Annotated in this window: 51 protein-coding genes and 3 pseudogenes (2 of these 54 cut by a window edge); 3 read left to right on the top strand and 51 right to left on the bottom strand. The window is 57.6% G+C overall.

Features of this window, described 5'->3' with window-relative positions; translation table 11 throughout:
- The 25 genes and pseudogenes from pcrA to TPH_RS04335 form a co-directional block, all read right to left on the bottom strand.
- Nucleotides 1–140, bottom strand: the 5' portion of a protein-coding gene (gene pcrA, locus TPH_RS04460; protein ID WP_015050000.1) for a DNA helicase PcrA. Its footprint begins 2,077 nt before the window's first position; the window shows 140 of its 2,217 coding nt (coding positions 1–140); the start codon lies at nt 138–140; the stop codon falls past the left edge of the window.
- Nucleotides 141–149: 9 nt separating this feature from the next.
- Nucleotides 150–809 (bottom strand): bifunctional phosphoribosyl-AMP cyclohydrolase/phosphoribosyl-ATP diphosphatase HisIE, encoded by a 660-nt coding sequence (hisIE, locus tag TPH_RS04455; RefSeq protein ID WP_015049999.1) that lies wholly within the window; start codon nt 807–809, stop codon nt 150–152.
- Entirely contained in the window at nt 806–1,564 is a 759-nt protein-coding gene (gene hisF, locus TPH_RS04450) for an imidazole glycerol phosphate synthase subunit HisF (protein WP_015049998.1), read from the bottom strand. The genes hisIE and hisF overlap by 4 nt, the downstream gene beginning before the upstream one ends.
- A gap of 146 nt (nt 1,565–1,710) precedes the next feature.
- Nucleotides 1,711–2,472 carry a 1-(5-phosphoribosyl)-5-[(5-phosphoribosylamino)methylideneamino]imidazole-4-carboxamide isomerase gene (gene hisA / locus TPH_RS04445; protein WP_015049997.1) on the bottom strand — a complete coding sequence of 254 codons (762 nt, stop codon included), beginning with the start codon at nt 2,470–2,472 and terminating at the stop codon, nt 1,711–1,713.
- On the bottom strand, nt 2,466–3,086 hold the full coding sequence (hisH, locus tag TPH_RS04440; protein WP_201764493.1) for an imidazole glycerol phosphate synthase subunit HisH: 621 nt from the start codon (nt 3,084–3,086) through the stop codon (nt 2,466–2,468). Before hisH ends, hisA begins: the two co-directional genes overlap by 7 nt.
- A gap of 25 nt (nt 3,087–3,111) precedes the next feature.
- The gene (gene hisB / locus TPH_RS04435; RefSeq protein WP_162137333.1) at nt 3,112–3,723 is read right to left on the bottom strand and encodes an imidazoleglycerol-phosphate dehydratase HisB; all 612 of its coding nucleotides are present in this window, start codon (nt 3,721–3,723) and stop codon (nt 3,112–3,114) included.
- A gap of 45 nt (nt 3,724–3,768) precedes the next feature.
- Entirely contained in the window at nt 3,769–5,061 is a 1,293-nt protein-coding gene (gene hisD, locus TPH_RS04430) for a histidinol dehydrogenase (protein WP_015049994.1), read from the bottom strand.
- Nucleotides 5,055–5,735, bottom strand: coding sequence for an ATP phosphoribosyltransferase (hisG, locus tag TPH_RS04425; protein WP_015049993.1), 681 nt, complete (start codon nt 5,733–5,735; stop codon nt 5,055–5,057). The genes hisD and hisG overlap by 7 nt, the downstream gene beginning before the upstream one ends.
- 2 nt (nt 5,736–5,737) lie before the next feature.
- Nucleotides 5,738–6,931: an ATP phosphoribosyltransferase regulatory subunit gene (gene hisZ / locus TPH_RS04420; protein WP_015049992.1), complete on the bottom strand. Its 1,194-nt coding sequence runs from the start codon at nt 6,929–6,931 to the stop codon at nt 5,738–5,740.
- Between the two features lie 322 nt (nt 6,932–7,253).
- Nucleotides 7,254–8,522 (bottom strand): annotated as a pseudogene (locus TPH_RS04410) (Ger(x)C family spore germination protein).
- Nucleotides 8,494–9,630 (bottom strand): GerAB/ArcD/ProY family transporter, encoded by a 1,137-nt coding sequence (locus TPH_RS04405; protein ID WP_015049989.1) that lies wholly within the window; start codon nt 9,628–9,630, stop codon nt 8,494–8,496. The pseudogene TPH_RS04410 and the gene TPH_RS04405 overlap by 29 nt, the downstream one beginning before the upstream one ends.
- Nucleotides 9,631–9,750: 120 nt before the next feature.
- Nucleotides 9,751–11,382 carry a spore germination protein gene (locus tag TPH_RS04400; RefSeq protein WP_148275843.1) on the bottom strand — a complete coding sequence of 544 codons (1,632 nt, stop codon included), beginning with the start codon at nt 11,380–11,382 and terminating at the stop codon, nt 9,751–9,753.
- 151 nt (nt 11,383–11,533) lie between these two features.
- The gene (locus tag TPH_RS04395) at nt 11,534–11,872 is read right to left on the bottom strand and encodes a P-II family nitrogen regulator (protein ID WP_015049987.1); all 339 of its coding nucleotides are present in this window, start codon (nt 11,870–11,872) and stop codon (nt 11,534–11,536) included.
- A gap of 49 nt (nt 11,873–11,921) precedes the next feature.
- Nucleotides 11,922–13,319, bottom strand: coding sequence for an ammonium transporter (locus TPH_RS04390; protein ID WP_015049986.1), 1,398 nt, complete (start codon nt 13,317–13,319; stop codon nt 11,922–11,924).
- A 627-nt stretch (nt 13,320–13,946) separates the two neighbouring features.
- Complete coding sequence (locus tag TPH_RS04385) at nt 13,947–14,687, bottom strand: type 1 glutamine amidotransferase (protein ID WP_015049985.1); 741 nt, start codon at nt 14,685–14,687, stop codon at nt 13,947–13,949.
- Entirely contained in the window at nt 14,675–14,956 is a 282-nt protein-coding gene (locus TPH_RS04380) for an ATP-binding cassette domain-containing protein (RefSeq protein ID WP_201764492.1), read from the bottom strand. Before TPH_RS04380 ends, TPH_RS04385 begins: the two co-directional genes overlap by 13 nt.
- A complete protein-coding gene (locus TPH_RS04375) occupies nt 14,943–15,800 on the bottom strand; it encodes a beta/alpha barrel domain-containing protein (RefSeq protein ID WP_015049983.1) in 858 nt (285 codons plus the stop codon). The genes TPH_RS04380 and TPH_RS04375 overlap by 14 nt, the downstream gene beginning before the upstream one ends.
- 59 nt (nt 15,801–15,859) lie before the next feature.
- Nucleotides 15,860–16,675: a radical SAM protein gene (locus TPH_RS04370; protein WP_015049982.1), complete on the bottom strand. Its 816-nt coding sequence runs from the start codon at nt 16,673–16,675 to the stop codon at nt 15,860–15,862.
- Between the two features lie 56 nt (nt 16,676–16,731).
- Nucleotides 16,732–18,054, bottom strand: a complete 1,323-nt coding sequence (locus TPH_RS04365) for a nitrogenase component 1 (RefSeq protein ID WP_015049981.1) — start codon at nt 18,052–18,054, stop codon at nt 16,732–16,734.
- A gap of 24 nt (nt 18,055–18,078) precedes the next feature.
- Nucleotides 18,079–19,560 (bottom strand): nitrogenase component 1, encoded by a 1,482-nt coding sequence (locus TPH_RS04360; protein ID WP_015049980.1) that lies wholly within the window; start codon nt 19,558–19,560, stop codon nt 18,079–18,081.
- Complete coding sequence (locus tag TPH_RS04355; protein WP_015049979.1) at nt 19,557–21,005, bottom strand: nitrogenase component I subunit alpha; 1,449 nt, start codon at nt 21,003–21,005, stop codon at nt 19,557–19,559. The genes TPH_RS04360 and TPH_RS04355 overlap by 4 nt, the downstream gene beginning before the upstream one ends.
- A 13-nt stretch (nt 21,006–21,018) precedes the next feature.
- The gene (locus tag TPH_RS04350; protein WP_015049978.1) at nt 21,019–21,384 is read right to left on the bottom strand and encodes a P-II family nitrogen regulator; all 366 of its coding nucleotides are present in this window, start codon (nt 21,382–21,384) and stop codon (nt 21,019–21,021) included.
- Between the two features lie 20 nt (nt 21,385–21,404).
- Nucleotides 21,405–21,716, bottom strand: a complete 312-nt coding sequence (locus tag TPH_RS04345) for a P-II family nitrogen regulator (RefSeq protein WP_330216588.1) — start codon at nt 21,714–21,716, stop codon at nt 21,405–21,407.
- Between the two features lie 18 nt (nt 21,717–21,734).
- Nucleotides 21,735–22,562, bottom strand: coding sequence for a nitrogenase iron protein (nifH, locus tag TPH_RS04340; protein ID WP_015049976.1), 828 nt, complete (start codon nt 22,560–22,562; stop codon nt 21,735–21,737).
- A 341-nt stretch (nt 22,563–22,903) separates the two neighbouring features.
- Nucleotides 22,904–23,158, bottom strand: coding sequence for a hypothetical protein (locus tag TPH_RS04335; protein WP_148275842.1), 255 nt, complete (start codon nt 23,156–23,158; stop codon nt 22,904–22,906).
- 276 nt (nt 23,159–23,434) lie between these two features.
- Here TPH_RS04335 and asnB point away from each other — a divergent pair, with 276 nt between their 5' ends.
- From asnB to TPH_RS04320, 3 genes are all read left to right on the top strand, one after another.
- Entirely contained in the window at nt 23,435–25,279 is a 1,845-nt protein-coding gene (gene asnB / locus TPH_RS04330) for an asparagine synthase (glutamine-hydrolyzing) (RefSeq protein ID WP_015049974.1), read from the top strand.
- Nucleotides 25,280–25,576: 297 nt separating this feature from the next.
- Nucleotides 25,577–26,995, top strand: a complete 1,419-nt coding sequence (glnA, locus tag TPH_RS04325) for a type I glutamate--ammonia ligase (RefSeq protein ID WP_248642560.1) — start codon at nt 25,577–25,579, stop codon at nt 26,993–26,995.
- Nucleotides 26,996–27,008: 13 nt separating this feature from the next.
- Nucleotides 27,009–28,766, top strand: coding sequence for an NAD+ synthase (locus tag TPH_RS04320; protein ID WP_015049972.1), 1,758 nt, complete (start codon nt 27,009–27,011; stop codon nt 28,764–28,766).
- Nucleotides 28,767–28,804: 38 nt separating this feature from the next.
- On the opposite strand, the gene TPH_RS04315 is transcribed toward TPH_RS04320, so the two are convergent.
- The 26 genes and pseudogenes from TPH_RS04315 to TPH_RS04195 form a co-directional block, all read right to left on the bottom strand.
- On the bottom strand, nt 28,805–30,253 hold the full coding sequence (locus TPH_RS04315) for a cobyrinate a,c-diamide synthase (protein ID WP_028991076.1): 1,449 nt from the start codon (nt 30,251–30,253) through the stop codon (nt 28,805–28,807).
- Nucleotides 30,254–30,525: 272 nt separating this feature from the next.
- Nucleotides 30,526–31,263, bottom strand: coding sequence for a GltB/FmdC/FwdC-like GXGXG domain-containing protein (locus TPH_RS04310; protein WP_015049970.1), 738 nt, complete (start codon nt 31,261–31,263; stop codon nt 30,526–30,528).
- Nucleotides 31,251–32,531 carry an NAD(P)/FAD-dependent oxidoreductase gene (locus TPH_RS04305; protein ID WP_015049969.1) on the bottom strand — a complete coding sequence of 427 codons (1,281 nt, stop codon included), beginning with the start codon at nt 32,529–32,531 and terminating at the stop codon, nt 31,251–31,253. Before TPH_RS04305 ends, TPH_RS04310 begins: the two co-directional genes overlap by 13 nt.
- Nucleotides 32,532–32,990: a 4Fe-4S dicluster domain-containing protein gene (locus TPH_RS04300; RefSeq protein WP_015049968.1), complete on the bottom strand. Its 459-nt coding sequence runs from the start codon at nt 32,988–32,990 to the stop codon at nt 32,532–32,534.
- Between the two features lie 11 nt (nt 32,991–33,001).
- Nucleotides 33,002–34,504 (bottom strand): glutamate synthase-related protein, encoded by a 1,503-nt coding sequence (locus tag TPH_RS04295; protein WP_015049967.1) that lies wholly within the window; start codon nt 34,502–34,504, stop codon nt 33,002–33,004.
- A 32-nt stretch (nt 34,505–34,536) separates the two neighbouring features.
- The gene (locus TPH_RS04290) at nt 34,537–35,646 is read right to left on the bottom strand and encodes a class II glutamine amidotransferase (protein ID WP_015049966.1); all 1,110 of its coding nucleotides are present in this window, start codon (nt 35,644–35,646) and stop codon (nt 34,537–34,539) included.
- Nucleotides 35,647–35,829: 183 nt separating this feature from the next.
- Nucleotides 35,830–36,399 carry an ANTAR domain-containing response regulator gene (locus TPH_RS04285; RefSeq protein WP_015049965.1) on the bottom strand — a complete coding sequence of 190 codons (570 nt, stop codon included), beginning with the start codon at nt 36,397–36,399 and terminating at the stop codon, nt 35,830–35,832.
- A gap of 232 nt (nt 36,400–36,631) precedes the next feature.
- Nucleotides 36,632–36,862 (bottom strand): hypothetical protein, encoded by a 231-nt coding sequence (locus tag TPH_RS04280; RefSeq protein WP_015049964.1) that lies wholly within the window; start codon nt 36,860–36,862, stop codon nt 36,632–36,634.
- Nucleotides 36,863–37,143: 281 nt separating this feature from the next.
- Nucleotides 37,144–37,803, bottom strand: coding sequence for an HD domain-containing protein (locus tag TPH_RS04275; protein ID WP_015049963.1), 660 nt, complete (start codon nt 37,801–37,803; stop codon nt 37,144–37,146).
- A 4-nt stretch (nt 37,804–37,807) separates the two neighbouring features.
- A complete protein-coding gene (purD, locus tag TPH_RS04270) occupies nt 37,808–39,076 on the bottom strand; it encodes a phosphoribosylamine--glycine ligase (RefSeq protein ID WP_015049962.1) in 1,269 nt (422 codons plus the stop codon).
- Between the two features lie 426 nt (nt 39,077–39,502).
- The gene (gene purH / locus TPH_RS04265; protein ID WP_015049961.1) at nt 39,503–41,104 is read right to left on the bottom strand and encodes a bifunctional phosphoribosylaminoimidazolecarboxamide formyltransferase/IMP cyclohydrolase; all 1,602 of its coding nucleotides are present in this window, start codon (nt 41,102–41,104) and stop codon (nt 39,503–39,505) included.
- Nucleotides 41,076–41,795, bottom strand: a complete 720-nt coding sequence (gene purN / locus TPH_RS04260) for a phosphoribosylglycinamide formyltransferase (RefSeq protein WP_015049960.1) — start codon at nt 41,793–41,795, stop codon at nt 41,076–41,078. Before purN ends, purH begins: the two co-directional genes overlap by 29 nt.
- 6 nt (nt 41,796–41,801) lie before the next feature.
- Nucleotides 41,802–42,854, bottom strand: coding sequence for a phosphoribosylformylglycinamidine cyclo-ligase (purM, locus tag TPH_RS04255; RefSeq protein WP_015049959.1), 1,053 nt, complete (start codon nt 42,852–42,854; stop codon nt 41,802–41,804).
- Between the two features lie 96 nt (nt 42,855–42,950).
- The gene (purF, locus tag TPH_RS04250) at nt 42,951–44,360 is read right to left on the bottom strand and encodes an amidophosphoribosyltransferase (RefSeq protein WP_015049958.1); all 1,410 of its coding nucleotides are present in this window, start codon (nt 44,358–44,360) and stop codon (nt 42,951–42,953) included.
- A complete protein-coding gene (gene purL / locus TPH_RS04245; RefSeq protein ID WP_015049957.1) occupies nt 44,330–46,531 on the bottom strand; it encodes a phosphoribosylformylglycinamidine synthase subunit PurL in 2,202 nt (733 codons plus the stop codon). Before purL ends, purF begins: the two co-directional genes overlap by 31 nt.
- Nucleotides 46,531–47,247, bottom strand: a complete 717-nt coding sequence (purQ, locus tag TPH_RS04240; RefSeq protein WP_015049956.1) for a phosphoribosylformylglycinamidine synthase subunit PurQ — start codon at nt 47,245–47,247, stop codon at nt 46,531–46,533. The genes purL and purQ overlap by 1 nt, the downstream gene beginning before the upstream one ends.
- Nucleotides 47,244–47,498, bottom strand: coding sequence for a phosphoribosylformylglycinamidine synthase subunit PurS (gene purS / locus TPH_RS04235; protein WP_015049955.1), 255 nt, complete (start codon nt 47,496–47,498; stop codon nt 47,244–47,246). The genes purQ and purS overlap by 4 nt, the downstream gene beginning before the upstream one ends.
- Nucleotides 47,491–48,207, bottom strand: a pseudogene (purC, locus tag TPH_RS15635) (phosphoribosylaminoimidazolesuccinocarboxamide synthase); the annotation flags it as partial. The gene purS and the pseudogene purC, both read right to left, overlap by 8 nt.
- Nucleotides 48,208–48,300: 93 nt before the next feature.
- Nucleotides 48,301–49,608, bottom strand: a pseudogene (gene purB, locus TPH_RS04230) (adenylosuccinate lyase); the annotation flags it as partial.
- Complete coding sequence (gene purE, locus TPH_RS04225) at nt 49,608–50,102, bottom strand: 5-(carboxyamino)imidazole ribonucleotide mutase (protein WP_015049953.1); 495 nt, start codon at nt 50,100–50,102, stop codon at nt 49,608–49,610. The gene purE and the pseudogene purB, both read right to left, overlap by 1 nt.
- Before the next feature lie 149 nt (nt 50,103–50,251).
- Nucleotides 50,252–51,787 (bottom strand): glutamine-hydrolyzing GMP synthase, encoded by a 1,536-nt coding sequence (gene guaA / locus TPH_RS04220; RefSeq protein WP_037999482.1) that lies wholly within the window; start codon nt 51,785–51,787, stop codon nt 50,252–50,254.
- Between the two features lie 5 nt (nt 51,788–51,792).
- The gene (gene hpt, locus TPH_RS04215) at nt 51,793–52,356 is read right to left on the bottom strand and encodes a hypoxanthine phosphoribosyltransferase (protein WP_015049951.1); all 564 of its coding nucleotides are present in this window, start codon (nt 52,354–52,356) and stop codon (nt 51,793–51,795) included.
- Between the two features lie 189 nt (nt 52,357–52,545).
- A complete protein-coding gene (locus tag TPH_RS04210; RefSeq protein ID WP_015049950.1) occupies nt 52,546–53,814 on the bottom strand; it encodes an adenosylhomocysteinase in 1,269 nt (422 codons plus the stop codon).
- 310 nt (nt 53,815–54,124) lie between these two features.
- A complete protein-coding gene (locus tag TPH_RS04205; RefSeq protein ID WP_015049949.1) occupies nt 54,125–54,805 on the bottom strand; it encodes a LolA-like protein in 681 nt (226 codons plus the stop codon).
- A 543-nt stretch (nt 54,806–55,348) separates the two neighbouring features.
- Entirely contained in the window at nt 55,349–56,956 is a 1,608-nt protein-coding gene (gene groL, locus TPH_RS04200; RefSeq protein WP_015049948.1) for a chaperonin GroEL, read from the bottom strand.
- Between the two features lie 695 nt (nt 56,957–57,651).
- Nucleotides 57,652–57,671 carry the 3' end of a MogA/MoaB family molybdenum cofactor biosynthesis protein gene (locus tag TPH_RS04195; RefSeq protein ID WP_015049947.1) on the bottom strand. The gene runs 478 nt beyond the window's last position, so only the last 20 of its 498 coding nucleotides appear in the window; its start codon lies off the right edge, out of view — the gene reads right to left on this strand; it ends in the stop codon at nt 57,652–57,654.

Raw genomic sequence — 57,671 nt, 5'->3', positions numbered from 1 at the left:
CCCCTCTGCACCAGGTGGGCGATGCGGTAGGTCAAAACCCGCGTCTTGCCGCTTCCCGCCCCGGCGAAAATGATCATCGGACCCCCTTCGTGCAGCACCGCCTCCAGCTGCGCCGGATTCAATTCCTTGTGAAGATCCATCGCCTTCACCTACCGTCGGCGCTCCGCCAGTTTGGCGCAGATATCCTCAGGGGTCACCCCGCACTCCACCAGCAATACCAGCAGGTGGTAAACAAGATCCGCGGTTTCTTCGATGAGCTCCTCCCGGTCGCGATTCTTCCCGGCGATCACCACTTCCACCGCTTCTTCCCCCACCTTCTGGACGATCCTGTCGATTCCCTTACGAAAGAGGCTGGCCGTATAGGACCCCTCCGGTAGGGTCTTGCGGCGTTCCCCGAGCAGGGCATAAAGACCGGTGATGATTTCAGGGGAACCGGATGCAGATGGTGTTGTTCCGGCAACATGAGAAAAACAGGAACGCGTCCCCTGATGGCAGGCCGCTCCCACCTGCTCTACCTTGAAGAGAAGGGTATCGCCGTCACAGTCGCAGTAAACCTCCCTGATATACTGGTAGTTCCCACTGGTTTCCCCTTTCGGCCAGAGGCACTGCCTGCTCCTGCTGTAAAACCAGGTTCTCCCGCTCTCCAGAGAGCGCCTTAAAGACTCCCGGTTCATCCAGGCCACCATCAAAACCTCACCCCCGGCCGCATCCTGCACCACCGCCGGGACCAGCCCCTGAGAGTCGAATTTCACGGAATCCAGAAAACTCTCGATCTCTTGCTCGTCCGTCAGCACCGGTTGCGCTTTCACAGCCTTACAGGCACCCCTCTCTCTGCCAGGTACTCCTTGGCCTCCCTGATAGTATGCTCCCGGTAATGGAAGATAGAAGCCGCCAGCACCGCATCGGCCTTCCCTACGGTGAGCCCCTCATAAAGGTGCTCCAGGCTGCCGACACCCCCTGAGGCAATAACAGGTATGCGCACCGCTTCGCTCACCGCCCTGGTGAGCTCCAGGTCGTAGCCGTCTTTCGTCCCATCGCGATCGAAGCTGGTCAGCAGGATTTCCCCTGCACCCAGCCTCTCCATTTCTTGCGCCCAGGCAACGGCATCGATACCCGTGCCCCGCGTTCCGCCGTGGGTAAGCACCTCCCACCGTCCCGGCTCTTTCCGGCGGGCATCGATGGCCACCACCACGCACTGGCTTCCGAATCTGCGGGCGGCAGCGGCGATCAGCCCCGGATTCTCAACCGCCGCGGTATTGACTGCCGTCTTGTCGGCCCCGGCCAGCAGCATCTCCCTGATGTCATCCAGGGATCTGATCCCTCCTCCCACGGTGAAGGGGATGAACACCTGCTCCGCCGTTCGCCTGGCCACATCGACCATTGTCCTGCGGCCCTCCAGAGATGCCGTGATATCCAGGAAAACCAGCTCGTCCGCCCCTGCGGCGTCGTACTCCGCCGCCATCTCCACCGGATCCCCAGCATCCCGCAGGTCGGCGAACTTCACACCCTTGACAACCCGCCCCGCTTTTACATCGAGGCAGGGGATGATACGTTTCGCAAGCATCCTTTTCCTCTCCCCAAACTTCGTGCCCTAATCTCTTCAATTACTCTTGAACACCCCTTGAGGGGTGCGGTTCCTCACTGTTATACCCGGACGGGGATGCCCGGCTGCCAGGATTTTCGGACAGACCAGGGAGCGGTTCCTCAGCATTATTCCCCGGCTACCCTTGAACCTTCCGTCTGGTCACCGGCAGCAACCCGGATGGCCTCTTTCAGGGAGAACCTCCCTTCATAGAGCGCCTTCCCCAGAATAATCCCCTCCACGCCGAGCGGCTCCAAAGAACGCAGAGCGGCAATATCGGACAGGGTACCAACTCCGCCGGAGGCGATCACTTTGAGACCGGTTTTTTCCGCCAGCTCCCCGGTTGCTGCGATATTGGGGCCGGTAAGCATCCCGTCTTTACCGGTATCGGTAAAGACGACCCGCAAGCAGCCGCACTCCTGCACCTGACGGGCAACGTCCAGATAATGCCATCTCGATAACTCCTGCCAACCCTTAACCGCCACCAGGCCATCCCTGGCGTCGATTCCCACCACGATCCGCTCACCGCCGAAGAGGGTGCAGGCCTTGCGCACCAGCTCCGGGCAGGTGACCGCTGCCGTCCCCAGGATCACCCTTTCCACCCCGGCTTCCAGAGCGGCGCGGATCTGATCGAGGGTTCTGATCCCTCCCCCCAGCTGGATCGGGACCCGGACATTCCTGGCGATCTCCTCGACCACAGAGAGCTGACGCGGTTCCCCTGCGAAGGCCCCGTCCAGGTCGACCAGGTGCAGCCAGGGAGCCCCTTCAGCCACCCAGCGTCCGGCAACGGCGACCGGATCTGCGGCGTAAACGGTTTCCTCCTCCGCCCTGCCCTGAGTGAGGCGCACACACTTTCCCCTCCTCAGATCAATGGCCGGGAAGATCAGCATGACTCCACCAGCTTTCCGAAGTTGTAAAGGAGGCGCTCCCCTAAGTCACTGCTCTTCTCCGGGTGGAACTGCACACCGAAAACATTGCGGTCCGCCACCGCAGAAACAAATCTGCCCCCGTATTCAGTTTCCCCGGCGATGTACTCCTCAGCGGCCGGCTCAACGTAATAGGAATGCACAAAGTAAAAATAGGAGCCGTCAGGTATCCCCTCAAAAAGGGGGTTCGCACCCCTCAATTCCACCCGGTTCCAACCCATGTGCGGAACCTTGAGATCACCGGCAAAGCGCCGCACCCGCCCGGAAAAGATACCCAGGCCCTCACAAGAGCCGCCCTCCTCGCTGACCTCAAAAAAGAGCTGCATCCCCAGGCAGATACCCAGCACCGGCTGGCCCTTATCTGCCGCCTCCCGGATCGCCCGGTGGAGGCCGCGGCTGCGCAGATTCACCACGGCGTCCTCAAAAGCTCCGACCCCCGGGAGGATAATCCCTCCCGCCCCTGCCAGCCCATCCGGGGAGGAAACTATCGCCGTTCGGAAACCATTTTTCTCCAGACACTTCTGCACGCTTCTGAGGTTGCCCATTCCGTAGTCGATGATGGCAATCACCCAACCCATCTCCTCTTCACGGATAATACCTGCCCTAAAGCAGCCCTTTGGTCGACGGCACCCCTCTCTCCCGCTCCTCCGCTTTCACAGCCTCCCTCAAGGCGCGGGCAAACCCCTTAAAAAGGGCCTCAATGCTGTGATGGGTGTTGGCCCCGCTCAAAAGTCTCAGGTGAGCAGTAATCCCGGCGTTGTTGACCAGCGCCCGGAAGAATTCGGGTACCAGTTCCACCGGTAGATCACCGGCGGACAGGCCGGGTATGACGGCATCATAGGCCAGATAGGGCCTCCCGCTGAGGTCTACGGCAACCAGGGCCAGGGCTTCATCCATGGGGAGCAATGCCCAGCCGTACCTGTTAATCCCCTTCTTGTCCCCCAAAGCCTTCCGCAGAGCCTGACCCAGGCAGATCCCGGTATCCTCCACCGTATGGTGAGCGTCTACATGGAGATCGCCTTTAGCCTCAACCACCAGGTCTAAAAGGGCGTGCCGCGCCAGCAGGTGCAGCATATGGTCGAGAAAACCGACACCCGTACCCCCTTGAAAGCTCCCGCCTCCATCCAGATCCAGCTTAACCCGGATCTCGGTTTCGCCGGTTGCCCTTCGCACCTCCGCTTCCCGCGCCACTCTTCTCCCCCTCCTGACGGACATTACCTCGGTTCCGAAAACAGTTATTGGTCCGCGCTGCAGTTCTTCCTAATCAGATCCCAGCCGCTTCAGCCTCAAAGCAACTGCCCGGGCATGGGCATCCAGCCCCTCATCCTCGGCCAGCCTGACGATGTGCGGCCCCCACTTCTGAAGCGCTTGCTCAGAGGCATAGATAACGCTGGTGCGCTTGAGAAAATCCTCCACACTCAAAGGGGAGAAAAACCTGGCCGTTCCCCCTGTAGGCAGGACGTGATTGGGGCCGGCAAAGTAATCCCCCACCGGCTCGGAGGCGTATGAGCCGAGGAAAACGGCACCGGCATTTTCGATTGCGCCCAGCCAGGCGAAGGGTTCCCGGATGTAGAGTTCCAGGTGCTCCGGCGCCAGCTCATTGGCCAGTTCCACGGCCTCCGACAGACTCCCGGTAACAACCGCGGCTCCGTAGTTTTCCAGGGCCTCAGCAGCTATCTCCCGTCTGGGAAGCTCCGCCAGCTGCCTCTCCACTTCATCCCTTACCCTGCAGGCAAGCTCCTCATCGGGAGTGACCAGAATGGCTGCCGCCCGGGGATCGTGCTCCGCCTGGGAGAGCAGATCCGCAGCCACCAGCTCCGGATCGGCATCACCGTCGGCCACAACGACGATCTCGCTGGGGCCTGCCAGCATGTCGATATCCACCAGCCCGAAAACCAGCCGTTTGGCAATCGTTACGTAGATATTGCCGGGGCCCACGATCTTGTCCACTTTGGGAATCGACTCGGTACCGTAAGCGAGTGCAGCAACCGCCTGAACCCCCCCGGCTTTAAAGATCTTCGTCACTCCGGATTCGGCGGCCGCCACGAGAACCAGCGGAAGGACGCTACCGTCGGGGCGCGGGGGAGTTACCATAATGATTTCTTCAACCCCCGCCACCTTCGCCGGAACGGCGTTCATCAAAACGGAAGAGGGATAAGCCGCAGTCCCCCCGGGAACGTAAATACCCACCCGCTTCAGGGGCCTGTAAAGTTGGCCGACAACCTCCCCATCCCTTCCCGGCTGAAACCAGGACTGCAAGAGCTGCCGGGCGTGGAAGTCACGGATATGCTCATGGGCCTGGCGCAGCGACTCCAACAGTTCAGGAGATACCTTCGCATAGGCTTCCCGGATCTCCTCCTCCGTCACCTGCAGTCCAGAAGCGGTTAGATTCGCCCGATCGAACCTTCTGGTGGCGGCCAGAACTCCGGCGTCACCCTGTTCCCTCACCTGGTCGATAATCGCCCGCACCCCGGCTTCCAGATCTTCACCGCGGTGCTCCCGTTCCAGCAACCGGGCCACCAGCTCATCCCTACTCGATACCACTTTCAGCATTCCTGGACACCTCTTTCCAAGGTCTTTCTTACGGCCTCTACAAGTGCAAGCAGTTGGTCGTTTTTCACCTGATAGAAAACCCTGTTGGCAACCAGCCGGGCGGTGGCAACCGCAATATCCTCAACTGCCACCAAGTTGTTTTCCCGGAGTGTTCTCCCGGTAGAAACCAGATCGATGATCACCTCGGCCAGACCTACCAGGGGAGCCAGCTCGATATTTCCCGAAAGCCTGATGATTTCACCCGGAAGGCCCCGACTGCGCAGGTAGAGTTCGGCCACCCGCGGAAACTTGGTGGCCACCCGCAGCTGCCCGCAGCGGGCGAGATAACCTGCAAGACCGTCTTTAAACAACTCCAGCCTGGACGCAGGAACGGCGACCACAAACCTGCACTCTCCAAAGCCCAGGTCCAGCAGTTCGCAGATGTCCTTTCCCTGCTCCAGGATCACATCCTTTCCCGCCACCCCTAAGTCCGCAGCTCCGTACTCAACAAAAGTAGGAACATCGGCAGCCCGGCAGATGAGGTAGCGCAACCCTCTTTCTTCATCCCTGTATACGAGGCGCCGCCCGTTACCGTCTATTTCCGTTCGCAGCAGTCCGGCATCCCGCAGGAGGCCGGTTGCGAAGGGCAAAAGACGCCCTTTGGGAAGGGCAAAGGTTATCCAATCTACGGCCATTTTCATCTCTCCACAGTTTCCGAATTCTCGATCACCAGTATCTGCGGAATCCCCTTCCGGGAGGCATAGGCGATGGCCTCCCGCCGGGGGCGCTCCGAAACGTCCACCTCGACAATAAAGCCCTCCTCCCGCAACTCCTTCGCCTTCTGGAAGACGCTCCGCAGGTCGTCCCCTGTAATAAAATAATCGGGGACCTGCTCCTCCACCGCCGCCGACTGCCTCTCCAGCGCCGCCAGGAGGCGATCGATAACCAGAGCAAAACCCGTTGCCGGCAGAGAAGGGCCGAATTTGGACAAAAGGCAGTCGTACCGGCCTCCACCGCATAAGGGATAGCCGACCCCCGCGGCATAGCACTCAAAAACAATCCCTGTATAATACTCCAGGCCCCTGAGAAGCGTCAGATCAATTCCCGCCCTCCCCTGAAAGCCGAAGTCCGCAAGGCTCTCCCATACCCTGCTCAGGCTCTCCAGAGAGGCTCGAGCGGATTCATCCTTAATCAGGTCTCGCACCCGTTCCAGCACCTCAATACCCCCATTCCGGTAGGGCAAAGAGGCTAAAACCTTTTTCCTGTCCTGAGGAAGAAGGGATTTCAGTACCAGGCGTTCCCAGGCTACGAGGTCTTTGCTGCCCAGGGCGATTTTCGCCTGTTCCTGTTCCGCCTCCGAAAAACCCGCTCCTCTCAAAACACCTGCCAGGACCTCAACATGACCGACAGCAACCCGAAAATCCTTTATCCCTGCCAGCTCCAGAGCGGCAGCGGCCAGGCTGATCACTTCAGCATCGGCAGCTGGCCCTCCTGCTCCCAGAAGCTCCACTCCCGCCTGAAAAAACTCCCGCTGCCTCCCTGCGTGGTTCTCCCTCCGGAAAACGTTGGCCGCATAACAATAGCGCTGCGGCAGTTCCCGGCCCTGGAGGCGCGTGCTCATCATCCGGGCGATGGGAGTGGTCATATCCGGCCGCAGAACCATAATTCTCCCCTGCTCGTCGATAAACCGGTAAAGCTGGTCGGGAAGCAGCTTGCCCAGCGCCGGTGCCAGCACATCGTAATATTCAAAGGTGGGTGTCACAACCTCCTGATAGCCCCAGGACCTGAAAAGCCCGATCAACCTGTTCTCCAGTTCCCGCTTGCGTCGTGCTTCACCGGGGAGGAGGTCACGCACCCCGCCCGGCATGAGAACCATCCCCGAACTGTCCATTGCGGTCCCCCTGCTTTCAAGAACGGCTTATTAAAATCTGCCGATCACTTCAATCATTCATTAATCATACCATAAATGCTCTGTTGAGAATATACCCGGAGATCGCGAGGCCAGCCTGCTGCTCCAGCTGAATCATCAACCGGCCCAGCCGGATAAATTCGCCACCTTTACCGGAGCCATCCTTCCTGCTCGGTCCGTTTCCTTAGGGTAGCTGAGCTGTTATATTTTAACACGAGCCATTATGATAAGACAATCAAGAATTATTTAGGAAGAAATATTAAGCAGCCCAGAAATTTAGACTGCTTTAAAAAAGCTATTGCGTTTAAGGCGTTCGAATGGGAAGGGGTTCGGCTATGGTGCCCAGCCTTCTGAGCCTGCTCGTTACTTCCACATCAACCGCAATGCGGGGAAGCCAGACCTCCCTCCAGTCATCTTTAACCCTTTCCCAGACATCGGGGTGCTCCCGGTAGAGCCTGTCCCCCAGGCCCAAAAAATCGCTGCGTAATTCTCGAGACATCCTGACAGCGGCCTGGATATCCCTTGTTACCGCTTTTTCCTTTTCCCGCTCCAACACCCGCAACACCTCCGGCTTGCCGACCGCAAGCCCTCTTTTTTCCACACATCAGATGTAACCATCGTCTTTAATCTTCACCCGGAAGCGGATATCATCCTTTGTTATTACCGGCTCAATCCGCACCTCGGCCCGCTCCGTCACCAGTGAAGCCCAGGTGCCCTGGGGGGGCGTAGGAACCGTATAAATCCCCCCGGTGATATTTCCCCTCATCCAGCGCGCTCCCCGGGCTTCCTGCGGCCCTAGAAAAGCCACCAGCTTGTCACCGTTGAATATCCCCGCCCCCCGGAAGACGAGCTCCTTCTCCCCTGTAGTTGCCTGCTCCTTGGTGTCTCCACCCTGCTCCTTAGAGCTGTTATCGGTTCTTGCTTCCTGCATGGGGCCAACCTCAACAGAAGAAGCGATGGCATCCGTACCGTCCCTGGTCATATCGCTCAAGAAATCCCCTAACCTGACCGGATAGCGCACAGGGGCCAGTTCATCGCTGCGTTCCATATTCATTTTTATAGCCATACCGGGCACCTTTTCCTGAAGAGGCGCCCCTTTCAATAAAACATCCTCGGCGCTCCCTCTGGCAATCAGAACCCAGATTGAGCGACGCATCTCCCAGTGGCGGGCGAAGAAGTCCATTACCTGGGCAACCCCCTTTTTTGCCAGCTCTTCTCCCAGGACTATGGCGTTCAGCTGCTTGAAGCGCACCACGCGGGGGCTTTCCGAGGCCAGTTTCGCCAGGGCATCGGGGACGGTCCGTGCTCTGACGCTGAGCACGATAACCGGCGGTTCATTGCCGCCTCCTCCCCCCGCCCCTCCTGCTCCACCTGCCAGCGCCCGCGGGTTGACGATCTGGAAGGAAACCAGCAGCTCCTGGGGGCTAATAAAGTCAACCCCGACAACAGAAATAAAGCTCATCTGTTCGATTTCTACTGCGCTCCAGCATCCGGAACACCCAAAAGCAAGAAAAAATAACAGCAAAAGAAAGACTGCCCCCACCTTAGTCTTGGGGAAAAGCGCCCTCCTCATTTTTTCCGCCCCCCTTTTCAGATTTTCCCCGTCGCCAAAAGGAAACAATGTAGAGCAAGAGCGTTATCCCCCCCAGTACGTTTATAGAGAGAAGAGGAAAATAGTACTGAAGGAAAATCCGGACCTGGTTGCTGTTGCTCCACCCCAACACAGATATCCCCGTCAGGAGAAAAGCAAACGGCAAGACCAAAGGGCGATAGTCCTTTAAGCCGAAAACCTCTGCAAAGGTCAGCACAGAGATGTAATAAAAAACCATCACTTTAAGGGAGATGGTCGCCACCCAAACCCCTACTACCAGAGATTCCAGGCGATCGATAAAAATGCCCAAATGCACGCTTTTGGCCAGCTCAAAACTCGGAAAGAGAAAGCGGGAGGTCTCTTCGTATCCGAAGAGAGCGATTAACCCCACAACATCGACCAGCATCGTAATGGTGAGGATCAGGCTCACCGCAAGGACAATCTTCCTGTCCTGCCCGGAGGTCTGCAAATTGGGAAAAATCATCAACAGAAACGCTCCCTCGGCGAAGAAGCCGAAGAGAATCATGGCGCCGCGCAGCACATCGAAGAAGGAGCGCTCAAAAAGCGGCTTCAGTTGATAAAAATCCATATCCGGAATCCCCAGACCAATGAACACAACTGCGATCAGCACAGACAGGGGAAAAATGATCTCGTTCACCCGACTGAAAACCTCCAGCCCCAGATAGACCCCGTAGGCAGCCAGCCCCACCATCAGGATCGTAAAAACAACCAAGGGGGTTTCCGGCATCGCTTCGGTAACCAACATATCACCGAAGGAACGGACGATATAGGAGTTGAGGTAGAGAAAAAAGAGTCCGAAGACGATCCCCAGCAGCCTGCCTGCCCAAGGCCCAACAAGGTCAATGCTGTATTCGACAAGGTTCTTATGGGAGAAGCGCCGTCCCAGGGAAAAAACGACCAATCCGAAAACAATACCGAAGAAGCCGGCGACAAGGACGGCCAGCCAGGCATCCTGTCCCGCCGTCCCTGTCAAAAAAGCAGGAGTTATCAAAACCATGCTGGCCAGTATGGTGTTTGCAGTTAAGAAGATTACCTGACTCCAGGAAATTCTGCCTTTTTCGATACCCATTTTTCCCCCGCAATCCCCTGCGATCAATAAAAATTTGTTGGGCCGCTATTCGGGCAACCACCGAAAACAATGCTAAACTCTAAAGGCGATTCAACCCCCCTACCCGTCACTTTGATTGGCTTAGCCCCCGGCGTCCCCTTCATCCCCATCACCCGGCCTCCGGTCGGGCTCCGGCCGCTGGGCAGGTGCCTGCCTCCTTTCATTAGGGGACCGGGAGAGAAGCGGCCTCTGGTCCATTTTCCACCAGGGGGAGCGCCAGAAGACATCTTGCCATTCTCGGGGCACTGCCGGTGCCAGCGGATAGAGGTAAGGCACCCCGAAGGACCGAAGTGATGCCAGGTGCAGCAAAAGAAATACCAGGCCCCAGAAAATCCCCACCAGCCCGAACGACCCGGCCAGCAGGAGGAAGGGGTAGCGCAGGAACCTGATGGTGAGGGATGCGGAATAATTGGGAACGAGAAAAGAGGCAACGGCAGTCAAGGCGACAACGATCACCATAAAGGGGCTGACAATCCCGGCAGCCACCGCTGCCTGACCGAGGACGAGGGCGCCGACAACACCCAGGGCCTGCCCAATGGAACGCGGCATGCGCGTCCCCGCCTCCCTGAGCAGATCAAAGGTGACCTCCATCATCAGCGCTTCAATAACGGCAGGGAAGGGAACGCCCTCCCGCCCGGCCGCCATGCTGAGGGCGAGACCGGTAGGGATCATCTCCTGATGGAAGGTGGTCAAGGCTACGTATAATGATGGTAAGGTGACCGTAAAGATCAGGGCCAGCCAGCGGATGGGGCGGATGTAGTCATTCCCCTCGTAATAATCCTCAGGGGACTGCAGAAACTCGCTGAACACCGCCGGAACGATGAGGGCAAAGGGTGTGGTATCCACGATAATGGCCGCCCGACCCTCCAGGAGCGCCGCGGCAACTTTGTCCGGTCTTTCGGTGCGGTCCAGGAGGGAAAAGAGCGTTTTATAGTTGTCCTTGATGAAGTCCTCCAGGTAGCCGGACTCCAAAACGCCATCGGTATCGATGGATTCCAGCCTGTTCTTGACTTCGGTGACGAGAGCCGGGTTCACCAGGCCGTCAATGTAGGCCACACAGACGTCGGTTTTGGTGAACCTGCCGATGCTCATCATATCGAAGCGCAAACGGGGCGTCTTGATCCGCCGCCGCAGCAGAGCTGTATTGTAACGGATGGTCTCAGTAAACCCCTCCCGCGGCCCCCTGGCGAAGGCCTCCGCCTTCGGCTCTTCAACAGACCGGGATGGCCACCCTTTTACTTCAACGGCAAGCGCTTTCTCCGAACCATCGATAAACAGAGCGGCAAACCCCGACAGCACCAGATCCAGCAGCTTACCGATCTCTTTTTCCTCTTTGACGCTGTAAAAGGTCACCAGCCAGTGGACGATCAGGTCATAAGGATTCGCCGGCAGCACTTCCGAACCATCCTGTTCCAAAGTGCGCAGGACAAAGGGCTTGAGAACCGAATCGCTGATAGAGTTTCTGTCGACAAGGCCGTCGACAAAGACCAGGACAACCCGGATCTCCTTGCTGGCCCCAAAGTGGAACTGGCGAATTACAAAGTCGCTGCTATCGCCGAAAAGCTTTTTCATCAATTCAACATTCCTGTCCAGATCGGGGTTGACCGGCAGTTTTAAAATCTCCTCATCAGCCTGAAGCCTTTCCAGCTGCGCCTCCAGGCGGCGCTTTTTAATTTCTTTCGGTTTCAGCGGTTTGCGCAAAGTACGGAACAAGCGGCTCTGCACCTCCTGCCTTCTTTAATTAGCATGATCAGAGCCTCAAGATTTTATGTCCCATCAATCCATAAAAAAAGCCCCCTGTGGCTTACCAACAAAGGGGCTTCAGGATCGTTTCGCCGTCTTCGGGGATAAGCTCCAATAAGGTTTAAATGGCGCCTTCCCCCCTCTCTCCGGTGCGGATCCGGATCACATCCACTACCGGCATCACAAAGATCTTCCCGTCCCCGGGTTCGCCGGTCCGGGCGGCTTTGATTACGGCGTTTTTAACCTTTTCCAGATCCTCTTCCCTGATCAAGATCTCTACCTTTTTCTTAGGAAGAAAGGGTATGATGTACGACCGCCCGCGGAATTGCTCTTGAATCCCGTTTTGCTGCCCCCGTCCCTCGATTGACATAATCGACAAACCCGGGTAACCGGTACCTTTGAGCGCTTCAATTACCTCTTCAACTCTTTCCTCTCGAACGATAATCTCCAATTTGAACAAAAAAACCCCTCCTTTCTGCAACTCATACCCTCAATCCTTTAAATCATCATTATACATTTAGCACCGTTGTGCGCTGGCGCTGAAACTCCGGATAGGCCGGAGTCCCATGTTCGGGGACATCCAGACCGATCAACTCTTCCTCCGGGGATACCCTGATACCGAAGAGCAGATCCATACCCTTGAACATCAAGTAGCCCAACCCAAAAGCCCACACCGCAACACAGAGAACACCGATGAGCTGGGCGAGCAGCTGACCGAAGCCTCCCCCATAGAAAAGTCCTGTAACAAAGGGCGTTTCGGTGGAATAGATGCCGTAAGTGCCGTCAGCAAACAACCCAACGCTGATCAAACCCCAGATCCCGCAAAAGCCGTGAACGCTCACCGCACCCACGGGGTCATCAACCCCCCGGGATTCCAGGAAGTATACGCCGGCCACGACGATGAGTCCGGCAAACGCTCCGATTACCACGGCCGCCCATGCCTCCACCCAGGCACAGGGCGCAGTGACGGCCACCAGTCCGCCCAGGGTGCCGTTTAAGGCCATACCCAGGTCCCACTTCCGGGTTTTAAGGTACACCACAATCAATGCCGTCAGAGCGCCCGCCGCCGCAGCCAGGTTCGTGTTCACGGCCACCACGGCAATTCTGAGATGGTGGGCGCTAAAGGTGCTGCCGGGGTTAAACCCGAACCAGCCGAACCAGAGAATAAAGGTGCCCAGTGCGGCAAGAGCCATATTATGGCCGATAATGGGGCGCGGCTTGCCGTCCCGCCCGTACTTGCCGAAACGCGGCCCGAGTACGATGGCACCCGCCAGGCCGACCATCCCGCCGACGGCGTGAACCACCCCGGAACCTGCAAAGTCCAAATGCCCCAGACCAAACGGCAGCTGCGAGAGCCAGCCGCCGCCCCATACCCAGTGGGCGTAAATGGGGTAAATGATCAGGCTGACGAAAAAGGTATAGAGCAGATAAGCCGGGAACTTGAGCCGTTCGGCAACCGCCCCGGAAACGATCGTGGCCGCAGTGCCACAGAAGACCAGTTGCCAGAAGAAATCAAGGTAAACCCCCACATCATAGGCATCCCCGTGAAGAAACCAGTTTCCCGTTCCGATAAACCCCGCCACATCCTTGCCTTTGAGGAATCCGTAACCAACGGCAAACAAAACGAGGGAGGCCACAACGAGGTCGATCAGGTTCTTGCTGAGCAGGTTTGTGGCGTTCTTGGCCCTGCAGAACCCGGCCTCCACCATCGCAAAACCCGCCTGCATAAAGAAGACCAAAAATCCTGAGATTAGCACCCAGATGTAGTCAACAGGAGCATCCTCATTCCCCTTCAAGGTTTCCGCTCCCGTGGGGTCGGCCGCCAGAGCAATCGAGACAAAGCTGAAAAAGAGCAATACCATAAGAAAGATATTGAAGATTACCAGAAAGGTTCGCGCCTTTTTCATTCTTTTTACCTCCTTCAAGACAAATTGCTCCCATCTTTTAACTAACAGATTAACCGATCCTTACCTCCTCTTTCTGGTATTTTTCATAATGTCTACTAATTCGAAATCCCCCCTTTCATGACCAAGTTTTTGATAAAGCAAACCTCCGTTAGAAACACCATCGTTACCCTAACAGAGGTAGCGCTACCTCCCTCTTTCTACCGCGATGCGGTCTACAGCTTTACCTTCCATCAACAAAATCCCCCTTCCGGCATGCCCGAAACTCCATGCCGACCAATGCTATATTACAAAAAGGACAAGGTAGTAAATTGCAATCATAACCAAACCCCAAAGGCATGCCGAAGCTAAGAAATGAAAAACCCCTGTTCTAGGAACCTCTGCGTTCCTCAACAGGGGCATCACTGCCTGGCCGTTACCGCGGCCCTGCGGATTACGGCGCAAATCCTATGGCTTTCGCAACCGCCGGAAATGCAAAGCCCCCGAATTTCTCGGGGACTCCTTTATCCCAACTACCGGCTGCCTCACCGGTAATACATTTTATAAAAATAATACTCGATTACTTCAGCAAATCAACCCTTTATTGCAAAGTATACAGGTATACTTTCAGGTATAATTCGTCTAAGAGAATCAGCTGGCGAGACCGGTCCCCCGCAGAATCCTCTCGAGATTGTTGAGGAAGAGCTCCTGGATGGGGCGTATCTCTTCCCACCGGGATCTGGTCTCATCCAGAAGCCTATCCGCCGCTCCGGGTCCGCCACAATCGATAAGCTCATCGGCGTAGAGCCTTGCCCATTCCTCGATCATCTCCGGGGTCACTTCCAGGTGGAATTGGAGTCCCCAGGCATAACCGCCGTAAGCATGCGCTCCATAGACAAACGCCTGGTTGAGGCACGTATCACCTTCAGCAAGCAGTAAAGCGCCTTTAGGCAAGGCAAAGGTATCGCTATGCCACTGAAAAACCAACAACTCGGGTGGCATACCGGTAAAAAGCGGCGCCACCAATCCAGCTGGAGTTAGACGAATCTGGTAACAGCCGATCTCTTTGACCGGATTCGGCCCCACACTTGCTCCCAGGGCGCGCGCGATGAGCTGCCCGCCCAGGCAGATCCCCAGCGCGGGCAGCCGCATTGTTACCGCTTCTCTTATCAACCCCTGCACCTGTAAAAGATAAGGATAAATCTCTTCCTCGTAGGCTCCCATTGGCCCGCCAAGAATTACGAGGGCATCATAATTCCCCAGGCTTTCCGGCAGGGTTGCCCCTGGCTGGTCCATGCACCTGATGTCCAGCCTCCAGCCTTTTCCAACAAGTACATCCTCAAGCAGCCCTGGGCCTTCACAGGCCACATGCTGCACCACTAACGCTTCCACAGAACACCACCCTTTCCATCTACCCAACTCACGTTACCCGGGTACTGCAAAGGTCGCAGAATTTTATCCGCCAGCTGCTCTTCACAGCGGCAATGTGTTACCAGGATAAAAGGGATTTGCCACGCTTGATGCAGCTCCCGCAATTCCTGCCGCATTTTTTCTCGCAAGCCCCTGTCCAGGGCAGCCAGCGGTTCGTCCAGCAGCAGAATCGAAGGCCTAGTCATCAGAGCCCTGGCCAGTGCTACCCTCTGCTTTTCACCACCCGACAACTGAATGGGGTAGCGGTTCCAGTATCCTGCGCCGGGGCAAGGAAACTGGCCGCCTGGCCGCCCGCGCCACGTGCCGGCTCAACACCGGGAGCACCCGGCTATTGAGCCCCGGATCGTAACCATAAATCCCCTGCAGAGCCGCACTTAATTCCTCAAGAGAGGCATTGCCGGCGCGCTCACCCAGTCCTCCGACGGTGGTGTCCACGTAGCGGATACCCGCCTTGATGGCCGCCAGGGTGTTGGCAGTTGCCATACCAAAGTCGTTATGCCCGTGAAATTCAATCTCCAGGGACAAGTTCGACCGGAGCCAGTCAAGCCTCTCAACAGTGGTGAACGGATTTAACACACCCATTGTATCGCAATACCGCAGGCGCTCGGCACCCATTTCCTGCGCCAGTAATGCAAGGTCAAGCAGGAACGAAGCATCCGCCCGGCTGGCGTCTTCCGCCCCTACCGTCACCCGGCAGCCGTAGTCGGAAGCGTAGCGTATGGCTCTTTTCAGACAGTCCAGCACCCACATCCTGCTTTGGCCGAGCTTGTAACGAATCTGGAGCTCGGAAGCGGGACAGGAAATGTGAATATCCTTCACCCCGCAGGCAAGGGATGCCCGGATGTCCGCCAGCAGGAGGCGGTTCCATGCGCTTACCCTTGCTTTCAAATTCGACCTGGCAATGGCCCGGATCGCCTTCTGCTCCAAATCCCCCATTACCGGGATTCCTGCTTCTATCTGATACACTCCCAGCCAGTCAAGCAGTCTTGCAATGTTCACCTTTTCTCTCACTGTAAAAGCAACGCCCGGCGCCTGCTCCCCGTCCCGTAAGGTTGTGTCTATAATCCTGAGCATTTATATCCCTCCCATCACACATCAGGAAACTCTAAACGCCCACACTCCCGCTCCTGCACTCAGCACAGCATACCCACCGCGTCGGACCTACACTGGCGACAGTGATCTATCTGCCCGATAATGCGAGCCAGATTCCGTCGGGCAAGCCGGATCTGTTCTCTATCGGGATGTGGCAATTCTGCAAATTCGCCCTGGGGGATAAGCGGCATCACGTTCATGATCTGTGCTCCCGCCGCCCTTGTCGCCCTGGCTATATCGGTCAGGTGGCGGTCGTTTACCCCAGGAATATAGACCGTGTTTATCTTCACCATCATCCCCATTGCTACGGCTTTTCTGATCCCTGCCTGCTGCGCCCGAAGCAGCAGTTCGACTCCGAACCGGCCGCGATAAACCTCACCCCAATAGCATACGTGATCGTAGATATACGTCCCTACGGCAACGCAGACGGCGTTAACGGTTACGGTGACCGCTTTGACCCCTACAGCCTTGAGCCGGGGCAGGCTCTCCTCCAATAAAAGGCCGTTGGTGCTGAGACACTTGATTAAATGAGGAAATCGCTCATGTATCAGGCCCAGTGTTTCAAATGTCTCAGCATTGGCCAGGGGGTCGCCGGGGCCGGCAATCCCCACCACCCGGATGCGCCGGTCGCGCTCAACCACTTCCGTGACCAGTTGTAACGCCTCGCCTGGGCCGATAATCCGGCTGGTCACACCGGGACGGTTCTCGTTAGCGCAGTCGTAGACCCTGGTGCAGTAGCGGCACCTGATGTTGCATTCCGGCGCCACCGGTAGGTGGATGCGACCGAACCACCTGGCTGCCGCTTTATTCAAACACGGATGTTCGTGAAAAATATCTTGCCCAATATCGCTGTACATACTCACTCATCCCTCCGCTGTTTGCAAAGTACGGTAACATTCTCTTAAAGCTGAGGCTATATCTCCGGCAGTCTCCCCGCCAGCCGCCACACGGGAGCACCGACCAGACCCGCCACCTCCCGCGCCAGGTTCACAAACCCCCGGAACCCGGCGAAGCAACTCGTCTCCTGGGGAAAAACCAGAAAAGGAACACCCAGTTTCGTGGCGAGGTACTTTTCCTTCGTGCCCCCCACGAACAGGTGGGGCATGTGTTTCCTGATGAACTCCTCCAGCTCCTTTTCCGGGGGATCGTCGATCAGAACCGTACCCGCCCGTACCCTGGCCCCGGCATCGCGGTAGTCTTCCAGGCAGCCGAACTGGGACCCGATCATGACCACCTCCATCCCCAGCTCGGCGAAGGCCCTGGCCATTGTTCCCATCCGGGAAGCTCCGAAAAACAGGGCCACCCGTTTGCCGGCCAGCTTCTTCAAAAAAGGCGCCGCACCCTCAACCTCCCGGCGACCCCGCTCCACGATCTCCTCCACGCCGGCCGATCCGAAAAACTTTCCGATGGAGCGCAGAGCAGATGCAGTCTCCTCAAAACCGAAAAAGGAAACCTTCAACTGCGGCGTGCCGAACCTTTCCTGCATGGCATCGGCCAGTCTCTGCCCGGTGCGACGGCAGTGAACGATGTTGAGCCTGGCGCGGTGGGCATCGGCCATAGCCGTCGTCGCCGCCTTGCCGGAGAAGGCGCAGAGGATTCTCAGACCCAACTGCTGCAGCAGCCTCTCGATTTCCCGCAGGTCCCCCATCACATCAAACTCGCCCAGGAGATTCACACCGTTGGCAATCGGTTCCTGGGCTTTCCCGGTACCGATGAAATGCTCCAGCAGCACTCCGGCGGCGATATCGTGCCCTGCCGCCTGGCTGTAACCGCAGAAACCGGGGGAGTTCACTGGCACAACAGGGCGGCCGACAGCCCGGGCGGCACGCTTGCAGATGCCGTCCAGATCGTCTCCGATCAGGCCGGCGGAGCACGTGGCATAGACCAGCACCGCCCTGGCGCCGGGATCAGTGGCGACGGCCTCCAGCACCGCCCGGTAGAGTTTCTCCCCTGCCCCGAATACGATGTCGCGCTCCTCCAGCTGGGTGGAAAACACCCGGTAGCTCTTCCGGCGCACGATGCTCCCGAAATAAGCGCAACCTGCCGGGCCGTGCACCAGGTGAATGACATCGGGGATGGCCGCCAGCATCCAGCGTGCTCCGTAGAAGGCGCAGGCACGCTCCGACACCAGCCCCGGCACGGTGGGTCTGCCGCATTCCGGAAGAACCGCCGTACCATCACCTTTGGTCACCACGTGCCTCCACCGGTCAGATAAAAGCTTCTCCGCATCCAGCACTTACTTCACCTCGCTCTTATCTCGCTAAAGCTGCTGCGTACGGTCGTCCGGATAGCGGTAGTCCAGGAGTTCGTTAACTATTTCGTAGAGCAGCAGTTCCGCCCCATGGTACCCCACCACCGGCTTCTTCTGGTAGCCAAACCGGTCGTAGATCGGGAAGCCAACCCGCACCAGGGGAACTTCCAGTTCCCTAGAAATATCGACCCCCTTTGAATGGCCGAGGATCAAGTCGAGCCGCGGGAGGGTTTTTAAATACTCCTCAAACTCAAACAGGTCGCCGCCGTTGAACACCCTGGGCTCCGCCAGGAACAGTTCCCGGTATTCTCTAAATATTGACTCTATCTCCCCTTCAAAGGTTCTGCTCGGGGTTCCCGACGACACTGCCACGGGCGTCATCCCCAGTTCACAGGCAAACCTGGTCATCCCAATGACCACATCGGGGTCGCCGAAGATGGCGACACGCTTCATCATGGTGTGGTGCAGGGTATCGGCCATGGCATCCACCAGCCGCCCGCGCTCGTCTCGCAGGGACGCCGGTATCTCACGACCTGTAATCCTGCTCAAGTTTTGAAGAAAGGCATCGGTGGCGGCTACCCCGATCGGCACAGGCCCGATGAAAGCGGGTATACCGAATTTTCGCTCCAGGTAGCGCGCTCCGCTTCCCCCGGCATGGGGCTGCAGGGCAAAGGTCGCCCGGGCATTGGCCATCTGCCTGATCCCGGACACAGGGGTGCCCCCAGGCGGGTAATAGGGGATCTCCTGAGGGGGGTTCAGGGGTGCATCCAAGGTATCGGAGATGTCGAACAGGATGGTCCCCCCTACACCCATCTCCCGCAGCAGGTGTTTGATCTCGCGAATGTCACCGGGGTAGAGCATGCCAGGAATGATGTTCACCCGCTCCGAGGGCACGTCCCTGGTGGTCGCCAGCGATTCCAAAAACGCTCTGGACGCCCGGTCGTACCCCTCCACGTGGGAACCGGCGAAGCTCGGGGTGTTGATCAGGACGACTGAGATCTCCTCCACCTTTTCCTTCCCGATCTCCCTGCTAAGCCGCGCCCTGGCCTCTTTCAAAAAGCTAACCATGTCATCCCCCATGATCTCGCTGGAGCAGGTGGTTACAACTCCGATGACCTCCGGCCAGTAGCGTACCACCAGGTTGCGGATACCCTCGACGACATTCTTCCGCCCCCCGAATACAGCGGCGTCCTCGTGGAAGGAGGCGGTGGCAATGGTGGCAGGCTCTTTGAAGATCCGGCAGAAGGTGTAGCGGGCGTAGGTGGTGCAGCCCTGTGCCCCCTGAACAAAGGGGATTGCCCGGTGTATCCCGAGCACCGCCCACATCGCCCCGATCGGCATGCAGATGCGGTTGGGGTTTATAACCACCGACCGGTTTGATGCCGGCACCAGTTCCGGATCGCGCGGGATGTATTCGGGAGCGGCGGGAATCTTCTCGACACACAGCCTGTCGTACGGAATGCCGTCTGTCGGTATTTCTCGCAATCTCATTCTGCTTCAACCTCCTTTTCCGCCTCCGGCAGGCCGCCCTGGAAGCGCCACACCGGTGCGTAAATACCCTGGTAGATGTCCCGGGCAAAGTTCACCATACCGGCAAACCCCGCGTAGGGCCCCTTTTCGTAGGAGTGGGAGTTTACCGTAGGAACCCCCAGCTTGCGGGCAAGATACTTCTCCTTGAGCCCGGTCAAGAAAAGGTCGGGCTTGAGGGTCACCAGCATCTCCTCGATCTCGAACTCGTTCGGGGCATCAATGACCAAGATCCCCCCCTTGGCCCGGGCGTTGATCTTTTCGTAGTCGTCCTCGTGGGCAAAGGTACAGGCACCGGACACAACCTCCATGCCCAGCTCCTCCAGCAGCTTAATCCAGTGCCAGACCCGCGGGCCGCCTACATAGACGGCGATCCGCTTGCCGGCCAGCTTTGCCCTGTAAAAGGCCAGGGCCTTTTCCACGCGGGCCTTCTCCTCGGCGATGACCTGCTCCGCTTTTTTCTCAAGGCCAAAGAAGGCCGCCACCTCACGCAGGGCCTGACTGGTCTGCTCAATGCCGAAAAGAGAAACCCGTATGAACGGGGTATTGTACCCGTCTTTAATCATCTGGGCGATGTACTCCGCAGAGCGCTGGCAGTGAACAACGTTGAGCTTGACGTCCAGCATCTTGATCAGGTTCTCGATGCGTTCGTTTCCCGAGAAAACGGCAGCGACGCGCACACCGATCTTTTCAAAGAGGGGACGGATGACCTGCAGATCCCAGTCCATGTTATAATCCCCGATCAGGCAGATGTCGTAGGGGGTTTTTTCCTCCTCCCGCATCTTCAGCTCCGGGCGGCGCTCCCGCAGGGCGTTAATCTGGCGGTAAAACTGGATATTAAAGTCGTGGTGGCCCTTAGACTGGCTCACACCCGAGCAACCAGGCGATTCTGACGTAAAGACCGGCTTCCCCACTTCCTTTTCCACCTGTCTGGCCACCCCCTGGACGTCGTCCCCGATGAGGCCAGTGGTACAGGTGGTAAAGATGATCATGCCCCGAGCTTCCGGAAAGAGCCGGAATGCTTCCAGGCAGGATGCCTTGAGCTTTTTCACTCCGCCGAAGACCACATCCTTCTCTTGCATGTCCGTAACCACACAGTAACGGCGGTTGAAGGCGACATTGGTAAGCCGCCCTGGCACCGCCCAGGCATAGAGATCAGACAGGTGGCGACGCGTCCCCCACGTAAACCAGGCACACCCCACCGGTGCATGGACCATCGCGATGATATCGGCGATTGGACCACCGATCACCCCGCGGGCGCCGGCAAAGGCACAGCCACGCTCGGTCATATCCCCCGGAATCGTCCTGATATTACAGGCGGGAATTACCGGGTTTTCCGGATCGTGTATATAAATGTGTTTTCCCCGTTCGGGGATTTTCTCATTACACTTCATGTTGACAAGAGGCATGATCTTCCCTCCTTCACGAAATCGCTTCTGACGATCTTTCCTGCGTCCGGATCCGGACGGCATCATCCACCGGACAGACGAAGATGCGGCCATCACCGATTTCACCAGTCCGGTTCACTTTGATAATGGCGGCGACAACCAGAGGAACGTCCTCATCCTCCACAACCAGGGAGATCAACCTCTTTGGGACAAATTTCATCCCCCCGCCCTGCTTCATCAGCTTCGGGTGGACCTCGAAGGAGACCTCACCGGCAAGCCCCTTCTGTTTTCCCCGCCCCAGCACCCTCCAGGCAGTCAGGGCCGGGAAACCCAGGACAGCCAGCACTTCCTTTGTTCTGGTCATCTGCTTCGGCCGGATAATTGCCATTACTTCTTTCATCAAGCCTCACCTCCAAACCCTTAGAGCCCTTTACTTCCCGTCCTGATGGTGTAGGCTTCGTCCACGGGACTGACAAAGATCTTTCCATCACCGATATTTCCCGTGAACGCCGCCTGCGTGATGATCTGCATAACCTTCTCCACATTTTCGTCCTCCGTAACCATCAGAATCATAACCTTGGGGAGTTCGTCGTAGTAAACGCTGCCGACGTGAATCCCCTTTTGTTTGCCCCGGCCAACGACCTCCATCTTAGTCAGGGCCACAAACCCTGCCTCAGCAAGGGCGTCGACCACATCCTCGGCCTTTTCCGGCCGGATGATTGCACGGATCATTTTCACGGCAATTCCCTCCTAATCCAAAAGCCCGTACTTCACCACAAGGGCTTCCATCTCGTCCATCGTCATCGGCTTCGGGATAACAAACATCTCGTTCTCGATGATCTTCCGGGCGAGTTCCTTGTACTCCCGGGCCTGGTTACACTCAGGGTCGAACTCCGTCACCGTTTGCCGGTTAAACTCAGCCTTCTGTACGATATTGTCCCGGGGAACAAAGTGAATCAACTGGGTTCCGATTCTCTTGCAGAATTCCTCCATCAATTCCCTCTCGCCGTCAACATTGCGGCTGTTGCAGATGATGCCGCCGAGGCGTACCCCGCTCTGTTCGGCATACTTTACCATACCGCGACAGATGTTGTTTGCCGCATAAAGGGCCATCATTTCACCCGAAGCAACGATGTAGATCTCTTCCGCCTTTCCTTCCCGGACCGGCATGGCGAAGCCACCGCAGACCACATCCCCCAGCACATCAAAGAAGATGAAATCCAGATCGGGCGTGTAGGCACCGAGCTCCTCCATCAGGTTGATGGCGGTGATCACACCTCTGCCGGCGCAACCCACACCGGGCTCCGGCCCCCCGGACTCCACGCACCTGATGCCGCAGAAGCCGGTCTTAACCACCTTTTCGAGGGTAACTGCGTCCTCACCGAATTCCCGCAGGGTATCCATTACGGTCTCCTGCGGCTTCCCTCCCAGGATCATGCGGGTACAGTCGGCTTTGGGATCACACCCGTGAATCAGAACCTTCTTCCCGTAGAAGTAGGCCAGTGCGGCTGCCGTATTCTGCTGGGTGGTTGACTTGCCGATGCCGCCTTTGCCGTAAATCGCAATCTTTCTCGTCATCCAACCTCATCTCCCTTTCCGGCAAGAAATTTGTAATCTTCGCCCTACTGGAAGGGCTCTTAAAAACACAAAAGCCCCCGTCTACAGGAACCGCCTCGTTCCTCAAGCAGGGGCATCTCCACCTCGCCGGTCCCGCAACCATGCGGTCTACAGGCGTTACGCTCGATTTAGATCCGGCAAAACCGCCGTTTAAATGCAAAAGCCCCCGTCGCTGTTCTCCGGGGACTCCCTCATCCCAAATCCTCCGGCTGCCTTACCGGAATATTAATTTGTTGTAAATACTACACCAGACTTTTCAACGTTACAACCCCTTTCCGCAAAGTATACACGTATACTTTTCGTTACTCGATGCTCGGGTCGGCCGCCTGCCGGTTTGCCATGAGAGCCGCCTTCGATGTGCCGTCGCAGGTCAGGATCCTCCCGTACATGCAAGGTCTGCGGTCCCTGAAAATCCCCCACTGCGCCCGCCGGTCCTCAATTCCATCCAGATCAAACCCTGCTACCAAGATCATCTCCTGATCGCGGCCGGCTTCCGCAACCTTCTCCCCCGTATGGCCGGCAATAAAGGAGCCCATCCCCGGGATGGGAACCGCCACCGTCAGACACGGCCGGCGGGTGATGGCAGAAATATAAACCTCTTATATATCCGTCCGGCCATCGCCTCCTGCCACCACGGCCTCACCTTTGCATTGGCAAGCCCGGGACTTTTTGAATATATCAAGTATGGTTATCTACTCAAACAAAGTCATATTTTAAAAAACAGGCATATTATATCTTGAAAACCTATAAGAATCTCCGGCAACGGCGCCGGATACTTTTTAAGTTCGGCGCCTTTTATTTTGGAAACACAAGTGAAAGGAGCGGAAAGGCCGATGTGTGGAATCGCAGGCTGGATTGACTGGAAGAGGGACCTGAGAAAACAGCTGCCAGAACTGAGGGTAATGCAAGAAACCCTCGTCAACCGGGGGCCCGATGCCGAAGGGATGTGGATCTCCCCGTGGGCTGCCCTGGTTCATCGCCGGCTGATCGTGGTCGACCCCAGGGGCGGCGGGCAGCCTATGGTGAGGAAACGCGGAAAACAGCGGTACATCCTGGTCTATAACGGGGAGCTGTATAACACCAACGAGCTGCGCCGCGAACTGGAGCAGCGCGGCCATATTTTTTTCGGTCACTCCGACACAGAGGTGCTGCTCCTCTCTTACATCGAGTGGGGGGAAAGGTGTCTCGAGCGGCTCAACGGCATCTTTGCCTTTGGCATCTGGGATGAAACCGAACAGAGCCTGTTCCTGGCGCGCGACCGACTGGGAGTTAAACCGCTTTTCTATGCCGAAAGAAACGGCTCTTTCATCTTTGGCTCGGAAATCAAGACACTCCTGGCCAATCCCACGATCCACCCGGAGGTGGATAGCGAGGGGCTGGCAGAAATCTTTGTCATGGGTCCCGCCAGAACACCGGGACACGGCATCTTTCGGGGGATCAAGGAGCTCAAGCCGGGATACTGGCTGATCTATGACCGCAGGGGGGTCAGGACCTCCCCTTATTGGCGGCTGGAAAGCCGTCCTCATCCCGATGACTTGGAAACAACCGCCGCCAAAGTGCGCAACCTCCTTCAGGATGCCGCTGAGAGGCAGCTCATGGCCGACGTGCCGGTCTGCATTCTGCTTTCAGGAGGCCTTGATTCCAGTGCTATTGCAGCCTTCGCCAGCGAGGCCTCGTCGCGTAGCGGTACAGGCACTCTGAACACCTATTCGGTGGACTATGTCGACAACAACCGGTTTTTCCGGCCCAACCAGTTCGAGGCCGGTGCCGACTCCCCTTGGGTCCGGAGAGTCTCCACATTCCTGAAGAGCAATCATCACAATATCGTCATTGACACTCCCGATCTGGTTGATGCTTTGGAAAGCGCCCTGCGGGCGCGCGACCTGCCTGGAATGGCCGACGTCGATGCCTCCCTGCTCCTGTTTTGCCGGGAGATCAAAAAAGAGGCCACAGTCGCCCTCTCCGGTGAAGCTGCGGACGAGATCTTCGGCGGCTACCCCTGGTTTTACAATCAGGAGAGCATCGCTAACGACGGCTTCCCCTGGATCCGCATGCTCCCTGAGCGGATGCGCCTGCTCTCGCCGGATCTAGTCGAGAGGATACAGCCGCAAGAGTATCTGTCAGCAAGGTACCGAGAAGCCTTGGCGGAAGTACCGCACCTGGAGGGGGAAGAAGCTTACGAAAAGAGGATGCGGAAACTTCTCTATTTGAACATCACCAGATTCATGCCGATCCTGCTCGACCGCAAGGACCGGATGAGCATGGCTACCGGGCTGGAGGTAAGAGTCCCCTACTGCGACCACCGCCTGGTCGAATACGTCTGGAATATTCCCTGGAGAATGAAGACCTGCGGCAAGATGCCAAAGGGGATCCTGCGTAGGGCGCTCAGAGGGATACTGCCCGATGATGTTCTCAACCGGCGCAAGAGTCCCTACCCGAAGACCCATCATCCCGCTTTTTTGGAAGCAGTGCGCTCACTCGCCCTCCAGGTGATCTCCGACCCCAATTCCCCCCTGCTTCCTCTAATCAACCGTGAAGCGGTCCGACAGGTCATTCTGTCCTCTGCCCGGGACTTCAATCCGGCATGGTTCAGCCAGCTCATGGGAGGAGCCCAGTACCTGGCCTACCTGGTACAGGTAGATATGTGGTTGCGAGACTATCATGTGGTCATTGTATGAGTCACGCAATGTATCATGTATATTTGCCTCACAGACCCCACTTTGGCGTTGACAGTTCTCAAGATCCGGCTATAATAAAGATTGAAAAAAGAACATCCTTCGTTCAGGCGATGTTGTCTGTACCGGGGTAATGAAGCCCTCCTATCGCAGAGGAGGGCTTTCGTCATTTTTGGAGCAAGGGGGCTCCTGCCGCAGTGCTGCCGGCAGGAGTTCTTTATTGGTCTGCGGGGAGGTGACAACCGGAAGTCTGGTTAAGCTGAATTGAACCTTGAGATCAACAAACAACGAGGAGGTAAGATGATGAAACCGGAGGAAGTAGTAGCCTTAGTGAAGGAAAAAGGAATTCAGTTCATCGATATGAAATTCAACGACTTACCCGGCCTCTGGCAGCATTTCACGATTCCCGCCGGGGAACTGACGGATGAGGTCTTCAGAGAAGGGCTGGGTTTTGACGGCTCCAGTATTCGGGGCTTTCAAGAGATCCAGGAAAGCGACATGATCCTGATTCCGGACCCCGACACTGCAATCGTCGATCCAATCTGCAGTGTTCCCACCCTGTCTCTGATCTGTGACATCTACGACCCGATCACAAAAGAACCCTATACCAGGGATCCCCGCTTTGTAGCGAAAAAGGCCGAGTCCTACCTCAAGGAGTCGGGCATCGCCGATACCAGCTACTGGGGCCCGGAAATGGAATTTTTCATTTTCGACGACGTGCGCTTTGACCAGACTGTGCATTGCGGATACTATTTCGTCGACTCCATCGAAGGGGAATGGAACACAGGGCGCGAAGAAAAGCCGAACCTCGGCTACAAACCTCGCTATAAGGAAGGTTATTTTCCGGTTCCTCCCCACGATTCCTTGCATGACCTGCGCAGCGAAATCGTCCTTGCCATGCTCGAAATCGGGAACGGCATTGAAGTACACCACCATGAGGTGGCCAGCGGGGGACAAGGGGAAATCGATATGAAGTTCGATACTCTGACCAAAATGGCCGATAAATGCATGAAATACAAGTATATTGTCAAGAATATCGCCAGACGCCACAACAAAGTAGCCACATTTATGCCCAAACCGCTTTTCCAGGACAACGGTTCGGGAATGCACACCCATCAGTCCCTTTGGAAAGATGGGACCAACCTTTTCTTTGACCCCGACGGCTATGCTCAAATCAGTCAAACCGCCAAGTATTACATCGGCGGACTGCTCGAGCACGCCCCGGCACTGATGGCCTTCTGCGCCCCCACAACCAACTCCTACAAAAGACTGGTTCCCGGATTCGAAGCCCCAGTCAATCTGACTTACTCTTCACGGAACAGAAGCGCCGCCATCCGGATTCCGATGTACTCAAACAACCCTAAAAGCAAACGCATCGAATTTCGCCCTCCCGACTGTACCTGCAACCCCTATCTGGCCTTCGCCGCCATGCTGATGGCGGGTCTCGACGGGATTGAAAGGGAGATCGACCCCGGTGAACCGATAGAAAAAAACATCTATAAACTGGAGGGACCGGAGGCGCATAAAGTCAAAACAGTGCCAGGGTCGCTGGAAGAAGCGCTTATCGCCCTGGAGCAGGACCATGACTTCCTGCTGAAAGGAAACGTCTTTACTGCGGACCTGCTCGACGTCTGGATCAGGTACAAACGAGAACGGGAGATCGATGCCATCAAGCTGCGCCCTCATCCATACGAATTCCACCTCTATTTTGACCTTTAAAGGGGGAGTAGCCGTGCGCCTCGCCCTTGCCCAAATCAATTCCACAGTAGGGGATCTGGCCGGTAATTTGCAAAAAATTACCGGCTTTGCCCGTCAAGCGGCAGCCTGGGGGGCGGACCTGATCTGCTTCCCGGAACTGGCCCTTACCGGATATCCCCCAGAGGACCTGCTCCTTAAAACCAGCTTCCTGGCAGCCGCCAGCAACTCCCTCGAGAAACTGGCAGGTTTTACGAGGGACCTGGAACCGGTTATCGTCGTCGGCTGCATCGATGTTCGGGAGGGCAACGTCTATAATGCGGCGGCGCTCCTGCACAAGGGCTCCCTTGTGGATGTCTACCATAAAAACTATCTCCCCAACTACGGTGTCTTCGATGAGAAACGCTATTTCCAGAGCGGAACGGGAGGCCTCGTTTTCACCTGTGCCGGGGTCAATGTAGGACTTACCATTTGCGAGGACATCTGGCATCCGCTGGGCCCCGCCCTTCTAGAAACCCACTGCGGAGGGGCGGAAATCATCCTCAATCTGAGCGCTTCCCCTTACCATCGGGGCAAGCACTACCAGCGGAGAGAGATGATGGCCGTAAGGGCTGCCGACCACACCTGTTTTCTGGCTTTCGTGAACCTCGTCGGCGGCCAGGATGAGCTGGTCTTTGACGGGAACAGCATGATTTTCGATGAACAGGGCAGGCTGATCGGGAAAGGTGCCTCCTTCCGGGAAGACATCCTCTTCGCTGACATCACTGCAGAAAGGATACTCCGCACCCGGCTTCACGATATCCGCCACCGGGAGCTCAGAGCGCCTCCCGACCAACCCCAGCAGGAGTTGCGTAGGGTTTTCATTTCCGGCCGCTCCGGGAGAGCTTACCCCCCGCTGAAAACGGGAAAACCAAACCGGGAAGAGAACAAGCAGGAGGAAGCGGAGATCTACGCGGCCCTGGTCCTGGGTGTCCGGGATTATCTTGATAAAAACGGGTTCAGGCGCGCCTTTATCGGGTTGAGCGGCGGGATCGATTCCTCCCTGACCGCCGCCGTCGCCGTCGATGCCTTGGGGCGGGAGCGAATAACCGGAATCTTCATGCCATCGCCGTTCACCTCCCGGGAAAGCGCTGAGGACGCCCGGGAGCTGGCAGCAAACCTTGACATCGATATCCTTACCATTCCCATCGAAGAGATTTTCGATGCCTACATCAAAATCCTCAACCCCGCCTGCGGCTGTCAGATCGCCGATATCACCATGCAGAACATCCAGGCGCGGATCAGGGGAAATATCCTCATGGCCCTGGCCAACCAATACGGCGGGATCGTCTTAACGACTGGGAACAAAAGCGAGCTCAGCGTCGGCTACGCCACCCTGTACGGAGATATGGCCGGGGGATTTGCGGTTCTGAAGGATCTCCCGAAAACACTCGTTTATCGCCTGGCCCGTTACCGGAATATGGTTGCCGGAAAAGACATTATCCCGCAAAGGGTGCTGAAAAAGGCACCAACCGCTGAGCTACGGGAAAATCAGAAGGATGAGGATGACCTGCCGCCCTATTCCATCCTCGATCAGATCATCGAGCAGTATGTGGAAGAGGATCTAAGCCTTGAAGAAATGATCGACGCCGGTAGCGATCCCGAGCAGGCGCGCCGGATAATTGCCATGATTGACGGAAATGAATATAAGAGGCGGCAGGCCCCTCCCGGCGTCCGGATCACCCCCCGCGCCTTCGGCAAAGACAGGCGGATGCCCATCACCTGCAAGTTTCACGAAGATTATTGCAAAAGCTGACCCCCTGAGGTTCGCCGCTCACCTCCGGTGAAGAGGGGCTACCCGCCGCCCTTTTTTAGCCAGGAGCGACAGAAAGCCAAAAAGCGGGCCGCAGCCTGAGTGGAAGATAAAAAGTGAAAGTGCAGGTAAGTAGCGAGGAGATTCCCGGAGGCATAACCATCACGTCTTACCAGGCGGTTCCCCTTTCGAAAGGAAAACGCCCAGGGAAAAGGTTCCTCCTCAGGGATAAAAGATGAATAATGAAACTCGTGACCTCGCAGCACTTCTCCCGACCGGCAGAGGACATTGTCAGAAAGGGCAGAAGCTTCAACATACCCTATCCCGGTAAGATGCTTTTCCAAGCGGCACGAGCCCGGCACCAACCCCACCATGGGATGGGCATCCCCCCGGCCGTCAAAAATTTGCCTGCAGAGGTACATAAACCCACCGCACTCGGCATAGATGGGCATTCCTTCAGCGTGGGCACGGCGCAGGCAGCGCATCATTTCCCTGTTTTCCGCCAGCTGCCGGCAGAAAAGCTCCGGAAACCCCCCTCCCAGGAGGATTCCACTTATACCCGCCGGCAGTCTCCGGTCACGTAGGGGGCTAAAAGGAACCAGATCCCCTCCCAGCCTCTCCAACAGGTCCAACCCGTCCCTGTAATAAAAATGGAAGGCATCATCCCAGGCGTACGCCAGGAGCACCCTCTCGCCACCCGGCGGAGGAGGCTCCTGGATATTGAATCTTTTCGCAGCGGCAGCGAGACGATCACCAGCGGCAGACCGCCCTTTGCAGCAGGAACCGCACCCTGAAGAAGCACTTGCGGCCAATCGGACAATCCCGTCCAGGTCAACTTGAGCCGAAACCGCCTCTACCAGCTTCGGAAGAACCTGCTTTACCTGCTGCTGTTCGGTGACAGGTACAAGACCGAGATGCCGCTCTTTTAAAGAAGGGATACTCCCATCCCGGATTGCCCCCAGCACCGGGATATTCCCCGCCTCCCGGAAGCTCTCCCGCAACAGCTCCAGGTGCCTGGGCCCCTGCACGCGATTGAGGATCACCCCTGCCAGGGGAAGCTGCGGGTCAAAGGCGCGGCACCCCAAATACTCCGCAACCGCGCTCCGCGCCTGCGCCTGCACATCTATAACAAGCACAACGGGGCAATCCAGCAGTTTGGCCATTTCGGCGCTGCTCCCCCTTTCCCCACCCCCCTGCAGGCCGTCAAAGACCCCCATCACCCCTTCGATGATGGCAATGTCCTTACCGGCTACCGCCCTCCCGAACAACTCACACACCCCGCCAGGGGAGAGCAGCCAGGCATCGAGGTTACGCGAAGCCGCACCCGTTACAGCAGTATGATAGCCGGGATCGATAAAATCGGGGCCTACCTTGAACCCCTGGACGCGGTAGCCGCGGGCGGTCAGGGCTCCCATGAGACCCGTAGCGATACTCGTTTTTCCCGCTCCGCTGCGAACGGCAGCGATCATCAGGCGCGGCACCTTCATCATCTTCTTCCCCCTTCACGTTCTTACCGGGCACCCGGGTTATCCGAAAAGCCCCTTCCCAAAGCGCAAGTAGACGACCCTCCGCCCATCCGCCACCGCCCGGCGGGCGAAAGACTCCACAAAATGATGGTAGCCCCCAACCTCACCTATCTGTCATACCACATTGCCCCCCGGCCGCAGATGATCCTGAATCCCATCCAGACCGGAGATACCCGTGGATACCGCTCAAGGAAACCCCCCGAACCCATGAACCCATGAGGAAAGCGCACCCCCTCTCATAAGCCCGTGTACAGCCCAGCATAGGGGCGATTTCCCCTGGGGACAAACTTTTGGAAAGCCAAATCCAACAGCGCAGAGCGGTCAACCCCGAAATATTCACAAAATCTCTTGAAATAAGAATCAAGAAGCTTGATGTCACTCTCATCGAGCGGAACGGACAGAACATCCGGACTCAGTTGCTTTTCCTCCACCCTTCCCCTGACGTAAATGCATCCCCCGTGCATGCCGGAACCGCAGTGACTTCCGACAATTCTTCCCTCTCCCCGCAGACCGAGAACAATAATCCGGCCGCCGGCCATGTACTCGCCCAAAAAGGCGCCAGCGCTATTACCGATGACGATAACCGGGCACTGGTCGCGGTATTCCTTCATGTGAATACCCACCCGGTATCCGACATTGTCCCGGACGAAAATCTCCCCCCCACGCATCCCGTAACCCAAAACGTCCCCGGCGCTTCCGTGGACAATTATCCTCCCGCTGTTCATGGTATTCCCCAAAACATCCTGGGCATTGCCGTGAATAACCAGTTCAGGCCCATCCAGGTAGCAGCCAATGTCATTACCCGGCGTACCGTTGATGATCAAACGCCGAGCACCCTGGAGACCCGCACCGATATAGTACTGGCCGTTGACACCATCCAATGTCACCTTAGATGCCCCCCTTGCCAGGGCGGATCTCACCTCGGCGTTCAGTTCCCGGTAATGCCTGCCATTGGCCTTGATCAGAACCTCCAAGTAAGTTCACCCCTCTCCCACCGCCAGCTGAGGCGCACCTCTTCCGGAAGATCAACTAGACCGAAATCGCCCTTTAACAAACCCTGGCGTTTGTCTGCCAGAGGCGTCCTGCTCTTAATCAGGGCCGTCAGTATCCCCACTCGGCTGATCTCCCCGATACAGATATAACCCACTAGCCGTCCTTCACGAAAGTTCAGGCGGCGGTAAATCTTCTCCGCTTCCTTCAGGTATCGAACCGCCTCCACCCCGGCATCTTCAGAATTGCTGATGCCGGCAGTAGCGATCGCTAATCCAAAGAAACTGACCGAATTCAGAGCCACCCCGCCGGGATAGACTACCTTCTCACCGGCCATGTTCCGTCCGGCCGTTTCCCCCTGTCTATAGGCATTAGGTAGATTGGCAATCACCCTGCGCTGTTGTAGAACGATATCCCATCCTTCGGAAACATCCCCTGCTGCAAAGATGCCCGGCAGATTTGTCTGCAGCTGGTTGTCAACAATTATCCCCTGACCGACATCCACACCGGTATCACTCACAACCTCCAGATTCGGCCGCACCCCGGTGGCCACGATCACGGCATCAACAGCTTTAGATCCCCCGTCGGCGAAGATTAAACCCTCAACCCGAGAATCGCCGGCAAGCTCCACAACCGGAACGCCCAGCTGAAAACCGATCCCGGATCCCGCCAGGTGCCTTTTGACAATCTCCGCTCCTGCCGGATCCAGAATGGAGCTTAAAAGACAGGAGGAAATATCGGTAACCAGCACCCGGGCACCGAGGTGGACCAGGGCTTCCGCGGCTTTCAATCCGGTCAATCCCCCTCCGATCACCGCGCACCGTGAGCCCGGGGAGACATACTGGCGCAGTGCCCGCGCATAATCAAGCTTGTTAAAAAAGAAGACCCCTTTCTTCTCTATTCCCTTGATGGGGGGTGTTACCGGACGGGAACCAGTGGCAATCAGCAGCCGGTCATAAGGGAGCACCTCACCGGTTTCGAGGATTACCTCCTGCCGGTCGGGATCTATCCTTTGAGCTCTGACACCCAGCCTGGCTTCTACCCGGTTAGCCGCATAAAAGTCGGCCCCGCGATAGCCCATCTCGTTCTCGGCTACCTTCCCTTCCAGGTAGTAGGAAATCAACGGGCGAGAGTAACAGGGGTACGGTTCTTCCGCTATCAAGGTGATGGGGTTCTCCCGATCGCTTCGCCTGATGCCCTCTACCCCCCCAATCGCTGCAGCTGAGTTGCCGATGATGAGATGGTTTATCATCTATTCTTCCCTCCCGTCCGCCAATTCCAGAGCATCGTTCGGGCAACCGGCTACACAGGCCGGAACCTCCCGGATGCCCTGGCAGAGGTCACACTTCGCCGCCACCATCCTCTTCCCTCCCGAAGGCCTAATTGCACCGTAGGGGCAGGAGACGATGCAGGTCCAGCAACCGATACAGCGTTCCTGTGCAAGGACAACAACACCGCTGACCGGGTCAATCCTGAGAGCGCCCGTCAGGCAGGATTTGACGCACTCCGGTTCCCTGCACTGGCGGCACGAAAGGGCAAAGGATGTTTCCCCCTTCTCTTCTACCAGCACCCTGGCAATCGGCCTTTCCTTCTGCAGCTTGAACGCCTTCCAGATGTCATGCGGATAAGACGAATGTGCTGTAATACAGTTGATTTCGCACAGGTGGCACCCAATGCAGACATCCTCTTTGCAAATAACTCTTTTGCTCATTTTCTTCCCACCTACTCTCCGGCAGCCTTGACTTGAAGTATCTCCAGTTCTCGCTCCGTCAGATCGACCCCCCGCAAGGCCAGGCGATTACCCCGTAAGCTTTCAATGGCGTTGATGCCCATTCCCCCGAGCATTTCCTTGATTTCATGCTTCCAGGCCCGGATCAGATTGGACGCCCTGCGGGCACCGATATCCGGATTCAGCCGCTTCGCCAGATAAGGGTCGGTTGTGGCTATCCCCCAACTGCACTTCCCCCGGTAACACTTCTGACACATATGGCAACCGAGAGCGATGAGTGCAGCAGTGCCCAGATAGACCGCATCTGCTCCCAGAGCAATCGCTTTAACAACATCCGAACTGTTCCGGATCCCACCGGAGATCACCAGTGAAGCCTGATTGCGAATCCCCTCTTCCCGTAGCCGAGTGTCAACGGCAGCCAGCGCCAGTTCAATAGGGATGCCCACATTATCCCTTATCCGCAGGGGAGCTGCTCCGGTTCCTCCCCTAAAACCGTCAATAACGAGAATGTCCGCTCCGGCTCTGACCACACCGGAAGAGATGGCTGCCACATTATGAACCGCCGCAATCTTGACGGCGACAGGCTTTCGATACCCGGTAGCCTCTTTCAGCGAGTAGATCAACTGCCGGAGGTCCTCGATGGAGTAGATGTCATGATGAGGAGCAGGAGAAATGGCATCACTGCCAAGAGGGATCATGCGAGTCCTGCTGACTTCCTTGCCCACCTTGTGTCCGGGCAGATGCCCGCCGATACCTGGTTTGGCTCCCTGGCCGATTTTGATTTCCACAGCAGCAGCCTGATTGAGGTAATCGACGTTTACTCCAAACCGCCCTGAAGCCACCTGAACGATAAGGCGTTCTGCATAAGGAGCCAGATCGGGGTGCAATCCGCCCTCCCCGCAGTTCCAGTAAATCCCCTCACTGACGGCAGCGCGCGCCAGGGATTTATGGGTATTCAAGCTTACCGCTCCAAAGGACATGGCGCTGAACATGATCGGTACATCCAGTTCCAGCTGCGGAGGTAAGTGCTCTTTGAGGACGCCATCACGCAGTTCAAGAGCATCCGGCTTGCGTCCCAGTATCGTCTTCAGCTCAACCGGTTCGCGCAGGGGATCAATGGAAGGATTGGTAACCTGGCTGGCGTTCAGCAAAAGGCGGTCCCAGTAAATCGGATAAGGACGGTCATTGCCCATACCGGTTAGCAAAACTCCGCCGGTTTCCGCCTGCAGGTAGATCTGGTCGATGTCGCTTCTCTGCCAGTTGTCATTGTCGGTATACTCCAAAGGCGTTCTGCTAACAGTCAACGCCTTTGTCGGGCAGAAGACCACGCAGCGATGGCAGTTAACACACAAATCATCGTCGGAGATAATCTGTCCGGTTTCCTCATCCCAACGGTGGACGCCATAAGCGCACTGCCGCACACAAACCCGGCAGGCAATACAGCGTTCGGGGTCTCTCTGGATCGTATATAACGCCGTTCTGAGACTCATCGCCATAAGCTCTCCCTCCTCACACAACCCGGCTGCATCTAAAGCCGGCTCTCTGCCCGGCCGGATTTATCTTCCAACAGACCGTAGACAGGCTCTCCTCCCTTTGGTGCCCAGAGCAGATCAGGGCAGGGACAGATCGCCCGAATGGCCGATTCCTCGCTGGCAACGAAAACATAATCCCCCTTTACGGCAGCCACCAAGGGACGCAGCTTGATGCGGTCGTTCATGGCGATCATCCCCCAACGGCAGCCAACGATAATCGAAAAGGGGCCGTTCAAAAGAGCGCTGCCGTAGACCACCCGAAGTGCCCGCCAGGTACGGGCGGACCCCTCATCCATCAGATCGATCTCATCCCAAAAAGGTGCCGCCATGATCCCAAGCGCCGTCCGGAGAGGTAACCCGTCCTTCCTTACCAGGAGATCTAAAAGATAGGTAATCACCTCGGTGTCGGTCTGCAGGTTGCACCGGTAACCGCGCATCTCCAGGTATCTGCGGTTGGCGTCATAGGAAGAAATTTCGCCGTTATGCACGACCGCCCAATCCAGCAGTGTGAAGGGGTGGGCGCCCCCCCACCAGCCCGGAGTATTGGTGGGAAACCTCCCATGGGCCATCCAGAGATACGCCTGATAATCTTCCAGCCGGTAGAAATCCGCCACATCCTCCGGATAACCGACCGCCTTGAAAACGCCCATGTTTTTGCCACCGGAGGCCACTGTAGCTCCAGGAAATTCGCTGTTGATCCTCATGACACAGCGTGCCACATAATCCTCCTCATCAATCCCCGATAAGTGGCACCTGTCATCTTTTGGAAGCAGAAAATACCTCCAGATGTCAGGAGCATCTGAAATAAAGCGGTTCTTCCTGGTGGGGATCATTTCAGCGGCTTTGATCTGAAAATGTCTGCGCAGAAACTCTTCCGTTTCCTGGCGGGCGGCAGTAGTCCGGTAAAAAAGATGCAGGGCATAACAGTCCTTCATCTCCGGGTAGATGCCGTAACCCGCGAATCCTCCCCCCAAACCATTGGAACGGTTCCTCATATTGGCGATGGAACTAACGATTTTCTGGGCGGAGAAAACCTTCCCCGATCGGTTGATGATACCTGCCACGGCGCAACCAGACGGTATCCTTACTTCCCCTTCTTTTCTCATCTCTGCTCCCCCTGTTCAATAAACAAAAAGACGCCTTCGGATATTGCCTCATATCCAGAAGACGCCGTTGCCCTCTCCTTTAAGCTGGCGGGATACACCTTCGTACCCCGGATCTCATGTCATTTGTTAGACGTATTATTGTTCGAATTACCCCAACGGGAATAAAGAAGCCTCAGACCTGGCCTACTTATTCCCTTCGATTTCACTGGCCAGGATAACAGCGGCAGCTATATCCTTCATCGGTACACCCCTGTCCATACTCTGTTTTTGAAGCAGCCTGTAAGCGTCCTGCTCATCGAGCCCGAGGCTCTTCATCAAAATTCCCTTGGCCCTTTCGATCAGCTTGCGGTTATTCATGGCCTCTCTCAATTTACGCAAATCCTTGCGCAGGCTCTGGACGCGGTTCTTGTATAACATAACGGCATCTATTGCAGCAATAACACTCCTTCTGGCAACAGGTAACACCAGATAGTGAAAATCACGCACCTCCTGGGTGCTCAGGTCGCTCACCAGGAGCAACACCACTGACAGGTCGTCCTCTTCGACGATCCTGGCGGCTTCCAGAACACTTCCGCCGCTTAATTGAAGATCCATAATTACGAGATCGCAAGAGATGGTCCTGACTTTTCGGAGGAGATCGGGGACACTGGTAGCTTCGGCCAAAATCCGGCATCCGGACCCGGTGAGGATATCCTTCATACCCTCCCGCAATTCCTCTGAAGAAATGCCGAGCAGCACATTGATGTGAGGCACAACAGTTCCCCCTCCCATCCTGCCAAAAAAGCATCCCTCCTGACAAACGCTCTGTCGGAGGGACGCCTTTGCCCCTTTACCCATCTGCTTTTAACAAAAATTATAGCATCCCCCGCAAGCATATCAAGAGATTGCCGCCGTAAATATTGTATACTTGTTCAAAAATGAATGGAGAAGCTTTGAGAAGCTGTCATTTAAACCGCAATGTGAAGGCCGACCTAAAGGATGCTCCCTACCTGGAATATATCATTCTGCTGAGAGGGCCAAAGACAAATTCCACAACACTGGTTGGGTTAGGAAGGGGCAGGTCGAGGGCCAGGGCAACGGTGAGACCGACCCCGATGAAGAACAGGACACAGAAAGCGAAGAATTCACGGTGCATCTGCCGTTTTAACAGGCGCGGCACTTCGTACAGCGCAACCGCCGCTCCCGCCAAGAGGATCAACAGCACTTTTAAGAACATGATCCCAACACCCCCAATTATTGTTCAACGATGGGGGGTGATTTATTCCGGTTTCAGTTCATTGAGCACCATTACGCTGAAGACCTGGGGTACAGCAGCGAACAATCAATCTTCCCACGGGCAAGACGCAGGAAACTTCAGGCAGCCAACGTCCAACTAAGCAAGGAGAAAGCACAGCCCAATCCAAGCACGAATGCGTTAGTATCCAGCCGGAGAAAAAAATAAAAGCAGGGATAACCCTGCTTGAGAGCAATGCCGCCAAAATGGCTTTCAAAATGGCTTTAAAGAAAGCGGCTTCCGTTGATCACCAGCCCGAAGCGGCAGTTGAGAAAGTTGGCCGCCCTCCGGCAGAGGAGCATTTTGGTCATGAAGATTTCAAAATACTCCATCACCGAACAGATGGTGGTGTCGATTTTCAGGTTCATGACGATTTCTTTTCTTTCCGGGTCGGCTTCCAGATACGATTCCCGGGCAGCGTAGTTCACCCGATCGCGGGTGGTGAAGGTGGCCTCATCCTCCTTGCGGACCCTGGTATAATGCACATTGGATTTATCTGCCAGAATGACCGCTGCCGCCACATTGCTCACAGCAGTTCCCGACCTTTCCTCATGGTTGCCGATGGCGGCGATCACCGTGGCAATCTCCTCCGGCGGCATCCCCATGCGCAGCAACAGGTGAAAGGCGATCAGCGCCCCGCTCCGGCCGTGCTCATACCTGTTGACGACATTTCCGATATCGTGCATATACCCGGCTATAGCCGCCAGCTCTGCCTCCCGCTCCGGATATCCCAACACCTTCAGGATGCGGTAGCTCAAACTGGCCACATGGCGGGCGTGCTCCTCATCATGGGTGATGGCCAGCATGGTTGACAGGTACTCGTGGACCTTTCTCATCAGCACCTCAACCTCCGGGTTCTGCTGAACGTCTTCCAGGCGGATCACAGGATCACCCCCCGGATTTGAGGGCTCGGTGGGCGATATCCCGCCGGAAGTGCATACCGTCGAAGCGGATCTTCTCCACCCCGGCGTAAGCCCGATCCACCGCCTCTCGCACTGTGGCGCCAAAACCGGTAACACCCAGCACCCTTCCTCCGCTGGTGACCAGTTTGCCTTCGGCCAGTCCCGTACCGGCGTGAAAGACCAGCACATCCGGGGGCACCTCATTCAGCCCGGCGATTACCTTCCCCTTCTCGTAGCGCCCCGGGTAGCCACCGGAGGCCAGGACTACGCAGGCGGCAGCTCGCGGGTCCCACTCCAATCGGATACCATCCAGCCGCTCATCCAGGACGGCCTCTACGACCTCAACCAGGTCCGTTTTCAGCCGCGGGATCACAACCTGGGCCTCCGGATCGCCAAAGCGGCAGTTGAACTCCAGAACATAAGGCCCCTTTGAGGTGATCATCAGTCCGGCATAGATTACCCCCTGGTACACAATCCCATCGCCGGCCAGTCCGCGGATCAGAGGCTCCAGGATTTCCCTGCAAACCCGCTCATGCAGCTCCTCTGTGTAAACCGGTGGGGGTGAGTACGCCCCCATTCCACCTGTGTTAGGGCCGGTATCCCCGTCGTAGGCCCGCTTGTGGTCCTGGGAGGCCACAAGGGGCTTGATACTTTTGCCGTCGGTAAAGGCCAGCACGCTAACCTCTTCCCCTTCCAGCAACTCCTCAACCACCACGGCCTTCCCCGCATCTCCGAAGGCCCTTTCCACCATGATCAGCCGCACGGCCTCCTCCGCCTCTGCGGGACTCCCGGCAACGATTACCCCCTTGCCTGCCGCCAGGCCGTCCGCCTTCACCACACACCTGCCGGCTCTTCGGACATAACGCAGGGCGGCCTCCGGATCATCGAAAACCTCGCACGATGCCGTGGGAATGCCGTACCTCTGCATCCTCCTCTTGGCAAAAACCTTGCTTCCCTCGAGGAGGGCGGCCCCGGCGGTAGGGCCGAACAACCGGAGCCCCCGGGATTCGAAAACGTCCCTGATCCCGGCCACAAGGGGCGCCTCCGGCCCCACTATCGTCAGGTCGATCCTCTCCCGGCTCGCAAAGTCGGCCAGGGCCTGCACGTCATCTCCCTGAATGGCCACACACTCGGCATCACTGGCGATCCCCCCGTTTCCAGGGGCACAGTAAATTTTTTTCACCAGAGGGCTCTGCTTGAGCTTCCAGACCAGGGTGTGCTCCCGCCCACCCCCGCCAACTACCAGAACTCTCATCTCTTTCCTCCCGGTCAAAGCGGCCCGTCGTTAGTTTTGTTTGAATTAAGCATTACCCTGATTGTCAACCCGGCAGGCAAGAGCCTGCCGGCAACTACCGACCGCCGATAATTGTGCTGTCCTGAAAATACGTTTCGATTTATCCTTGTGCTTGCTCCCGGATCTTTCGGTCTCACTCGCCCTAAGAGTTGTCGCCAGACAAGCAACCACCGGCTCATATGACGGCATCCCTGCCGCAGAGTCGCCTATCTCGACACCCTGTCTCGATTCGGCTGCTTGCTATGCTTCTTCGTCAAGGCTAGTAACAACCTCCGCAAGGTCGCTGCGCCGACAAGGATAACCCCTCAATCAACCACACCATCAGCTCCGCCGTCGGAAAATCTTCCCGTTTATTACAAGGCCTTGGAAACGGACTTATGCTGTGCACTAATGCTTGAAGTGACGCCTGCCGGTGAAGACCATCGCCATCCCTGCGGCATCGGCAGCGGCGATCACTTCCTCATCCCGGATCGAACCGCCGGGCTGAATCACAGCGGTAACGCCGCTCTTGGCGGCATATTCAAGGGTGTCCGGGAAGGGCATAAAGCCGTCGGAAGCGAGTACCGCCCCCCTCGCCTTCTCCCCGGCCTGGGTCAGGGCAATCCGGGCGGCGGCGACGCGGCTCACCTGCCCCCCACCGATGCCCACCGTCTGCCTGTCCCGGGCCAGGACGATGCCGTTGGAAAACACATGCCTGACCACAATCCAGGAGAAGATGAGGTCTTCCCACTCCTTCTCATCGGGATGGCGTTTCGTCACAACCCGCCCCATTCGCGGCAGGCTGTTGATATCGGTGATGGCATCAGGATCCTGCAACAGGTAGCCCCCGCTCACCCTTTTGACATCCATTCCCCGGTATAAATCGGCGAACTCCCCGGCACAAAGAATGCGTAAATTCTTCTTGGTCTTTAAAACCGCCAGGGCTTCTTCGGTGTAAGCCGGGGCGATCACCGCCTCCAGGAATGTTTCCGTAAGGGCGGCTGCCGTATCCCTGTCAACCGTCTTATTGAGGCCGACCACTCCTCCGTAGGCGGCCACGGCGTTGGCCTCGTAAGCACGCCTGTAGGACTCGGCGAGGGTGGCTGCACAGGCCACCCCTGAAGGGGAGCTGTGCTTGATAACCACGGCAGCGGGAACCTCGAACTCCGCAACAACGTTCAGGGCGGCATTCAGGTCGAGAATGTTGTTAAAGGACAGCTCCTTCCCATGGAACTGACGGGCTCCCGCAACCCCGTAAGGAGGCATTGTGTCCTCCCGGTAAAAGGCTGCCCCCTGGTGAGGGTTCTCTCCGTAACGCAGGTCGGCAACCTTGACAAGAGGAATCATCAACCTGGAAGGATATTTTTCCTTTTCAGGTGAAATATCGAGGCTTTCCGGGGTTTTAATCCCGGTTAGATAGCCGGCTATTGCAGCATCGTACCGGGCGGTGTGCCAGAAGGCCTCCTGGGCCAGCATCAGCCTGGTAGCCAGACTGATTTCTCCTTTTTCCTCCAGCTCCTGGATAATCTGCTGGTAACGGTTGGGGTTGACCACCACGGCCACCCTCTGGAAATTCTTAGCGGCAGCCCTTACCATCGTCGGTCCGCCGATATCGATCTTCTCCAGGGCCTCCCGGACGGTCACACCCGTCCGGGCAACGGTCTCTTCAAAGGGATAAAGGTTGACGACAACCAGACTGATGGGTTGGATATCCAGCTCCTCCAGCTGCCGCCGGTCCTCCGGGAGATCCCTGGCCAGGATCCCGGCATGCACCTTCGGGTGCAGGGTTTTGACGCGTCCGCCCAAGATCTCCGGAAAGCCCGTAACATCCTCCACGCGCTCTACGGGGACTCCGGCCTCCTCCAAAAAGGCAGCCGTCCCTCCGGTAGAGATCAGGTGATATCCAAGATCCACCAAGGCCCGGGCGAATTCGGCTATCCCTTGCTTATCGGAAACGCTGATAATTGCCCGCTTCTTCCCCTCAATTGTGCTGGGAGTTTGATCGCTCATTCGGTGTAACCTCCTTGATAATATCCTTGTTCTTCAGCCATTCCAGCACGCAGTCGCGCGGCTGTTGCGGCGCTCTATTCTCCCAATCGATGATCACCCTCCGGCCCTCAAGCCTCAATCTCCCCTCCGCAAAAAGCTGCAGGGCAGCCGGGTACGTCAGGTGCTCCTTGGCGAGAATGCGATCGGCCAGGGTTTCCGGAGTGTCGTCCTGATAGACGGGGACCACCGACTGAATGATGATGGGGCCGGTATCGACACCGGGATCCACAAAATGCACGGTACATCCACTATAGCGCACTCCGTACTCCAGTGCCTGCCGCTGTGCTTCCAGGCCGGGGAAAGAGGGCAGAAGCGAGGGATGAATATTGAGAACTCGCCCCGGGAAGGCATTCAGGAAAACGGGAGTCAATACTCTCATGAAACCCGCCAGGGCGATGCAACCCGGTTTCAACTCCATCACCTGCCGGGCCAGAGCAGTATCGTACTCCTCCCTGGAGGGGTATTTTTTCGGGTCGACGAATACCGTTGGAATGTTGCGCTCCCTGGCATGCTCAAAGGCATAAGGATCCGGTCTGTCGCTGAAGACCCCCACGACCTGGGCCTGGAGGGCTCCCACTTCGACGGCATCAATGATCGCCTTGAGGTTCGTCCCCCGTCCCGAAACCAGGACCGCCAGGCGAAGCCTATCCATAATCTTTCACCTTCTTAAGTCATCAATATAATCAACACCGGACCCCTCACGGACGGATCCGATGACAAAGGGCTCCTCTCCCAGCTCCTGCAGCGCCAGCAAAACATCTCCGGCCCTATCCTTCTCCACGATGACGACGAAACCGATCCCCATGTTAAAGACCCGGTACATCTCCTCCGTCGTCACCTGCCCCTTCTCCTGCAGGAAGCGGAAGACGGGTGGTACCGGCCAGGCACCGCGCCGGATCACCACACCCAGTCCCTCGGGCAAAACACGGGTGGTATTTTCCGTGAGGCCGCCTCCGGTGATGTGTGCAGCGCCTTTGATCGCCGGAGCAACCGGCTTTTTTCTCAACTCCAAAATCGTTTTCACATAGATTCTGGTAGGAGTCAACAGCTCCTCCCCAAGGGTGCGGCCGGTTGCCGGAAAGGGATCAGACAGGCTTAACCCACAACCTCGTAGTATATGGCGCACCAGGGAAAAACCGTTGCTGTGCACCCCTGAAGAGGGAAGGCCGATCAAAACATCCCCTGCCCTGATCCCACTCCCATCGAGGATCTCCCCCCGCTCGACCGCCCCTACCGCAAAACCGGCCAGGTCGTACTCCCCGGGCGGGTAGAAGTCGGGCATCTCTGCAGTCTCCCCTCCGATGAGAGCGCACCCCGCCTCCCGGCAGCCTGCGGCGACCCCCTTGACGATCTCCTCAACCAGTTCCGGGAGCAGCCTGCCGCAGGCAACATAATCCAGAAAGAACAGCGGCTCGGCACCACAAACCAGGATGTCGTTGACGCACATGGCCACCAGATCAATCCCGACGGTATCGTGCTTCCCCAACATCTGGGCAATCTTCAGCTTGGTGCCGACGCCGTCGCTGCCGGAAACCAAAACCGGCTCCCGGTAACGGCCGATATCGAGAGCAAAAAGGCCGGAAAAGCCCCCGATACCGCCCAGCACCTCCGGCCGGACGGTGGAGGCCACGTGCTTCTCGATGAGTTTGACGGCACGGTTTCCGGCATCGATATCCACACCCGCTTTTTTGTATAAGGAGTGATCAGCCACAGTTAATCCCGCCTACCTTTCTTCATTCCTCCACGTTCAAAGCAAACGGCAGCGGCGTCTCTCCCGCCGCCCACCCCCGGGCAGTATCCCGGGGTTCTACGCCTGCGAACAGGGAACGTCAACCGGATAATTCCCGCTGAAACAGGCATCGCAGAGCTCGTCCGGGGGGATGGGGGCCATCGCCGCCAGGAGCCCCTTCCGGCTCAAGTAGTGCAGGCTGTCCGCCCCGATGAATTCCCGGATCTCCTCCAAACAGTGGCTGGCCGCGATCAGTTCCCCTTTCTCCGAGGTGTCTATTCCATAGTAACAACCATGGGTAACGGCTGGGGAACTCACCAGCATATGCACCTCTTTCGCCCCTGCCTCCCTGATCATCTGGATGATCTTGCCGGAGGTGGTACCCCGGACGATGCTGTCATCGATCATAATAATCCTCTTCCCCGCCAGGGACTCCCGCACCGGATTGAGCTTTAACCTGACTCCCAAGTCACGCATCTCCTGCGAAGGGCGGATAAAAGTGCGCCCAACATAGCGGTTCTTCATCAGCCCTTCCCCGAAGGGCAGGCCGCGCTCCGAGGCGTAGGAGAGGGCGGCGGTGGTGCCGGAGTCGGGCACCGGAATCACCAGGTCCCCATCCAGCGGGCATTCCCGCGCCAGCTCTCTTCCCAGGGCCAGGCGCGCCGTCTGCACGTTGAGCCCGTCGATCACGCTGTCCGGCCTGGCAAAGTAAACGAATTCAAAAACGCACAGGGCGCGCTTCTGCGGTTGATGGGGCTTAAGAGAGGTGATCCCGTTTTCATCGATCATCACAATCTCCCCGGGAAGCACATCCCTGATGAACTCCGCACCGATGGTGTCCAGGGCACAGGACTCGGATGCCAGCAGATAGCCGCCATCCAGGCGTCCCAAACAAAGCGGCCGCATCCCGTGCGGATCGCGGATGCCGTAGAGCCTCTTCTCCGTCATCAAGACGAGAGAATAGGCTCCGCGTATCCTCTCCATAGCCTCCATTATTCCCTCTAGCAGATCCCCGGTTCCGGCTCGGGCAATGAGGCTGACGATCAGTTCGCTGTCGGCCGTGGTCTGGAAGACCGCACCGGACTGCGCCAGCTCCCTCCGAAGTTCAGCGCAGTTGGTCAGGTTGCCGTTGTGCGCCAGGGAAATCATCCCCTGCTGATAGTGAAAGGTAAGCGGTTGGGCGTTTTCGACGGTGCTCTCCCCGGCGGTGCTATAGCGGACATGCCCTATGGCAACGCTGCCGCTAAGGCGTGACAGGATCTCCTCCGTAAAGAACTCGCTGACGAGCCCCATCCCCTTGCGGCAGGTGATGCACTTCCCATCACCCACTGCGATGCCGGCGCTCTCCTGCCCGCGGTGCTGGAGGGCGTATAAACCGTAATAGGTGAGGCGCGCCACATCAAGGCCGGGGGCGTAAATGCCGAAAACGCCACAGGCCTCGCGCGGCTTGTCTTCATTCAAAAGTAAGAAGCAATGCTCCCCCGCCATACTTCTTTCATCTCCTCAACAGATATCTTCGTTACAACGCTCCCGCCGGCATCAGCGATCAGGAGATGGCCCCCGCCAGTCGTACCGATTACCCGGCAGTCGACACCCCGTGCGGCCGCCTCCCGGACAACGGCAGGCAATTGAGCCGGGGCGCAGGAAACCACAATACAAGACTGCACTTCGCCAAAAAGGAGCTCATCAAGCCGCCCGGAGAAGGGAAGTTCCACGGTCGCACCCAGTTTGCCGGCAAGGCAACACTCGGCCAAAGCCACGGCGAGCCCTCCCTCCGCACAGTCGTGAGCGGATTTGATCAGCCCTTCTCGCACCAGACTGCGGCAGCATTCCTGAACTCTTTTTTCCCGGTCGAGGTCGAGATGCGGAACGGCTCCGGCCTCCAATCCGTGGATCACGGACAGGTATTCGCTGGCACCGAGCGTCGGAGCAAACCTCCCCAACAGCACGATCTCGTCCCCGGGATCTCTGAAGGCGCCGGTGACATGCCGCGCCACATCCGGCAGGAGGCCCACCATCCCCACCACCGGGGCAGGATGAATGGCCTCTCCATCTGTTTCATTATAAAAGCTCACATTACCGCTGACAACAGGGATCCCCAGAGCGCGGCAGGCCTCGCTCATCCCCTCGACGGTTCTGGTGAACTGCCAGTAGATCTCCGGCTTCCCGGGATTGCCGAAGTTTAAGCAGTCGGTGAGCCCCAAGGGCTCCGCCCCCACACAGCTAAGGTTGCGCGCCGCTTCGGCGACGGCAATAGCCCCGCCGCGATAGGGATCCAGGTAGCAGTAGCGGGGGTTTCCGTCGGTGGTCAGGGCGATCCCCTTGGGCGTTCCCTTAACGCGCAGAACGGCGGCATCGGCCCCCGGCCCCACCACGGTATTCAGCATCACCATGTGGTCGTACTGGGTATAAATCCACTCCTTGCTGGCGATGTTCGGTGATGCCAAAAGTTGGCGCAACACGGCGGTCAGGTCCTCCGGCTCAGGGAGGGCGTCCGGCGTCCAGCTTCGCAGCCTCTGGTAATATTCGGGCTCCCGCTGCTCCGGGTAGTAAACCGGGGAATCGGTCAGGGCTTTGACTGGTATCTCGGCCACAGGGTTCTCACCATCCAGGACGCGGTAGATCCCGTCCCCGGTCACCCGGCCGATCACTGCGGCTTCCAGCCCCCATTTGCTGAATATCCGTCTCACCGGCTCCACATGCCGCGGCTCCAAAACGAGCAGCATCCGTTCCTGGGATTCGGAAAGCATCACCTCATAGGGTGTCATTCCCTCCTCCCGGCGCGGCACCAGGGAAACATCGATCTCCATCCCCGTGCCGGCCCTTCCGGCCATTTCGGCGCTGGAGCTGGTCAGCCCCGCCGCTCCCAAATCCTGAATGCCGACGACATAGCCCTTTTTAATAACCTCCAGGCAGGCCTCGATGAGGAGCTTCTCCAGAAAAGGGTCACCGACCTGCACGGCCGGGCGGCGCTCCTCGCTCTCCTCGCTCAATTCCTCAGAGGCAAAGGTGCAGCCGTGGATCCCGTCCCTGCCCGTCCGGGCGCCCACAACCATTACCGAATTGCCCACCCCTGCAGCCTGCCCGCGCCTGATCTGAGCGTGTTCCACCAGACCGACGCACATGGCGTTGACCAGGGGGTTCTCCCTGAAGCTGGGATGGAAAAAGACATCCCCGCCGACGGTGGGAATGCCGAGGCAGTTACCATAGCCGGAGATTCCGGCCACTACGCCGGAGAAGAGATAGCGCACCCGGGGGTCGGCAAGACTTCCGAAGCGCAGGGAGTTCAACAAAGCAACGGGGCGCGCCCCCATCGCGAAGATATCCCGCACAATCCCCCCTACCCCAGTAGCCGCTCCCTGGTAGGGTTCGATGGCCGAAGGATGGTTGTGGCTCTCTATCTTCAAGGCCACTCCCTGGCCGTCACCGATGTCCACTATCCCGGCATTCTCCCCGGGGCCCTGCAGAACATGCCTGCCCTCTGTCGGGAACCTCTTTAAAACAGGGCGGGAATTCTTATAACTGCAATGCTCCGACCAGAGTACTGCGAAGATCCCCGTTTCCAGATAGTTGGGCTCCCGTCCGAGGATCTCGCAGATCCTCTCATACTCCTGTGCCGTCAACCCCATCTCCTGCCAGGCAGGCTTCTTCTCGGCCATTACGCAGTCACCCTCTTCTGCCGCTCCATTCCCCACCAGTGCAGTATGGAAAGGAAGAAGCGCCTCCCATCGGTATTGCCGACAATTTCTTCACAGCAGCGCTCCGGGTGAGGCATCAGGCCGAGGACATTACCCCTTTGATTGCAGATCCCGGCAATATTGCCCAGAGCACCGTTGGGGTTGGCGTCCGGGGTAACCTCACCCTTCTCAGTGCAGTAACGGAATACGATCTGCCCTTTCTCTTCCAGCTGTGCCAAGATCTCAGGGGTGGCATAGTAGTTCCCCTCACCGTGGGCAATGGGATACCTGATCACCTCTCCGCGGCGATAAAGGCCGGTGTAGGGGGTAGCCGCATTCTCCACCCGCAGGAAGACATCGCAGCAGCGGAACTGCAGGGATTCATTGCGCCTCATCGCCCCCGGAAGCAATCCCGCTTCCAGGAGGATCTGGAACCCGTTACAGATCCCCAACACGAGCCCCCCTTTTTCGGCAAACTCCGCCACCTCCTCCATCACCGGGGCAAAACGGGCGATGGCCCCCGTCCTCAGGTAATCCCCGTAGGAGAACCCCCCGGGCAGGATGACGCAGTCAATCCCGGAGAGATCCCTTTCCTGATGCCAGATGTAGGAAACGGGGTGGCCGAAGACCCGATCGAGGACATGGTAGCAATCGACATCACAGTTGGATCCGGGAAAAACCACCACTCCGAATTTCACGGCGCCACCTCCCGGAGCTCAAAGGTATAGTCCTCGATGACCGGATTGGCCAGGAGCCGGTCGCACATTTCCCGCACTTCCTTTTCCGCCTCCAGCCGATCCGTCGTTCTCAGGGTGAGCATAAGGTACTTCCCCACCCTGACGTCCTCCACCCGGTCGTATCCCAGGGCAAGCAGGCCGCTTTTGACTGCCTTTCCCTGGGGATCAAGAATCGCCTTTTTCAGTGTCACAAATACTCGCGCCTCAAACAACCGGCTTCCCTCCTTGCAGCCTCTTCCAGATCTCCTCATAGGCCGGGATCAGCCCACCCAGGTCGTGCCGGAAGCGGTCCTTATCCAGTTTTTCTTTCGTGTCCCGGTCCCAGAAGCGGCAGGTGTCGGGAGAAATCTCATCCGCCAGGATAATCCCGTCCCTGCAGCGGCCGAACTCCAGTTTGAAGTCCACCAGAATCAAATCCCTGGAAAGAAGGTAGGCGCTCAGCACCTCATTGACCTTCAAGGCGAAGTCCCGCAGCTCCCGCACTTCCTTCTCCGCGGCAAAGCCCAGGGCGAGGATCTGGTCCTCGGTGACCTGGGGATCGTGCAGTTCGTCATTCTTCAGGCAGAAGTCGACGACCGGCCGGGAAAGAACCCTTCCCTCCGGCAGTCCGAGCTTTTTGGCCAGGCTCCCCGCCGCGATGTTCCGCACGATCACCTCCAAGGGGATTATCTCCACCCTTCTGACCAGAGCCTCCCTCGGGCCGAGCAGCTTTACGAAATGCGTCGGCAAACCGGCAACTTCCAGGAGGGAGAAGAAATGGGCGGAAATCCGGTTATTCAGGCTCCCCTTACCGGGTATCACATCCCTTTTCAGACCGTCGAAGGCAGTGGCCTCATCCTTGTATTCCACCCAGTAGAGGTCGGGATCCGAGGTCCTGTAAACCCTCTTGGCCTTCCCCTCGTATAAGAGTTCCCCTTTTTCCGGTACGGGGACGTGTCTTCCGGGGGGGTCCTCCCGGAGTTTCTCCTCCCATTCCGAAAGAGGAGGCGCACCGAGCCCGGTGCGCCAGAAGATGTAGGGAACGCGGCGCAGGTAGTAGCCGCTATCCAGAAGGGCATCGATTTCCCCGCCGGAGAGGTATTTCCCGATCTCCGGGTCGGCTTTAACGAGTTGGGCAAAATCCCCCTGCGGCCAGGCGCGCATCGCCTGCCGCTGCACCAGGGCATAGGCCTCCTCCCGGCGCAGCCCCTTCTCTACCAGGGCGAGCAAGAGGCGCTGGCTGAAGATCAGGCCGCGGGTTCTGTCCAGATTCTGCCGCATATGTTCGGGGTAGATCAACAGCTGCTTCACGACTTCGGTGAACCGGACCAGCATATAGTGAAGGAGGGTGGTGCTGTCCGGGATGATAATCCGCTCCACTGAGGAATTGGAGATGTCCCGTTCATGCCAGAGGGCGGTGTTCTCCATAGCGGCCAGGGCGTTCCCCCTGAGAACACGGGAAAGCCCCGTAATGCGCTCGCAGGTGATGGGGTTACGCTTGTGCGGCATGGCCGAAGAACCCTTCTGCCCGGCGGCAAACCCCTCCTCCAGTTCCAGGACCTCGGTCCGCTGCAGGTGCCTGATCTCCGTGGCGAACTTCTCCAGGGAGCAGGCGGTAATGGCCAGGGCGCTCAGGTATTCGGCATGGCGGTCCCGCTGCAGAACCTGGGTGGAGATCTGCGCCGGATACAGCCCCAGCTTGCGGCAGACATACTGCTCGACCCGCGGGTCGATATGGGCGTAGGTTCCCACTGCTCCGGCCAGGCGGCCCACATTGATCACCCGGCGCGCCTTCTCCAGGCGCTCGCGGTCCCGGGCGAGCTCCGCATACCAGAGGGCGAACTTCATCCCCAGGGTGATCGGCTCGGCATGAACACCGTGCGTCCTCCCGATCATAGGGGTGTCCCGGTACTCCCTCGCCTTCTCGGCCAGCACCTCCCGCAGCCCGTCGAGGGCCGCCAGGATCAGGTCCATGGCTTCCCGCATCAACAGGGAGAGCGCCGTGTCCACCACATCGTAAGAGGTGAGGCCCATGTGCAGGTACTTCCCGGCGTCCCCCACCGACTCGGCAACACAGCTGACAAAGGCGATCACATCATGTCTGACGACCGCCTCGATCTCGGCGATGCGCCGGAGATCAAAAGACGCCCTTTCCTTGATCTCCCTGAGGGCCTGCTCCGGGATCCGCCCCAGAGCGGCCCAGGCCTCGCAGGCCAGGATCTCCACCTCCAGCCACTTCCGGTAGCGGTTCTCCGGCGACCAGTGCGCTTTCATCTCCGGCAAGGTGTATCTCTCCAGCAAAGCTTCTGCCTCCTTCTGACCTCTTTTGGAAACAATTCTCACTACATCCGCTCTTTCAACTTCTCCGCTTTCCTGGCGACCGACTCCACAAGCCCTTCCTTGTAGGTACGGAACCTTTCCCGCAGAAGGGGCTCCCCCAGCCCCAAAATCTGTACGGCCAGGAGGGCGGCGTTGCGCGCCCCGTTGATGGCGACGGCGGCCACCGGAACCCCCGGCGGCATCTGAACGATGGAGTAGAGGGCATCCACCCCATTTAAGGCCCCCCCCTGGAGGGGAACCCCGATCACCGGCAGGCAGGTGTACGCCGCCAGAACTCCGGGCAGGTGGGCGGCCATCCCGGCACCGGCGATGAGCAGTTTAAGACCGCGCTCTTCGGCGGTACGGGCGTATTCGGCTGCCAGGTCCGGACTGCGGTGGGCAGAGGCAATGGTCATCTCGTAAGGAACCCCGAAATCATCCAAAATCCGCGCCGCCTCTTCCATCACCGGCAGGTCGGAATCACTCCCCAGAACTATTCCTACAAGCGGTTTTTCCATCAATAATCACCCAACCTGAAATATAAAATGTCGCTGCTAAAGCTCTTGAAAAACCACAGCTCTGGAAAAACATGCTCCCTCCCTTTACCTTTACAGCCGTTCCCGACCGGTCGAACCCGTGGAGAATGTCTGGCGGCCATGGTGCCGTGTTATTCCCACTCGATAGTCCCCGGAGGCTTGGATGTGATATCATAGAGCACCCTGTTGATCCCCGGAACCTCCCCGACGATGCGGCCGGCGATCCGCTCCAGGAGATCGTGCGGCAGGCGCGCCCAATCGGCAGTCATGGCATCCTCGCTGGTCACCGCCCGGATCACGACAGGATGGGCATACGTCCGCTCGTCCCCCATCACTCCGACGCTTCTGACCGGAAGCAGGACGGCAAAGCACTGCCAGATCTCCCGCTCGAGCCCGGCACGGCGGATCTCCGTGCGCAGGATATAGTCCGCCTCCCTGACCATCGCCAGCTTCTCCGGGGTCACCTCACCCAGCACCCTTACCGCCAAACCCGGTCCGGGGAAGGGCTGGCGCCAGATGATCTCTTCCGGCAGGCCGAGTTCCAGCCCCACCCGGCGCACCTCATCCTTAAAAAGCCAGCGCAGCGGCTCCAAAAGGCGCAGCTTGAGGTCCTCGGGCAGCCCCCCTACATTGTGGTGGCTCTTGATCACGGCAGCGGTGGGAGTTCCCGATTCGATGACATCGGGGTAGAGGGTTCCCTGCAGGAGAAAATCCAGCTCGCCGAGGCGGGACGCCTCTTCCTCGAAGACCCTGATGAACTCATGCCCGATTATTTTCCGCTTCTCTTCAGGATCGGTGACACCGGAGAGCTTGGCCAGGAAGCGCTCCCCGGCCTCGACGGTAATCAGCTTAACCCCCAACCGCTCCCGCATCGTCCACTCAACCTCTTCCCGCTCCCCCTTCCGGAGCAGGCCGTGATCAACGAAGATGCAGGTCAACCTCTCCCCGATTGCTCGGTGGACGAGCGTTGCCGCTACGGTGGAGTCCACCCCACCGCTCAAAGCCCCGACAACCCTGCCGTTCCCGACGATCTTCCTGATCTCTTCGATCTGCCCGGCGATAAAGGATGCCGGCGTCCAATCCCCCTTGCAGCTGCAGATGTCATAGAGAAAGTTTCGCAAGATATCCTTCCCGAAGGGGGTGTGCTGCACCTCGGGATGAAACTGCACCCCGAACAGGCGGCGCTGTTCATCGAACATGGCCGCCACCGGTGTTCCCTCGGATGTTGCGGCGACCGTAAAACCCGGAGGAGGGGCCTCTACCAGGTCACCATGGCTCATCCAGACGGGCATCTCTCGCGGGAGCCCCTTGAAGATGGCCTCCTGTCTCCGGACGGTAACCTGCACACGGCCGTACTCCCGCCTTTCCCCCCTGCGGACGCTTCCTTTGAGGAGAAAGGCCATCAGCTGCATACCGTAGCAGATGCCCAGCACCGGAACCCCTCCCCTCAGGAGCCTGGGATCGCATTGCGGGGCCTTCTCGGAATAGACACTCGCCGGCCCACCCGAAAGCACCAGCCCCCGCGGCCGTTTTGCCCGGAGCTCCTCCCACGCCGCCGTATAGGGCACAATTTCGCAGTAAACCCCGGCCTCCCGGATCCGCCGGGCAATAAGCTGGGTATACTGCCCTCCGAAATCTACAACCAAAATCAGATCCCGCTCACTCATGCACTTCACCTCGGCTGCTCTCCTCCTGCAAAGGGAGGGCATCCTTCCTGCTCCTGGCGAATCACGCACACCATCGGCAGATTGCGGTAGCGCTGGCCGCAGTCAAGACCGTAGCCCACAACGAAATAGTCCGGTATTGTAAAACCGGCGTAATCGGGGTTAAAATCCACACGGCGCCGGCTAGGCTTGTCCAGCAGGGTGCATACCTTCAGGCTTGCCGGATGCCGCGCCTTTAAGTTTTCGTACAGATACTTCAGGGTTAAACCGGTATCGATGATGTCCTCCACCAGCAGGACGTGGCGGCCGGCAATGCTCTCATCAAGATCCTTCAGGATGCGGACGACTCCAGAACTCTGGGTGTCATCCCCGTAGCTGGAAACGGCGACGAAATCGATGACCACCGGCATCGTCAACCGGCGCACCAAATCGGCCAAAAAGACGAAGGCACCCCGCAGGATGCCCACCACCAGGAGTTCCTCACCGTTATAATCCCGGTTAATCCGCTCAGCCAGTTCCGCCACCCCGGACCGCAACTGTTCCTCCGTTATCAAAACCTCTAGCTTCTCCAATAATGTTCCCCACCTGTCCCTTGCATTCAGTTCGCTTTATTACAAAAAGAAAAACCCAGGGCAAAGCAGCCTGAAAAGCCTGCCCTGTTGCTTGCCTTTACACAAAAACCGCTCTTTCGTACTCTTAAAGACCCGGTACGAGAAAAAATTCCTAACTATTATACCACGATCGATGAGCATCTTGCTACATCAGGTGCCGGCCTGCCAGGAGGCCAGATATTCCTTCTGCTCAGCGGTCAGTTCTTCGATTTCGATACCATAGGCCGCCAGCTTCAGGCGCGCCACCCTTTCATCGATCTCCCGGGGCACCCTGTAAACGCCGGGGGAGAGTTTGCCCTGCTGCGTTATCAGCCAGGCGGCGGAAAGAGCCTGGTTGGCAAAGCTCATGTCCATCACTTCCACGGGATGCCCCTCACCACAGGCCAGATTGACAAGTCTCCCCTCCGCCAGCAAATAGACGCGGCGCCCGTCCTGCATGGTAAACTCCTCCACGTCTTTCTTGACCAGGCGCCGCGAACGAGCCTGCTCCTCCAGCGCCGGGATATCGATCTCCACATTAAAGTGCCCGGCGTTGGAGAGAATCACCCCATCCTTGAGATAGGGGATATGCTCCCTCCCCACCGCATGAACATCTCCGGTGGCGGTGACGATGAAGTCGGCCTTCCCGGCCGCCTCCTTCATATTGGTGACCTCATGCCCATCCATCACTGCCTCCAGAGCCTTAAAGGGGTCCACCTCCACAACGATCACCCGTGCCCCGAGGCCGCGCGCCCTGGCGGCGATGCCCCTGCCGCACCAGCCGTAACCCACCACCACAAACACGGAACCGGCGATCAGGTAGTTGGTCGCCCGCAGGATGCCGTCAAGGGAGGACTGTCCCGTCCCGTACCTGTTGTCGAACAAGTGCTTCGTCATGGCGTCGTTGACCGCCACCACAGGGTAATACAGGGCACCGTCTCTGGCCATGGAGCGCAGCCTGACCACACCTGTGGTGGTTTCTTCACTGCCGCCGATGACCCGGCGCGCCTGTTCCGGCCGCTCACGGTGCAGGGTCGTCACCAGATCGGCACCATCGTCGATGGTGAGATCCGGCCCGGTATCCAAGGTGGCGTTGATCTGGTGATAATAGGTCTCGTGATCAACCCCTCGCCGGGCAAAGGTGGGGATCCCGTACACCACATTGAGTGCCGCGGCAATATCATCCTGGGTACTGAGCGGGTTGGAGGCGCAGAGCACCACCTCCGCTCCCCCGGCCTTAAGCACCCTGGCGAGATTCGCCGTTTTGGCAGAGATGTGCAGGCAGGCGGCGATTTTGACACCGCTCAAAGGTTGAGTTCTCTCCCACTCATCCCTTACCTGCTGCAGCACCGGCATCTTCCGCCAGGCCCATTCGATCCGCTCCGCCCCGTTCCTTCCCATGTCCTCATCCGTCAACCTCAAATACGAGCATTCTCCCATCTTCTACAAACACACTCCTTCGACTCTATGATCCCACGCCTGCACTCTTCCCGCGGGAGTGGAGGCTCCCCTTTCGGTGCCGAAACAAAGCCGGGGGCGAGAAATGCCGGCTTTTGGAAGCCACCCCCACAACAGAGCACGGATAATCTCCCCTGCCGGCAACGGAGGGCGTTGACTCAACCAAAGAAAAAGCTTTTCCAGATTTATACTCACTTTCGCCTACGAGTATAGAGAATGAAAGCCGGAATGTCAATAAAAAAACCCCTCTGGCGGAGGACAAACATTTGTTCTTTGTTCAGCGACGCCTCCTTTAGACCGGTGGCTCAATCTTTACTTTCTCATTGAAATCCCGGAATTCCACGACCATAGTGAGTCTGGTATCCCTGCTGTTCTTGCTGCGCGCCTTCGCCTCCGCTTTCAACAGCACATGGCTACTCCGGTCGATCCAGAAGCGGTAAGTGAAATCCTCCCACCATAACTCCAGGTACTTGCTTTCCACCTCCGGTTTGAGCTCCAGCACCCAGCACCTGCGTCCGCGCACCTTATCCTTGCCTGCGAGAGTGGGAACCGCCCCGCCCTTAAATTGAAAACTGCTTAAAGGATCGATCTCGGACATGTACAGCTGCTGCTGGGAGAGGTCAATGCCGTCGATCACCGTCCACTTACCTGTAACCGGGTCCCGGGTATAGCTCCTGTTCCCGATCTGGTAGATCTCCACCGGTGTCCCCAGGGTTTTTCCCCGGAAATGGTAACACCCAGGGGCTCTCTCACCGTCCACCTGAACCCAGTTTCTCTTCTTCCCTCCCAGGTCCAGTTCCGCCACCATCCGGTAGCGGTAGCTTTTGGCCTGTTGCGCTCTCCGCAGAGTTTCTTCAAGCAAGGGACCGGGTTCCACCTTAAAAAAGCCCTGATAAAACCAAATAAATCCCCCGATCAGAAAGAGGAGACCGGCAGCGAGACTGGCCCACCACCCCAACTTTCTTTTCTGCACGCTCAAAACCACCCCGGTCAAACTGTATTTACAACCATTCTATGCGGAAGGAATTTTTTTTATGTTAAATTAAAAGCCCGTCCTCTTGCAGACGGGCCTTCTGGACCTGGGAACTTCTTATACCTGCCCTGAAAATACATCAAGTTCACCCGCCGGTCTACCGCTCGACTCCCGATTCCAGGCCGGACAGGACAACGGCTCGCTTCGGAACAGCTCTGGGATGCTGCGTAACAAGTTGCGAACTGCTTCTGTCAAACGCAGCGTTTGGCCTCGCTGCAAATCCATTCCATCGCAGCTCAAGGGGTGTCTGTACTCGCATCCCGACCTGTCATCCTCGCTTCGCCTGTCCTGTTACCCGGCCTTCCATAGGTCGCTCGCCGGTAGACCCGGCGGGTATTTTCATACTCTGTTGGTGCCGCAGGAGCGCGGCGTGAGGGTCTGCCCTGAAAATACGCTTCAGTTTATCCTTGCGCTTGCTCCCGGATCTTAAGGATAAACCCCTTTTTCGTTCATCTGTTGGTGCCGCGCTGGCTGCATGGTGGTCTACACGGCGGGTGCGTTCGGTTTCTTCTCCTCATCTTCCTCCTTCTTATCGGCGATGAGGCATTCTGTCGTAAGCAACATCCCGGCAATGCTGGCAGCGTTCTGAAGGGCGGTACGGGTCACCTTGACCGGGTCGACAATCCCGGCGGCAAAAAGGTCTTCATACTTCTCCGTCAGGGCATTGAACCCTACGTTCCCCTCTAACTTCTTGACCTTCTCCACGACCACCGACCCTTCGAAGCCGGCATTAGCAGCAATCTGCCTCAGAGGCTCCTCCAGCGCCCTCTTCACAATATTGACGCCGGTCGCTTCATCCCCCTCTGCAGCAAGCTTTTCCAGAGCGGGAAGCGCCCGTAGCAAAGCAACCCCACCGCCGGGGATAATTCCCTCCTCAACTGCCGCCCTCGTTGCCGCAAGGGCATCTTCAATGCGGGACTTCTTCTCGCGCAGCTCAACTTCCGTGGCTGCTCCCACTTTGATTACGGCAACGCCGCCCGCCAGCTTGGCCATTCGCTCCTGCAGCTTCTCCCGGTCGTACTCGGAGGTGGCCACTTCGAACTGGTTTTTAATCTGGATGATGCGCTTTTCGATCTCCTCGGTAGCGCCCTTGCCTTCAACAATGGTGGTCTCCTCCTTGCCGACAACCGCCCGGCCGGCTCTTCCGAGCATATCCAGGGTAACGTTCTCCAGCTTTATCCCCTTCTCCTCGGAGATCACCGTGCCCCCTGTGAGAATGGCGATATCCTCCATCATCGCCTTCCTTCTATCTCCGTATCCGGGAGCCTTTACTGCGGCGCAGGGCAGGGTGCCGCGCAGCTTATTGACCACCAGGGTTGCCAGAGCCTCTCCTTCGATATCCTCGGCGATAAGGAGCAGAGGCTTTCCGGTGTTCGCCACCTTCTCCAGCACCGGAACGATCTCCGCAACCGCCGAGACCTTTTTATCCACGATCATAATGTAAGGCTCTTCAAGGCTGGCCACCATCTTTTCGGAATCGGTCACCATGTAGGGAGAGATGTAGCCTCGATCGAACTGCATCCCTTCGACGACTTCCAGTGTCGTGCCGAAGGTTTTGGACTCTTCTACGGTGATCACACCGTCGTTGCCGACCTTCTCCATGGCATCGGCGACCCACTTCCCGATCTCAGGATCACCGGCGGAAATCGCCGCCACCTGGGCAATAGAGTCCTTGCTTTCCACCTTTTGTCCCATCTTCTTTATTTCCTCAACCACAGCCGCCGTTGCCTTCTCCATTCCCCTTCTCAACAGCATAGGGTTGGCTCCTGCGGCCACATTTTTCAGCCCTTCTTTTATCACAACCTGCGCCAGGAGGGTGGCCGTCGTGGTGCCGTCGCCGGCAACATCATTGGTCTTAGTAGCCACCTCCTTGACCAGCTGAGCACCCATGTTCTCCCAGGGATCTTCCAGATCGATCTCCTTGGCAATAGTCACCCCGTCATTGGTGATCTGCGGCGGGCCGAACTGTTTTTGCAGCACGACGTTCCGGCCCTTGGGGCCCAACGTTACCTTAACGGTGTCGGCAAGAATGTTGACGCCTCTCTCCAGAGCCAGGCGTGCCTCTTGACTGAAATTGAGTTCTTTAGGCATTTCGCTACCTCCCCAAGATTATTAATCAACAACAGCGAGTCCATCGCTCCTTAACGACAGGGAACACCCCTGCCGTCCACGCTCCCGGTTCCGGCCAACGGCAGAGAGTTTCCCCCTACCCGTGTCCGAAATAAACGCTTATTCCTTAGAGCATTTCCCCGCACAGCTCAGGTTGTCGGGAATCGGCGTAGTGAATTAATAGCCGCAATCGCCTTTACCAAAGAGGAGCTGTAGGGACTGTTGCCGGACAGTTGCGCTTTGCCGGCATTTCCAATGAATATTATGCCCCGGTTTTATTAGCACTCCCCGTCATTGAGTGCCAGGAATCTAACAATAATAATAATACATTGTCGCAGAATTCTCAACAATTTCCCTCCAAAAGGTTCTAAAAATACTGCCGTTCCCATTTGCTACTGATGAATGGACGACGAGCAGGTAGGAGAAGCCGGTCTCCGGTAAGGATTAAGAGGACCCAGCCGTTCGGTCTATTGGTAGATATTTCTTAAAAATTCTTTGAATAATAAAGAGCTTTCCGGGAAAGATATTAACAGATCCACAGCAGTCGCTGGCTTTCTTCAGGTTTGCCAAAGGCATTCCCTGCGGAACCTGAAGGAACTTCACAACAGGTTGGTTCTGATTCTGCCCTGCGGTTCACCGGCAGGATTTAACCAGCCTCTGTGGGCGGCTGCTGTGATTTATTTGTTCTCCGGCCGGG

Source organism: Thermacetogenium phaeum DSM 12270 (assembly GCF_000305935.1).
GTDB classification, from domain to species: domain Bacteria; phylum Bacillota; class DSM-12270; order Thermacetogeniales; family Thermacetogeniaceae; genus Thermacetogenium; species Thermacetogenium phaeum.
This window is presented reverse-complemented; position numbering and strand designations above follow the sequence as displayed.

Bases quoted from the DNA above. Each gene is read 5' to 3' on its own strand.
- TPH_RS04315 (WP_028991076.1), bottom strand. From the start codon at position 30,253: ATGATGAAGGTGCCGCGCCTGATGATCGCTGCCGTTCGCAGCGGAGCG.
- purF (WP_015049958.1), bottom strand. From the start codon at position 44,360: ATGGCGGGGGAGCATTGCTTCTTACTTTTGAATGAAGACAAGCCGCGC.
- TPH_RS04305 (WP_015049969.1), bottom strand. From the start codon at position 32,531: ATGATAAACCATCTCATCATCGGCAACTCAGCTGCAGCGATTGGGGGG.
- TPH_RS04390 (WP_015049986.1), bottom strand. From the start codon at position 13,319: ATGAAAAAGGCGCGAACCTTTCTGGTAATCTTCAATATCTTTCTTATG.
- asnB (WP_015049974.1), top strand. From the start codon at position 23,435: ATGTGTGGAATCGCAGGCTGGATTGACTGGAAGAGGGACCTGAGAAAA.
- hisA (WP_015049997.1), bottom strand. From the start codon at position 2,472: ATGCTGATCTTCCCGGCCATTGATCTGAGGAGGGGAAAGTGTGTGCGC.
- hisD (WP_015049994.1), bottom strand. From the start codon at position 5,061: ATGCTGAAAGTGGTATCGAGTAGGGATGAGCTGGTGGCCCGGTTGCTG.
- hisZ (WP_015049992.1), bottom strand. From the start codon at position 6,931: ATGGACAGTTCGGGGATGGTTCTCATGCCGGGCGGGGTGCGTGACCTC.
- purL (WP_015049957.1), bottom strand. From the start codon at position 46,531: ATGGCCGAGAAGAAGCCTGCCTGGCAGGAGATGGGGTTGACGGCACAG.
- TPH_RS04375 (WP_015049983.1), bottom strand. From the start codon at position 15,800: ATGCTCAGGATTATAGACACAACCTTACGGGACGGGGAGCAGGCGCCG.
- TPH_RS04370 (WP_015049982.1), bottom strand. From the start codon at position 16,675: ATGTACAGCGATATTGGGCAAGATATTTTTCACGAACATCCGTGTTTG.
- hisF (WP_015049998.1), bottom strand. From the start codon at position 1,564: ATGCTTGCGAAACGTATCATCCCCTGCCTCGATGTAAAAGCGGGGCGG.
- TPH_RS04290 (WP_015049966.1), bottom strand. From the start codon at position 35,646: ATGAGAAAAGAAGGGGAAGTAAGGATACCGTCTGGTTGCGCCGTGGCA.
- purN (WP_015049960.1), bottom strand. From the start codon at position 41,795: ATGGATAGGCTTCGCCTGGCGGTCCTGGTTTCGGGACGGGGGACGAAC.
- TPH_RS04405 (WP_015049989.1), bottom strand. From the start codon at position 9,630: ATGGGTATCGAAAAAGGCAGAATTTCCTGGAGTCAGGTAATCTTCTTA.
- TPH_RS04300 (WP_015049968.1), bottom strand. From the start codon at position 32,990: ATGAGCAAAAGAGTTATTTGCAAAGAGGATGTCTGCATTGGGTGCCAC.
- guaA (WP_037999482.1), bottom strand. From the start codon at position 51,787: ATGAGTGAGCGGGATCTGATTTTGGTTGTAGATTTCGGAGGGCAGTAT.
- purE (WP_015049953.1), bottom strand. From the start codon at position 50,102: ATGGAAAAACCGCTTGTAGGAATAGTTCTGGGGAGTGATTCCGACCTG.
- hisB (WP_162137333.1), bottom strand. From the start codon at position 3,723: ATGTCCGTCAGGAGGGGGAGAAGAGTGGCGCGGGAAGCGGAGGTGCGA.
- hisG (WP_015049993.1), bottom strand. From the start codon at position 5,735: ATGGCCGTAGATTGGATAACCTTTGCCCTTCCCAAAGGGCGTCTTTTG.
- TPH_RS04360 (WP_015049980.1), bottom strand. From the start codon at position 19,560: ATGAGATTGCGAGAAATACCGACAGACGGCATTCCGTACGACAGGCTG.
- nifH (WP_015049976.1), bottom strand. From the start codon at position 22,562: ATGACGAGAAAGATTGCGATTTACGGCAAAGGCGGCATCGGCAAGTCA.
- glnA (WP_248642560.1), top strand. From the start codon at position 25,577: ATGATGAAACCGGAGGAAGTAGTAGCCTTAGTGAAGGAAAAAGGAATT.
- purD (WP_015049962.1), bottom strand. From the start codon at position 39,076: ATGAGAGTTCTGGTAGTTGGCGGGGGTGGGCGGGAGCACACCCTGGTC.
- TPH_RS04295 (WP_015049967.1), bottom strand. From the start codon at position 34,504: ATGGCGATGAGTCTCAGAACGGCGTTATATACGATCCAGAGAGACCCC.
- TPH_RS04345 (WP_330216588.1), bottom strand. From the start codon at position 21,716: ATGATCCGTGCAATCATCCGGCCGGAAAAGGCCGAGGATGTGGTCGAC.
- groL (WP_015049948.1), bottom strand. From the start codon at position 56,956: ATGCCTAAAGAACTCAATTTCAGTCAAGAGGCACGCCTGGCTCTGGAG.
- TPH_RS04355 (WP_015049979.1), bottom strand. From the start codon at position 21,005: ATGCCTCTTGTCAACATGAAGTGTAATGAGAAAATCCCCGAACGGGGA.
- TPH_RS04280 (WP_015049964.1), bottom strand. From the start codon at position 36,862: ATGTTCTTAAAAGTGCTGTTGATCCTCTTGGCGGGAGCGGCGGTTGCG.
- hisH (WP_201764493.1), bottom strand. From the start codon at position 3,086: ATGGGTTGGGTGATTGCCATCATCGACTACGGAATGGGCAACCTCAGA.
- TPH_RS04210 (WP_015049950.1), bottom strand. From the start codon at position 53,814: ATGGGAGAATGCTCGTATTTGAGGTTGACGGATGAGGACATGGGAAGG.
- purH (WP_015049961.1), bottom strand. From the start codon at position 41,104: ATGAGCGATCAAACTCCCAGCACAATTGAGGGGAAGAAGCGGGCAATT.
- TPH_RS04350 (WP_015049978.1), bottom strand. From the start codon at position 21,384: ATGAAAGAAGTAATGGCAATTATCCGGCCGAAGCAGATGACCAGAACA.